Annotated in this window: 40 protein-coding genes and 3 tRNA genes; 20 read left to right on the top strand and 23 right to left on the bottom strand. The window is 36.3% G+C overall.

Annotated features, from left to right (window positions below; all coding sequences use genetic code 11):
• The first annotated feature begins 105 nt into the window (after positions 1-105).
• From OL225_RS13995 to OL225_RS13970, 6 genes are all read left to right on the top strand, one after another.
• Positions 106-1,491, top strand: a complete 1,386-nt coding sequence (locus OL225_RS13995) for a T9SS type A sorting domain-containing protein (protein WP_264518657.1) — start codon at positions 106-108, stop codon at positions 1,489-1,491.
• Positions 1,492-1,499: 8 nt separating this feature from the next.
• The gene (locus OL225_RS13990) at positions 1,500-11,837 is read left to right on the top strand and encodes a SpvB/TcaC N-terminal domain-containing protein (protein ID WP_264518656.1); all 10,338 of its coding nucleotides are present in this window, start codon (positions 1,500-1,502) and stop codon (positions 11,835-11,837) included.
• 7 nt (positions 11,838-11,844) lie between these two features.
• Complete coding sequence (locus OL225_RS13985; protein WP_264518655.1) at positions 11,845-12,246, top strand: hypothetical protein; 402 nt, start codon at positions 11,845-11,847, stop codon at positions 12,244-12,246.
• Between the two features lie 207 nt (positions 12,247-12,453).
• Positions 12,454-12,666, top strand: a complete 213-nt coding sequence (locus OL225_RS13980; protein WP_264518654.1) for a hypothetical protein — start codon at positions 12,454-12,456, stop codon at positions 12,664-12,666.
• 5 nt (positions 12,667-12,671) lie between these two features.
• The gene (locus OL225_RS13975; RefSeq protein ID WP_047374087.1) at positions 12,672-13,307 is read left to right on the top strand and encodes a hypothetical protein; all 636 of its coding nucleotides are present in this window, start codon (positions 12,672-12,674) and stop codon (positions 13,305-13,307) included.
• 139 nt (positions 13,308-13,446) lie between these two features.
• Entirely contained in the window at positions 13,447-13,971 is a 525-nt protein-coding gene (locus OL225_RS13970; RefSeq protein WP_264518653.1) for a thermonuclease family protein, read from the top strand.
• A 104-nt stretch (positions 13,972-14,075) separates the two neighbouring features.
• Here OL225_RS13970 and OL225_RS13965 read toward each other — a convergent pair whose 3' ends face one another.
• The 6 genes from OL225_RS13965 to OL225_RS13940 all read right to left on the bottom strand — a co-directional run bounded on the left by OL225_RS13965 (position 14,076) and on the right by OL225_RS13940 (position 26,008).
• Positions 14,076-14,858, bottom strand: coding sequence for an ABC transporter permease (locus OL225_RS13965; protein ID WP_264518652.1), 783 nt, complete (start codon positions 14,856-14,858; stop codon positions 14,076-14,078).
• On the bottom strand, positions 14,851-15,753 hold the full coding sequence (locus tag OL225_RS13960; RefSeq protein WP_264518651.1) for an ABC transporter ATP-binding protein: 903 nt from the start codon (positions 15,751-15,753) through the stop codon (positions 14,851-14,853). Before OL225_RS13960 ends, OL225_RS13965 begins: the two co-directional genes overlap by 8 nt.
• Positions 15,753-17,027: an erythromycin esterase family protein gene (locus OL225_RS13955; RefSeq protein WP_264518650.1), complete on the bottom strand. Its 1,275-nt coding sequence runs from the start codon at positions 17,025-17,027 to the stop codon at positions 15,753-15,755. The genes OL225_RS13960 and OL225_RS13955 overlap by 1 nt, the downstream gene beginning before the upstream one ends.
• A gap of 271 nt (positions 17,028-17,298) precedes the next feature.
• Positions 17,299-20,385 carry a T9SS type B sorting domain-containing protein gene (locus OL225_RS13950; protein WP_264518649.1) on the bottom strand — a complete coding sequence of 1,029 codons (3,087 nt, stop codon included), beginning with the start codon at positions 20,383-20,385 and terminating at the stop codon, positions 17,299-17,301.
• A 91-nt stretch (positions 20,386-20,476) separates the two neighbouring features.
• Positions 20,477-23,626 (bottom strand): T9SS type B sorting domain-containing protein, encoded by a 3,150-nt coding sequence (locus tag OL225_RS13945; protein WP_264518648.1) that lies wholly within the window; start codon positions 23,624-23,626, stop codon positions 20,477-20,479.
• 78 nt (positions 23,627-23,704) lie between these two features.
• On the bottom strand, positions 23,705-26,008 hold the full coding sequence (locus tag OL225_RS13940) for a fibronectin type III domain-containing protein (protein WP_264518647.1): 2,304 nt from the start codon (positions 26,006-26,008) through the stop codon (positions 23,705-23,707).
• A 386-nt stretch (positions 26,009-26,394) separates the two neighbouring features.
• On the opposite strand from OL225_RS13940, the gene OL225_RS13935 reads away from it, so the two are divergent.
• Both OL225_RS13935 and OL225_RS13930 read left to right on the top strand, forming a co-directional pair.
• Entirely contained in the window at positions 26,395-28,038 is a 1,644-nt protein-coding gene (locus OL225_RS13935) for a helix-turn-helix domain-containing protein (RefSeq protein WP_264518646.1), read from the top strand.
• Entirely contained in the window at positions 28,038-29,168 is a 1,131-nt protein-coding gene (locus OL225_RS13930) for a tetratricopeptide repeat protein (protein ID WP_264518645.1), read from the top strand. Before OL225_RS13935 ends, OL225_RS13930 begins: the two co-directional genes overlap by 1 nt.
• 97 nt (positions 29,169-29,265) lie before the next feature.
• Here OL225_RS13930 and OL225_RS13925 read toward each other — a convergent pair.
• From OL225_RS13925 to OL225_RS13915, 3 genes are all read right to left on the bottom strand, one after another.
• Positions 29,266-29,339 (bottom strand) — tRNA-Arg (locus OL225_RS13925).
• Between the two features lie 32 nt (positions 29,340-29,371).
• A tRNA-Pro gene (locus OL225_RS13920) sits at positions 29,372-29,446 on the bottom strand.
• Between the two features lie 15 nt (positions 29,447-29,461).
• Positions 29,462-29,546: transfer RNA gene (locus OL225_RS13915), tRNA-Ser, on the bottom strand.
• A gap of 135 nt (positions 29,547-29,681) precedes the next feature.
• On the opposite strand from OL225_RS13915, the gene OL225_RS13910 reads away from it, so the two are divergent.
• The 4 genes from OL225_RS13910 to OL225_RS13895 all read left to right on the top strand — a co-directional run bounded on the left by OL225_RS13910 (position 29,682) and on the right by OL225_RS13895 (position 34,272).
• Entirely contained in the window at positions 29,682-30,707 is a 1,026-nt protein-coding gene (locus OL225_RS13910; RefSeq protein WP_047374101.1) for an N-acetylmuramoyl-L-alanine amidase, read from the top strand.
• Between the two features lie 72 nt (positions 30,708-30,779).
• Positions 30,780-32,180, top strand: coding sequence for an aspartate ammonia-lyase (gene aspA, locus OL225_RS13905; protein WP_047374103.1), 1,401 nt, complete (start codon positions 30,780-30,782; stop codon positions 32,178-32,180).
• 76 nt (positions 32,181-32,256) lie between these two features.
• Complete coding sequence (locus OL225_RS13900) at positions 32,257-33,111, top strand: glycosyltransferase family 2 protein (protein WP_264518644.1); 855 nt, start codon at positions 32,257-32,259, stop codon at positions 33,109-33,111.
• A 117-nt stretch (positions 33,112-33,228) separates the two neighbouring features.
• Entirely contained in the window at positions 33,229-34,272 is a 1,044-nt protein-coding gene (locus tag OL225_RS13895; RefSeq protein WP_264518643.1) for a hypothetical protein, read from the top strand.
• Here OL225_RS13895 and OL225_RS13890 read toward each other — a convergent pair whose 3' ends face one another.
• The 8 genes from OL225_RS13890 to OL225_RS13855 form a co-directional block, all read right to left on the bottom strand.
• Positions 34,273-34,953, bottom strand: a complete 681-nt coding sequence (locus OL225_RS13890) for a TMEM175 family protein (protein ID WP_264518642.1) — start codon at positions 34,951-34,953, stop codon at positions 34,273-34,275.
• Positions 34,954-35,020: 67 nt separating this feature from the next.
• On the bottom strand, positions 35,021-36,520 hold the full coding sequence (locus tag OL225_RS13885; RefSeq protein ID WP_047374108.1) for a lipopolysaccharide biosynthesis protein: 1,500 nt from the start codon (positions 36,518-36,520) through the stop codon (positions 35,021-35,023).
• Positions 36,521-36,528: 8 nt separating this feature from the next.
• Positions 36,529-37,323, bottom strand: coding sequence for an FkbM family methyltransferase (locus OL225_RS13880; protein WP_047374110.1), 795 nt, complete (start codon positions 37,321-37,323; stop codon positions 36,529-36,531).
• A gap of 288 nt (positions 37,324-37,611) precedes the next feature.
• Positions 37,612-38,277 (bottom strand): DUF2461 domain-containing protein, encoded by a 666-nt coding sequence (locus OL225_RS13875; protein ID WP_264518641.1) that lies wholly within the window; start codon positions 38,275-38,277, stop codon positions 37,612-37,614.
• A gap of 114 nt (positions 38,278-38,391) precedes the next feature.
• Positions 38,392-39,621: an ABC transporter permease gene (locus OL225_RS13870; protein WP_264518640.1), complete on the bottom strand. Its 1,230-nt coding sequence runs from the start codon at positions 39,619-39,621 to the stop codon at positions 38,392-38,394.
• A gap of 24 nt (positions 39,622-39,645) precedes the next feature.
• On the bottom strand, positions 39,646-40,395 hold the full coding sequence (locus OL225_RS13865; protein ID WP_264518639.1) for an ABC transporter ATP-binding protein: 750 nt from the start codon (positions 40,393-40,395) through the stop codon (positions 39,646-39,648).
• 93 nt (positions 40,396-40,488) lie between these two features.
• Positions 40,489-41,754, bottom strand: coding sequence for an efflux RND transporter periplasmic adaptor subunit (locus OL225_RS13860; RefSeq protein ID WP_264518638.1), 1,266 nt, complete (start codon positions 41,752-41,754; stop codon positions 40,489-40,491).
• Between the two features lie 3 nt (positions 41,755-41,757).
• Positions 41,758-43,068 (bottom strand): TolC family protein, encoded by a 1,311-nt coding sequence (locus OL225_RS13855; protein ID WP_264518637.1) that lies wholly within the window; start codon positions 43,066-43,068, stop codon positions 41,758-41,760.
• 227 nt (positions 43,069-43,295) lie between these two features.
• Between OL225_RS13855 and OL225_RS13850 the strand changes: the two genes are divergently transcribed.
• The 7 genes from OL225_RS13850 to OL225_RS13820 all read left to right on the top strand — a co-directional run bounded on the left by OL225_RS13850 (position 43,296) and on the right by OL225_RS13820 (position 50,344).
• The gene (locus OL225_RS13850; RefSeq protein WP_047374122.1) at positions 43,296-45,011 is read left to right on the top strand and encodes a DEAD/DEAH box helicase; all 1,716 of its coding nucleotides are present in this window, start codon (positions 43,296-43,298) and stop codon (positions 45,009-45,011) included.
• Between the two features lie 152 nt (positions 45,012-45,163).
• Positions 45,164-45,802, top strand: a complete 639-nt coding sequence (locus tag OL225_RS13845) for a DUF47 domain-containing protein (protein WP_047374124.1) — start codon at positions 45,164-45,166, stop codon at positions 45,800-45,802.
• Positions 45,803-45,815: 13 nt separating this feature from the next.
• On the top strand, positions 45,816-46,958 hold the full coding sequence (locus OL225_RS13840; RefSeq protein ID WP_047374126.1) for an inorganic phosphate transporter: 1,143 nt from the start codon (positions 45,816-45,818) through the stop codon (positions 46,956-46,958).
• Positions 46,959-47,059: 101 nt separating this feature from the next.
• Entirely contained in the window at positions 47,060-48,031 is a 972-nt protein-coding gene (locus OL225_RS13835) for a polyprenyl synthetase family protein (protein WP_047374128.1), read from the top strand.
• 73 nt (positions 48,032-48,104) lie between these two features.
• On the top strand, positions 48,105-49,055 hold the full coding sequence (locus OL225_RS13830) for a GSCFA domain-containing protein (RefSeq protein WP_264518636.1): 951 nt from the start codon (positions 48,105-48,107) through the stop codon (positions 49,053-49,055).
• Positions 49,056-49,577, top strand: a complete 522-nt coding sequence (locus OL225_RS13825; RefSeq protein ID WP_264518635.1) for a DUF4269 domain-containing protein — start codon at positions 49,056-49,058, stop codon at positions 49,575-49,577.
• 5 nt (positions 49,578-49,582) lie between these two features.
• Positions 49,583-50,344 (top strand): TatD family hydrolase, encoded by a 762-nt coding sequence (locus OL225_RS13820; RefSeq protein WP_264518634.1) that lies wholly within the window; start codon positions 49,583-49,585, stop codon positions 50,342-50,344.
• A 59-nt stretch (positions 50,345-50,403) separates the two neighbouring features.
• Here the strand turns inward: OL225_RS13820 and OL225_RS13815 are convergent, their stop codons facing one another.
• From OL225_RS13815 to OL225_RS13790, 6 genes are all read right to left on the bottom strand, one after another.
• Positions 50,404-51,705, bottom strand: coding sequence for a DEAD/DEAH box helicase (locus tag OL225_RS13815; RefSeq protein WP_047374136.1), 1,302 nt, complete (start codon positions 51,703-51,705; stop codon positions 50,404-50,406).
• A gap of 188 nt (positions 51,706-51,893) precedes the next feature.
• Positions 51,894-52,532 (bottom strand): porin family protein, encoded by a 639-nt coding sequence (locus OL225_RS13810; RefSeq protein WP_047374137.1) that lies wholly within the window; start codon positions 52,530-52,532, stop codon positions 51,894-51,896.
• 96 nt (positions 52,533-52,628) lie between these two features.
• On the bottom strand, positions 52,629-53,117 hold the full coding sequence (locus OL225_RS13805; protein WP_264518633.1) for a DUF6438 domain-containing protein: 489 nt from the start codon (positions 53,115-53,117) through the stop codon (positions 52,629-52,631).
• Between the two features lie 215 nt (positions 53,118-53,332).
• Positions 53,333-54,316 (bottom strand): GTPase ObgE, encoded by a 984-nt coding sequence (obgE, locus tag OL225_RS13800; protein WP_047374141.1) that lies wholly within the window; start codon positions 54,314-54,316, stop codon positions 53,333-53,335.
• 63 nt (positions 54,317-54,379) lie between these two features.
• On the bottom strand, positions 54,380-54,958 hold the full coding sequence (locus OL225_RS13795; protein ID WP_047374143.1) for an adenylate kinase: 579 nt from the start codon (positions 54,956-54,958) through the stop codon (positions 54,380-54,382).
• A gap of 127 nt (positions 54,959-55,085) precedes the next feature.
• Positions 55,086-55,640, bottom strand: a complete 555-nt coding sequence (locus OL225_RS13790) for a phosphoribosyltransferase (RefSeq protein WP_047374145.1) — start codon at positions 55,638-55,640, stop codon at positions 55,086-55,088.
• Positions 55,641-56,038: 398 nt separating this feature from the next.
• On the opposite strand from OL225_RS13790, the gene OL225_RS13785 reads away from it, so the two are divergent.
• Entirely contained in the window at positions 56,039-57,628 is a 1,590-nt protein-coding gene (locus OL225_RS13785) for an ABC-F family ATP-binding cassette domain-containing protein (RefSeq protein ID WP_264518632.1), read from the top strand.
• The last annotated feature ends 43 nt before the right edge of the window (positions 57,629-57,671 follow it).

The raw sequence follows: 57,671 nt of genomic DNA, 5'->3' as shown, positions 1-57,671 counted from the left end.
TCATATTCCTGAATTTCTAAGATAGTTTTCTTTTTTGATGAATTTTTCAAACTAAACTCCGGTTGGCTTCTGCTGACTATCCATTTGGTAAAAAATATCTAGCACATGTATAACCCTTTTTATTCTAAGGCATTCGCGGTAATTTGCTTATCGTGTTCTGTGTCTGTTTATTCTCAATTAGTGGGATCTGATGCCCAGCTATGGGAAAAAGCCAATCCAACACTTCGTGAAGTAATGAAGTGCAAAGATGAAAATTTGCTCAATTTTCATTGCGGTATCAGGGATAAGCTTTTCAAAAAATATATTAAATACAGTAAAAACAAGAGTCATACTCTTACAGCGGTCCACCGGTCGAAGGAAGATGAGTTGATATGGGAAAATACTGAAAAAAAGATTTCCCTGGGAAATAACAACTTTAAAACGGGTGGAGAAAAAAATGTTGAGATTAGAAAAAGACCGAGTATTTTTTCGTTTGTAGCAGTGGCCGATCCGAACCGTGAAAAATCTGATAGTCTGAAAATTAAATTTGAAGATCAAAATCTTTACGAGATGATATTTTTCCCAAGAAAAGCAAAATCTTCGGATCTTGGCAGGATACATTCCTATCTCTCTATTAAATATGGAATTTCACTGGAAAAAGGGAAATATTACAGCAGTGACGGAAAGGTGATCTGGGATCCTGAAAAGCATAAAGAGTTCAGATATAAGCCTACTGGATTAGGAAGAGATAATGGTAATGAACTGTATCAAAAACAGTCTTCCAACCAGTCTGATCTGTTTTTAACAATTGGGAAAAATTCTATTGAAAGAACAAATATTGAGAATCAGGCTGTTTTTGAGAATAATCAGTTTGTTATCTGGTCTGATGATAATAATGAACTGGTTTTAAAAAATGATGGAAACTTTGATGTTTTGCAAAAAAACTGGGAAATTAATTTCATAGGTAATAAAGTTTCTAAAACCGATTACAGCGTAAGAATATTGAAGGAAACAGTGAATCCAAGGTCTCTGCTTATTACTTATTGGATGTTCTTGAAAAAACCTGACGGAAGTATTCAGAAAATTCAAGGATCTGAAGCTGCCAATTACATTGTTTTTAATAAAGTTGATTTTCTTAATGATTTTGATAGTGGTGATACAGCTCATTTTACTTTTGCAGTAAGTCCATTGAAAAATGCTAAGAATGAAGGAACGAATCAAAATTCAGGTTCCGGATTATCAATTAATAGCGAAGAGTTATCATTGAATCTGACTAAAATTAATCTTTATCCGAATCCTGTTAAAAAAGGACAAATTTTTACCGTTACTTTTCCTCCTATGGAAGGACTTGGAATTTCAATTTATGATGGAGCCGGAAGATTAGTCAAATTTGATAATATTGACCGAAAATCAAATCATTATACGGGTCAGCTGGAAGTTCAAAGTGCTTACATCATTAATCTTATCCAAGATAAAAAAATCATAAAAACGTTCAAATTAATTGTTGATTAAACTAAACCATGAAAATAAATACGGATCAATTTCCTGTTACCAGGAAGTCTTGTTTGCTGATAGGCTTCTTTGCGTTGATGTTTGTCTTTGCAAGCTTTACCAAAGAAGACAGGCAGAAGATACAGGTATTCAAAAAAGAGCTGATAAGTAAATGGACTGATAAAAAAGTTGATTTACTTGATCAGGATGTAAAAGAAAATCCTTCTAATCAATTAACACAATCTGAAAAATCACCTGAAAAGAATATTTTAGGTGAAAATCACCCTGTCTTTTTAAATTCAGCAAAGGGAAATTCAGAATTCTCTGAGTTTAAAAATGATGTTGCTGTAGACAATAAGAATTTTTATCCGTCAAAGGAAAAAGAAGGAACTATTGGAGCTTTCACCGATCAGGAAGAGGATGAAGTTTCTGATAACTTCTTTACCATTGATATTCCATCTGCGGAAAAAAACACTGTAGCATATCTTGAATATGACTTATTTGGATTGGCTTCTCATGAGTCAGTATCCAGATCTATCAATCATAATATTGCAATAGGGGGAGGAATTATTGTTCCAAGCGCAAAATGGAGCCATCAAAAAGAGGCAATCAATTCGGAACTGATTAAAACAGGTTCTAATTCCATATTATTTACTTCACCTTCAGCCGGGGTAAAATACAAAGTAAAAAACTTACGTATTGTTTTTGAAAAAGATAAAAAGTCAGATAATAATCTGATCGTAAGTTCTGCACTGTCAGGAGATCAGTTGTATGTAAAAGGAAAGACAACATCATTATCAGATGTGGTGGTTAATAATGAAGTTGTTGCTGTAAAAAATGGTGAGTTTGAAAAAGTTGTCAAACTTTCAGAAAAAAATAAGGAAGAAGGTTCCTTCTCTGTTATTGCAGGAGGTATAACTAATGCTTACAAAATTCCGGCTTCAACAAAAGCCTTTAAAGTAGTTGACCATTACTATGCAAAACCAAAAGGTGTTGAAATTTCAAAAGATAAAGAATTCAGTATAAGCTATGAAAATATGAATGTTTCTATAGAAAAAGGAACATCAGAATCAGCTTACATAGAAGTTCTGAAATTAAGAGAAAAAGATATTCCTGCAGTATCTCAGGGGCTTAAGAATGTAACCCTGAATAATGCCGCTTACAGATTTTCTATAGTTTCCGGGAAGCTGGAGAAAAAGGCAAAGATTACTATTCCTTACGACACAAAAAGGCTGGGACTGTTTTCTCCTAAAGACATTAAAATTTTCCATTTTGATTATGCGAAGAAACAATGGGTAGCAGACAAATCAGTTGTTGATGAGAAAAATAAAACGGTAATGGTAGAAGGAGATGGAGACCATGATTATATCAACGGAATTATTTCCGCTCCGGAATCTCCCCAAACGACAGCTTTTTCACCAACAAGTATCAGTGGACTGAAAGCCGCAGATCCGATGGCTGCCATGCAGCTCATGAATGCTCCTACAGCAAGCCAGAAAGGAGATGCTAATATGAATTATCCTATCAAGGTTCCTGCTGGTTTGGGAGGATTGCAGCCTTCTTTAGCTATAGGTTACAACAGCGGTGCCGGTAACGGATGGATGGGCGAAGGATGGGATCTTCAGGGATTATCTGCGATTACTGTAGATACAAGATGGGGAACGCCTATGTTTGGAGGAGAAGAAACTGAACTTTACACCTTGGATGGCGAAATGCTTGTTTATCCTGGCGGCTACCTGCCTCACAGACACAATAATGTAAGTGAAACCTCTACGGATATTACAACTGCAAGACAACCGAGAAATGCAACAGGAAAAAAACAGTTTTATCTTAGAAAGAATCATGATTTTACCCTTATAGAAAGGGAGGGAAATAGTATAGGTACTTATTCATGGACGGTTACCTCTACCAATGGTACTAAAAGCTATTATGGTGGAAGTGATAACTCTGTTATAAAAAATAGCGAAGGCCAGATTGTTCATTGGGGATTGAGAATGATAGAAGATACCCACGGTAATAGAATGCTTTTTACCTATCAGAACAATACGAATGTTAATATCGGTTCAGGTAATAATGCTAACGGAGGAACTTATTTTCATATTCAAAAAATAACTTATGGTAGAAATCAGGATTATAGTGTCAATTTTGTTACTGAAAATAGCGTAAGCAGGAAGGATATTAATATTAATGCCAAACAAGGAGTAAAAAGGGTAGAGCCCTATCTTTTGAATAGCATTGATGTTAGTTATAAGACCCAAAAAATCCGTAGCTACAAATCGGAATATGAAGAAGGACAGTTCTCAAAAACAAGATTAAGAAGATTATACATTCAAGGATATAATATTAAATATCCTGATCCTCTTCCAATAGTTGATGACTATAGTTTTGAATATTATAATGAAGTTGAAAACAATCAGATTTTTGGTCCGGATAATACAATTCAGGTTAGCAATGGAGTGAGCAGCCCTTATGGCAGTATTATTGGAAATATGCTGAAGCCTTCAAAAATTAATGGGAATGTTTCTACTGAAAGCGGTCTGAATTTCAGAGCAGCAGCAGGATTAAATTTTTTTTACTCCTCAAATGATGCTTATGGCCACTTGATGTTTGGGTTCCCTTTTGGATATTCTACTGCTGAAGCTAAAAATGTACAGCAGCTGATTGACTTTAACGGGGATGGTATACAGGATATGATTTATAGAACATCTTCCGGGCTTATCTATAGTGAAGGGAAATTAGATATATATGGTAAATTATCATTCTTACCGTCTAAACCGATTCTGAATTATAACAGTAATTTTTCTTTTACAGAGACCAAAACCAATAGTTCAGGGTGGGATATGGGAGCAATTGTATATAGCAAGTCCTCCATCACATCCACTTCAAAAGGAATTACTTCTACCTTTCTGATTGATGCTAATTCTGATGGGTTAGTAGATATTGTAAATGACGGAAAGGTTTGGTTTAATAAGTATAATCAGGGAGGAAGCCCTGAGATGACCCAGCATTCAGAGTATACAGAAAATATGGTGGTTAAGGTCAAGCCTATAGCGCCGCCTCTTATTCCACCTCCAGGGCCTAAAGTTCCACCTATTGTGGAGCCTGAATACCCTCCAACTCCTATTGCTGATGTAGTAAAAGTATGGATTGCTTCTCAGGACGGATACATTACTATTAATGATAATGTGAGTATAAGTGGTACAGATCCTTTAAACCCTGTCACTGTGTTAAAACCCACTGATAAGGCATACTATTCTGTAGAGATAGCGAACCCTGATTATGTAGTTGGAAGTACCCAGCCTAATAATTTCTATCATGCAAGGATCTTTTTAACGCAGCTTAATCCTAATAATCTGTCACAGTCTTTCACTATTTCGAAATATAATGATTATTATTCTCAGATTATTAATGTACCTGCAGGAAATACCCAATATAATGTACATGGTGCAATTAATAATCCAAACAGATTATTTGTGAAAAGTGGGGATAAGGTATATATAAGGCTTCACAAGAATTCGGAAGACAATCTGCAAATAGATTCTAATCCAACGGTTACTTATATTGATCCTGCCACCGGGCTGGCATTGAGAGGCAGAAACATGGAGCAGGATCAGTTTCGATTGAATAATGGAAGTTATGGAAACAACTTTTTCCTGAATAATCTTATAGCACCTATATATCTTGATGCTAACGGAGCGGCAAACATTGTTGTTTCCAGTGTTAATTTTCCTTCTTCTACGGATGATTTTACCTTTAAGGTGATCAAGGAAAATGCACTTACCGGTGCTGTCACTGTTTTGCACTCTGAGAATTATGTTCAAAGCGATTCACCATTCAGTACACAGGAATATAATGGTTCAATATCTGTAAATGCAAGCGAACCGGTTTATTTGAAGTTTATTGTAGAGTCAGATTCATATACAAATTTCCTTACCAGTAACTGGAACAACTCAATTTCTGTAGGATATAATGCAACGACATCTAACAACGGCAATTTCAGCGCAAATTTTGATCCGGCAGCTCAGTATCCTTCATTTGCAGTTACTAAACTTAAGGAGAGGCTTGACATCAGATTAACACCAACAAATCCTCCGGTTACCGGAATTCATGAATTTGGGGTTCAGATTAATAAGGATATAGCGAATGCTACTACCTTGGGAACAGGAAGTTTTTATTATGTAATCAAAAAGGAAAATCATGTTCTTGCCAAGAGAAAAGTGACCATTACAGCTGCACAGGGTACCACTCCAACCTTGGTGGAGGAGAACATGTATACAGGACAGGCTGTTCCGGGAATAGATCCAGTTACAATTTATACAGGGAGCTTAACGCAGCCTACTTTTGATTTAGGATTTAGGGTACAGGTTTATTGTCAGACGGGTGCTGAATATGCCTTATTTAATAAATACTCAGAGTATTTTCAAGGAAAACCTTTTAATGTTTATTATGATACTACCAGTTTGTTGACCACTGTGTGGCCTACTTCAGTAAATACAGCAATGTATAATACAAAATCCGCTATTTATAATAACTGGGGTCAATTTTTATATAAACCAAACAATTTTGTAGATTACAGTTATGGTACACCTATTGAAGAACAAGCATTCACTGGGAATGTAGCGCTGCAGAATACATATGCAGCTTGTCAGGGATTAACAGGACAAGCGTTGACAGATTGTGTGGCAACAAACGGTAATACATCTTGTCAGGGGCTAACCGGGCAGGCTTTGACAGATTGTGTGGCATTAAATGGTAATCCGAATACAGGAAATAATACTGTATCTCAGTATGTTTCTCCTATGAGACCATATTCCGAATGGGTTATACAACCCCGTCCTTTACCGATGAAAAAAGTAGAGAGGTGGATAGGAACAAGTAAAGAACAGTTTTCAACGGCAACTTCTTTCAGGGATCATGAAGAAGTAAGTTATTTTTCAAATCCTATTCCAAATCCTCCGGCAATATCACCAACAACTTTAGTGAACGGAGTTCTTTCATTAGATTCTACAATGAAAGCAATCAGTAAGAAACAGAGCAGCCGATCAAATAATACAACCAGCGGTCTAAGTGTAGGAACAGTAAGTGCCGGGAATTCAGAAACACTACCTCTTAAAAATGGTAGTATTGAAACACAGACGTTTGCAGATCTGAACGGAGATGGCTATCCTGATATGGTATATCCGGAATCTATCCAGTATACAAACTCTGTAGGAGGCTTAGATGACATCAAGCTTGTAGCGACTGGTGATTTTCCAACCAATTCTTACAGCTATTTAAAAGTAAATTCTTTAGGGTTTTCATTTAACGTCTTTTCTGCCAGCGGAAGAATTAAAGTAAATGGTTCAAATGGAAATGACTCTCATGCTAACAATTCAATGCCTTGGTCAGTTGGAGTAACAGTCGGAGCGGGAGCTAGTGACTACTTTAATTCATATGATACCGGAAGAGCATTTTGGACAGATGTTAATGGAGATGGATTACCAGATAGAATTATTGATTTTAGTACGGTAATGTTAAATCTCGGAAAGAGTTTATCAGAACCAATGTTCTATCAGAATATGGCTTCTTATCGTTCCCGTCCAATAGGAGGTCTTAACTTTTCTATAGGAGGAGGCCTTGGATCTTTTGCTGATTTAAGTGCTTTAAGCAGCTTCGGTTTCGGGATCAGTGCGAGTGCAGGAGGATCCGGATCTAAAGGTACAGCGGAGGTAGTATATGAGGATATTAATGGTGACGGATTGGTTGATATCATTGATGTAGATAATAGTAATCAGTCTGCCAAAGTGCGTTACAATCTGGGGAACAAATTTGATACTGCAGTTCCATTGCTTAAGTCAACAGGAAAAGTTGATTTTACTGAAGAAACAGGTTCTTACAATGGTTATGTATCTTTTGGAGGAAATCTGATGCTGAATTTTGGACCTATTCCAATTATTCCGCCTGCAATTCTGGTTATTTTTATAAAAGCAGGTGCGGGTGCGACAGCGAATTTAGGAATCAATGTTTCTGAAACCAAGAAGACTTTCAGAGATATGAACGGAGATGGTTTCCCGGATCTGGTAGTAGATACGAACGATGGTTTCATTGTTAACTATTCATTAATCGGAAAAACAAATAAACTTAAAACAGTTACTCATGCTGTAACAAAAGGACAGTATGCAGTAAATTATAAATTTACACAGCCGAATTATCAGGATCCTCATGCTAAACTGGTGGTAGATGAAGTAAGAATTTTGAACCCAGATGTATTCAGCACCAACTATACTCAGTCGGATGCAGCAAAAGATATTGTAACGAAATATACATTTGAAAAATCTAAATACGACAGAAGAGAAAGAGACAACTTTGGATTTGAAAAAGTAACCAGCGAGCAATTAAGTGCTGCAGGAAGTACGTACCGTAAAACAGTAGATACGTATTATAATACAAGTTATTTCTTAAATGGATTAATTAAAGAAAGTAAAATCCTTACGGGTAATGATGAATTAATTTCTAAGGTTATCTATAACTATCGTTTATATAGATTTAAAGATAATGTAACCAAAATAGACCCTAATTACTTAACGGAAAGTTTTGATACCGGAGGAAAAGAAGGAAGAAGAATGGCTACGGTTCTGCTGGATAAAAAGATCAATACGAGATTTGAAAATGGCGGGGAAATAGAGACTACGGAAAAAATGGAGTATGATTATAATACCGGATTGGTTTCAAATTATACCTATACCAGCCCTACCAATTCGTATAAATCAGCTATACAGTACTGGGGACAGTTAAATAATAATATTATAGGTGTACCAAAGCAAATTAATGTATATGACGGAACAGGTTCTACACTTTTAAGGCAGAGAAGTACACAAAACATTAATGCAAATACCGGAGATATTGGAAAGTATATTGTATTTGATGGTTCCCAAAATATTGAAACAGATTATACCTATGAAGCATCAGGAAACGTAAAAACGGTTACTTATCCACCAGATGAAACTTCAAACAGATATTCAATATCCTATGAATATGATGGGGAAACAGGAAAGTATGTTGCGAGAACTACGGATGCCTTCGGATATATTTCTTTCGGACTGTATAATCCTTATTTAGATGTTTTAATAAAAAGTATAGATATTACGGGGAATTCAATTGATTACGCATATGATGATTATGGAAGAATGATTGCTGCAAATGATCCTTACAGTCTTATCGGAAATTCAACGATAGTTCACACCTATTATTTTGATCATTATGGGATTCCAAATTCCAATCAGAGTATTAAAATATTTCGTGCAAAGACATCCCATTATGATGCAGATCATCCAGGTAACCTGATTAACACAGATTCCTATTCAGATTTCATGGGAAGAGTCATACAGGTGAAAAAGGATGTTGATATTAATGGAGTAGAGCGCAGATCTATTTCAGGAAGACCGGTATTTGATGTACTGGGAAGACAGATCTATCAATATCAGCCTCAGGAAGGAGATCTTCAGGATAATAATCTGAATCTGAATCTCAGCCAATATATGCTGGCGAATACCTATGACCATTCTGATAGAATTACGAATGTTAAATATGAAGATAGTGTTGAAAAATCAATTCGCTATGAAATAGAAGGAAATCTGTTTAAAAGTATTGAAGAACTGGATCATACCAAAATAGAGACTTTCACCAATGCGGAGGGACAGATTGTTGAGAAAATAAATTATCTGGATAATGATCCTCTGTCTACAAAGTTTGAATATAATACAATAGGTGAACTGCTTAACGTAACTGATCCGCAAGGTATTAAAACAACTTATAAGTATAATCTTGCAGGAAGAAGAACAGAAATGGTACATCCTGATAAAGGGCTTACCACCTATGTATATGATCCTGCAGGACATCTGACTTGGTTGGGAACTCCGAACCTGGTGAATGATCCTGCTATACAGACGCATCAGATCCATTATAAATATGATAAGAACAGACTTACTGATATTGAACTTCCTAACCTTCCTAGTGGTTCAGTAAATCCTAATAATGTTCATTACGATTATATGCCTGCTAATTCAGGAAATAATTCCGGAAGAATCATCACGAAAACAGATGGTACAGGATATACTACTTATAACTATGGTAAATTAGGAGAGGTAACATCAGAAACCCGCAGAATATTCGGGTACAATATTCCAACCATGGAGTTCAAAACGGATTATGTCTATGACAGCTGGAACCGTCTTAAAAAGCTGACATATCCTGATGGAGAGCAGCTTACTTACAGCTATGATCTTGGTGGAAATTTGAAGAAAATAACCAATGGCAGCTATAATTATATTCAGAATATTAAATATGACTATTATGAACAGAGAACAAATGTAGATTATGGAAACGGTACTAAAACCAACTATTCATATATTGATACCAACAGAAGGTTAAGTCATTCCGGTCTATTGAATCCTACCACTCAATTTCTATCCAACAGTTATGAGTATGACAAGAGAGGAAATATTGTGCGTATTGCTAATGATGTAGGGGTAACTCCGAATCAAATGGGAGGAACCTATGCTTTCAAATATGGATATGATACCTTAAACAGATTGATTGGTACAGAAAGTGATATGGGGCTTAATGACAAAGGAGGAACTCCTACAACACCCAATACTTCTCCATACGCACAAAGTAATTCTCATTTCGATCTTAAGAGGGTAAAATATAACGAAAGTGGAGGAATTGTATTGAAAGAGCAGGTGCATCAGATCGACCAGCAGCCGAACCCATTGAATACTTATTCTAATAACTATAAATATATCCCGGAAACTCATAAAGTAGAAGCAATCATTGACGGTAATGTCAGTGGAAACCAACAATTCTTCGAGTATGATTATAATGGGAATACCATTAAGCATATCGATGAGTTTGGTGCCAAGCAGATGTTCTGGGATGAACAGGATCGTTTAAAAGCTTTTTACAGTGACGATTCTGGTGTATACCAATATTATGCGTATGATGATAAAGGAGAAAGAACGATTAAGTATAACCTTCATGGAAGTTCTCAGCTGTATCAGAACGGAGAGTTGGTAGATCCGGGTAGCTTAAGCTTAACTGATTATACTTTGTATCCTAATCCATATGTAACGGTATCTTTAAACGGGCAATATACCAAACATTATTTTGAAGGATCAACCCGATTTGCCAGCAGGGTGATGGATGGAAGCAATATTTTTGTTCCATTAAACCTTAGAACATCGGATCAGGGAACAACAATGAGAGAACCTGACCCTTCTGTTGACTTTAAAACGTATCTTGAAAAAGCAGGAGTAGGTGATATTTCCTTAGCAGAGCTGAATACTTTAAACGGACCAAGCAGCCAGTTAGGATTATACTATTTACATACTGACCATTTAGGAACGGCAACATTTGTGACCAATTCCAGTGCTCAGAGTACTCAGTTTTTCCTAAATTTACCATTCGGAGAGACGATGCTGGAGCAGCGAACAGGAGTATATGATAACCCATATAAGTTCAATGCAAAAGAATTGGATAGAGAAACAGGGCTGTATTATTACGGAGCGAGGTATTATAACCCAAGAGCGAGTATTTGGTATGGAGTGGATCCTTTGGCTGTTTACAATCCGGCGATGGAGACTCAGTTTTATGGTGATGGAGAACATAATGGAGGAGTATTTTATTGGGGTAATCTAAATCCTTATATTTATACATATCAGAATCCGATTAAGTATATTGATCCTGATGGGAAGCAGGTAGATATTGTTAAAAAGTATGAGGGAAGAGCTCATAATTTTAAATCTTTTGAAACAAATGGTTTTAGGATTAATCCAAATACACAAACTTGGTATTTTGATCATACTGCTAATACTAGAAATAAGACGGCTAAATTTATTGGAGGAATATTTGGGATTCAAGCAGATCCACAAAATACTGTAATGGCGGGACCTGTTCTTGATTTAGTGAAAAATACAAGTTCTGTAAAACAAGCTCAAGTTGAATTAGCAAAATTATTAGGTAAAGATGGAAAAATTGAGAATGGAGAAACCCAAGGTTACTTTTATGATATTGGGAAAATTGGAGGTCAAGAATTTTGGAAAATAGCTATGAATTCTTTAGGAGACTTTATTTCGGGTAAATTTTATGAGGATAATACTTTCTTTAAAGAAAAGAATGTATTAGGAAGTTTTTGGTCAACAGCAAGAGTAAGTGATGATGGGAAAAATGTCATTATGAGTGTTTTTGACAGTAAAACATTAGGGTCGGCAACAGATGGCTTATTAAAAAGGGATAAGAGTAGCAGTAGCAGCAAGTTTCATTTATATATGTGGACCGTACCAACAAAAGATTTTTTTATTCAATCCTATAAAAATTCAAAAATTAAATAATTGTAAAATGAAATTTAAAATATTTCTAGTCATAATCATATTATTAGGAGCTTTCTTTGTCATAAGAATTTTTCTGTCAGATTTCTTTACAAATAAGCATGAGGTTCATCTTATTGATAAATATTTTGTAGTAGAGATTAACGGAGAATATAATTTAATGCATAAAGAGGAACATGGATATAGTTTAACAGTTCCAAGTGTTTTAGATGTATATATAAAGCAAGATGAAATTATTGCCATATCAAGTTTAGAAGGAAATAAATTCATAAATAATAATTATAAAAATCAATATTTAACTCATGATAATACTTATTATTATCATGTAAAACAATACAAGGTACAAGAGGTTAGTGAGGAACAATTTTTAAAACAAAAAAAAATGTATAATTTGATATGGCAATTAGAATAAATAATTAACATTAAAAATACTAGCACCGCTTCGCAAAGTCTCCTGACTTTGAGGTGAAAAAATCAAAAGTAACTTAATTTAATATTAAAAAAAACCTCGCAAAATGCGAGGTTTTGTACTTTAAGAATCGTCTTTATCATTTGTAATGTTATTTATTCCAGTGCTCAGAGTACACAGTTTTTCTTAAATTTACCATTCGGAGAAACCATGCTGGAGCAGAGAACAGGAGTATATGATAACCCATATAAGTTCAATGCAAAAGAACTGGATAGAGAAACAGGGCTGTATATTACGGAGCGAGATATTATAATCCGAGAGCAAGTATACGAACCTCCTCATTATCATAATAAGAAAGGAGCCCATTATACTTTTAAAGGACAAATGCCTCGCTCTACAAATAAAACAGGAAAACAACATTAATTTTTATGACATCCTATATAGATTCCAATAATTATTATCTGTCGAAATTTTTTAATTATGAATTACTCAATTACGATAGTTTTTGGTTATTTTACAGTCAAAGAGATGGTATTCAAATGGCTGATCTTTTTCCCAATCAGAAGGTTTATTCTTTTTTATGGGAATATTCAGATGAAAATATTTTAATAAAAATAGATGAATGGAAAAGGGCTTTCAGAAGAAATAATATTAATATCTCACTAGGTGCCAAGTTATACACTCAAAACTATTTATCAGCTGACAGGATAGTTTATTTGGATTGCTTGGAAACAGATCTTAAAATATCTGATGAACAATTTAAAGATCTTACAGCTTATAATATTGGGCAACATTTTTTTCAAATAGTAACCGAAATGCATACATCATTTGTTGATATCAATCTAAACTTTCTGGAGATTTCAGATAGAGTTGAAAAATTTAAAGAATTTGTTAGAATCTTAGATACAGATGGTGTCCAGGCATTAATTTTAAATGGATATAGTCATAATGGAGAACTAATAAAGCTTTGTATTTGTAATAAAGGTTGTACACTGTTAAATGTAGATAAAACGTTACCACTAGATATTTTTGAAAATACATTTGTAGCTATACCATTTCACTGATGGAATTGAAATGCCTGTTCCACAAAGTCTCCCAACTTTGAGGTGAAAAAAACAAATAACTCAATTCAATATTATAAAAACCTCGCATTTTGCGAGGTTTTTTAATTAAACAAGACCCACTAATCCCTATATTTGCCCCATGAAACGATTAATGCTGCTGTACGTACTTTTCCCCGCATTTCTATTCTCACAGACTACCGGAAAAGTGATCAAAATTTCAGACGGAGATACCATTACTTTACTTTTAAAAGGAAACCAGCAAAAAAAAATCAGGCTGGCCGAAGTCGATTGTCCGGAAAGTGGACAGGCATTCGGGAAAAATGCCAAACAGTTTACTTCTGCCCAGGTATTTGGAAAAACGGTAAGCTTTGTTGAGACGAACACGGACCGTTATGGGAGATCTATTGCGAAAGTGTATTATGATGATGGGAAATACCTTTCCAAAGAGCTTATCAAAGCTGGAATGGGATGGTGGTATTACTCCTATTCCAAAGATGATTCTTTAGGGAAACTGCAGGAAACTGCAAAGCTTAAAAGGATGGGGCTTTGGCAGGATAGTAATGCTCTCGCTCCCTGGGATTACCGTAAAATGAAACGTGAGCTTAGAAATAATAAGAAAATTGAAGCTGCTAAGAACGGAACAAAAGTAAAAGAAGTAGCGTAAATTAGGAAAGGAAGCGTGAAGATGGGAGAGGGAAGTTAATTAATATCTATCAAATGATGTAGTGTGAACTTCTATCCTCCAGCTCCCTGCTTCCAGCAATTTTTCTATCCCCCTTTCTTCTTTACAAAAAGATAAAAACTCGCAGCCATAAAGATAAAAATGGCAGCAATATTACAGTAATCTATTCTTTCAAAAGCGATATTTTCGTTCATGAAGTTTTCCATTGATTTGTAGCCACCGGTATAAATCAAAAAATCAGCAAATTTTTTCTCATGGATAATCGTTGTGAAAAGCAGCATGAATACTCCAAAACCGATAGGATAAATGAAATTTTTAAAAAGAAGACTCAAAGCTAGCTGTACCATAGCAATGGCAGAAAGAGTAATGAAAAACTTCAGAAAGACATAAAATATCACTTCTCTGAAATCATAATTCTGGAAACCCAGCTGTGGAAAAATGATACTTAGCAGATATCCGCTTAGCAGAAAAGTCAGATAAGAGAAAAGCACAGAGAAAAAAACAGTTATCTGGATAAATATAGCTTTTGAGAAAAATATTTTAGCCTTGGAAACCGGAAGTGTGAACAGAATTTTATAATTATTATTCCGGTATTCCACATCACAGCAGGCATGTACAAAAAGCGATACCAGAATAGGGTAGAGAAGATAGAAAAACATAAACACAGTCCTTCCCAATGACATTTTCCAGGGATTTACCGTTCCCTCTGATTCTTCCATTCCAGAACGGAGTACATCATAAACCATGTACAGATCAATCGCAAAGATGATTAAAACAGGAAGCAGCAGAATCCCGAAAATCTCTTTGTTTTTCGAGAGTTTATACTGCTCGGAAGAAAAAGCTTTGAAGAAAGTATTGGTATTAGTCATGTTTTTTAGCAATTAAATTAATGAAGATCTGTTCAAGATTGGTGCTTTGAGATTCTATGTCATAGATCTCAATTCCATTCTGGATCAACGTTGTGAGAAGTCCGTTGAATTCTTTATCATCATTGATTCTTACAGAAATTTTGTTTGTATTATTCAGCGTTGCGGAAAAAGTGCCCTGGAGCAGAGATAATGCTTTTTCAACAGGATTAACTTTTAAAGCAACTTCTTTTTCCACTTTGCTTAGAAGATCATTTTTTGTTCCCTGGAAAATCATTTGTCCCCCTTCTATAATTCCGATGTGGGTCGCCGTTTTTTCAAGCTCGCTCAGAATATGGCTCGAAAGGAAAATGGTTTTTCCCAGCTCATTCAGATGCTGGAAGAGTTTTCTCATTTCAAAGATTCCCTGAGGATCAAGTCCGTTGAGAGGTTCATCCAGAATCAGAAGTTTCGGGTCATGAAAAATAGCCATTGCAATTCCAAGACGCTGTTTCATTCCCATAGACAGGGCGCTTGCCTTCTTTTTCTTTTCGTTAAGAAGATCTACCAGTTCCAGAACCTCATCAATCCTTTTGTTTCCTTTACCATAGATAATGTCCAGGTATTTTAAGTTTTCAGAAACAGTGAGCTTGGTATAAAAACAAGGAGATTCAATCAGGTTTCCTGTGTTGGCGAGAGTTTCTGTTCTATTCTGCTTTAAGCTTTTATTTTGAATGAAAATATTGTCACCTGATGATTCCAGAAGTCCCAAAAGGAGTTTGATCGTGGTCGATTTTCCTGCTCCGTTTCTTCCCAGATAGCCATAAATACTGCCTTCGGGAATATTGAGGTTGATATTGTTCAGAATGGTTTTAGAACCTATGGTATAGCTGAGATTTTTAGTAGTGATGCTTTCCATTATTCGATGGGTGTTAAAGAAGTATTGGTGTCTATATAAAATATTCCGTCAAAAAACCGGCTCCAGACTTTTTTCTGATCTGTTCCCTGGTTGATGGTGGATACAAACTCTTTCTTCAGTACGGAACTTTCCGGGATATTTCTGAGATTGATAAAAAAATAAGGGGTCTTCGTTGCGTGAAATGTATTTTCGATGGCAAGTTTTCCCGGTTTATCTACTAATGTTCTGGTTTTATTGTATTTGGCGTAGGATGAAAAATCAATCATATAAGAAGCCTTTCCGTATTTACTTTTGATATAAGCGCCCAAAGGCAAATAATCTTTGCTGTACCGGCTTGCAAAAGTGTGTAAATTTGCACACCAGACAATCAATTTTTGTCCTTGATAAACGGAGTCAATCTGATGAATAAGGTTTTTAGCCATCAAAGAATCTCTGAACTGCATACTCTGCATAGATCCGGATTTGTATTTCCATATCTTATCGAAATTGTTCCTCATGTCATGTAAATACCGTGCATACATAATGTTTTCAGGATCTTTTTTCAATTTTGAAACCACATGTTCCAGTCTGCTGATTTCCTCCAGAATATCCTTTTTCTGATTGCCGGGTAAGTTTTTACTGGCAAACCCTTTGTACATAAAATTAGAGATCTGATTAAGGTTCTTGTTTAAAAGAGGAAATGGCTTAAGCTCAATCGAATTTTTGTTTAAAAAATCCTTCAGCAGCTTACCGCGTTTTTCATAGAGTTCATCTCCGGAAAACTGAATATCAAACCCGCCCAGTTCTATCGGATGAGCTGAAGTTTTAGTTGTTTGATAATAACTGATCAAAGGATGGGTTTCCTTATTATTCCACCAAAAATCAAAAAGTCCCGTTCCTCCTATAGAAGCTGAGGGAATTTTCAGATTGTGGTTCTTCATTTCTTCATTCATCATCCATGTATCGTATTGTCCTGCTTCATAGAGCACAACATTATACCCCATATTCTCATGAAGATATTTAATGAGCCTGCTTTTGGCCTGCATGGTAGCTCCGTCATAATGGATGTTTTCTCCCAGCATTAGAATCCTGTTCTCTTGAAGCACAGAGTCCAGAACCTTCAGATCGCTATTGTCCGGATAGATCATAGAAATGCTTTTTATGGGATGTTTGTACCGCTGGACGTCGTTCAGGAGTTCCTGTTTTTCTTTTTCGGGAATATCTTTAAAAACAATTTTATTCAGGATTAAAACTGCAATGACAGAAATTATAAAAGTGTAAAGTATTTTTTTCATCCATTCAAAATTACCCAGTTGCTAAATGTATATTCACTTTGTTATTTGGTTTTAAATTTAATAAAAAACAAAAGATTTATATGAAAACTGTTTATTCTTTGGTCGAAAATAATGCCATGCGAAAAATGATGTCAATTCGTCTTGTTTTTCCTGGTTCCGGGAAATATATAAGTCTGATGATGGATTAAAAAATAAAAAACTGTCTCAAAAAAATGAGACAGTCTCTTTAAACAAAAAGTATTACAATCCTGATAAGGAAGTTGTATCTGATTTAATTCCTGTTTTTTACCAGAATCCATCCAGTATAGGAAACAAGCTTTTGGGTATCCGGATCCATCCACTTTATTTCATACCAGTAAGTACCACTGTTCACGGGAGTACCACCGATGGTACCATCCCATTTTAAATTATTATTCTTATCAGAAGAATGAATGAGCTGTCCGTATCGGTTGAAAATACCAAACTTCAGATCTTTCAAAAACCCAAGCTCAGAATAATCCAGGGTGTCGTTGATGCCGTCACTGTTGGGAGTAATGGCATTAATAAGATTCGGAACCAGGATCTGAGTCTCTACAGGAGTACAGTTGCTGGAATCTTTCACATAAAAAATATTTTTACCTCTTGGAAGACCACTGAATACATTAGAATCCTGCCATATCATTCCATCCCTTGAATACTGATATGGAGGTGTGCCGCCTTCCACAGTGAGGGTAACCGTATTTCCTGTGGTTTCTATCTTCTTGATTTTGGGAATAGGAACAGACATTACTTTTACAAATTGTTTTGTTTCACATCCGTTGGAAGTCAGGATTATCCAATAATTACCTATGGAAGCAATGATAGAAGGTGTCGTTGCTCCTGTACTCCATAAATAAGAGGTATAACCCGGCCCGGCATCCAGTGTGGTTCTTGCATCAGGACATATATACTGATCCACTAAAAGAGGAGAGGGCTTGGGTGGAATGACCGTTAAAGTAATTTGGGCGAAATCAAAACAGCCATTACCCGTAGTTACCTTCACATAAACTGTTGTATTTGGAGAAATATAAGCAGTTGGAGTGGTTATTTCATTCGTTCCATTAGTGGCATCTGTAAGAGTAGAATAATATCTCTTCGTCACAGGAGTAGTGGTAGTGACAAGAGCAGTAGTCAGATCAAAAGTTCCTGTATTAGGATTGCTTGGAACAAAACATCCGTTAAGAGTTGCGTTCTGCACATTTGGAGCTGGATAAAACTGAAGGGTTATTTTAGCATTTGCCGTACAGCCTTCAACGGTGGTTACCTTTACAAACGCTGTGGCAGGAACTGCTGATAGATAGGCATTGGCAGGAGTAATTTCATTGGTTCCGGCATTTAAATCTGTCATGGTAGGATAATATTTTCTGATGGCATTGGCCGGTCCTCCTACAGCAGCTGTAGTAAGATCGAAAATACCCGTTCCGTTGGTCTCGCAGGTTTTTACGGTAGTATCCGTTAAAATCAGAGGCTGAACGGTTACATTTACTTTTACCTGTTCACAATCTGTAAAGTCAGGATCATTTCCACAGAATTTATAAGTGAAAGTATCAGTTATTGTTCCTGCGTTGGCCGTATAGGTAAGAATTCCAGTTGTTGGGTTTATCGTTAAAGTGCCATTGGCAGGTGGGGTAATAATCTGCACTGTCCCCGGTACCGGAGTCTGTGTAGAATTGGAGAATGCAGGAGTGATGGTAGTAGGTGTACCGGCACTGCAGACATTCATTGGTTTTACGGTATTCACAAGACAGCTGTATACCTTGTAAGGATAAGTTGTAAGAGGAGTACATGTGCTTTTCGTGATGGATACTGTATAATTTCCTGCCTGAGTAGGATTGTAGGTGTTGCCGTTAGCTCCCGGAATAGGATTTCCATTGAGGTTCCATTGATAATGGTCAAAGCCGCTTTCTACTTCTAAAGTAATTCCCGGAACACATTCGCCTGCAGATTTACTGATCACCGGAATTGAATTGAAGCCTGCAAAATATCCTCCGTAGCCAAGATTTCCACTACCTCCTATAATACCGGCTGTAACTGCTTTGGTAGAAGTCACTGTAACATTTCCAGAGATATTGGGAATTGAGTATGAAACCCAGTTTGGAGTTCCGGAGACAGGGAAAGGTCCTTCTGCTGCGGTAGGAGTTACTCCGTTTACTGTTACTCCGGCTCCTGTTTGGGTAAGAATATTAAGCTTTACAAAAAGCGGTGGATTGAAAGTTGTATAATAAGGAAGTTCTCCTATTTTTCCTATTTCATCAATAACAGTAGGAAGAAAACAGTTAAGAGGTGGTATATAATTGAACCCTTCCGTAGCATCATTGTCTGCAATACCTGATAACAACTGATAGACATAGACATTCTTTGAAGCTTTGATGTACATATTGTGATGAGAAGGCCCATTGAGTACATAATTCATTGCACTTACCCTGTAATACTGCCCTTCGTTGAGCGTTATCACAGGTGTTGGGTTGTTGTTAAGCCTGATCTCTGTATTGTTTTCTGTAGCGACAACAATAGCTCCCTCAATTTCAGGAATAAGATTTCCCATTCCTTTAATAAGCACAAACTCCTGACCTAAACGTTCTACCGGAACAGACTGATCCATGATAATATCCTCGCCGTTATAAGGAGGTGTCATTCCAAACTGACCATGATAATTTCCATTGGTCACAGATACAGGTTTGGTAGCTTCAATTTTAGCACCGATAAACCCGTCTTTGTTGCCCGGTTTATTGGCAAATCCGGCAAAAATATAGGATTGTCCTTTATTCAGGGTGATTGTAATACTGGGATGGGTAAGTCCGTTAAAATTATTATAGAACCACGTAGTCATACCATATCCTGAAACTTTGATCTGGGTATTGTCTTCGGTTGCCAGAATACCACAGGAAAAATTTTGCGAAGGCTGATTGTTCATTAATGGAGCATATACAGCATAAAATTTATTACCAATTCCGGCTTTTCCCTTGGATGTCAGAATTTCTCCATGATTAACTTCCGAAAACCTGTACGTGGCAAAAAACGGGAGGTCTCCGTGAAGATAAAGTCCCCTTGTTTTTACACTCATCGCATCGGTTGTATTTTGTCCTATCATCAGATTCATCGGAACATCAAAACTCTGTGGACTTCCTTTGCTGATGGTAACTGTTCCTATCACAGTATTGTTATTGTAAATACTGACAGGGAAAGGAGTATTGCTGTCTGTGGAAAGATATAATGCCTGTTTGGGTGAGCCGTTCGAAGAACTCGCGATCATAGGTGCAAACCAATGGTCTGTATCCCTTTGTGCACAAACAGATGATGAGGCAAATAGTAATATAAAGATAAATAAGATCCTTTTCATAAGCTTTAAGGAAGATTAGATTAAATAAGGCATGCAGCTTTTCATGAAAGCAAGCTTTGTTACAATTGATTGATTGTGTTTAGATTAATCTTTAATTTTTCAGTAAGATCCATCCTGTGTATTTGATGACAGCGTCTTTCAGAGCCGGTTCTTTCCAGGTGATTATGTACCAGTAAGTTCCTGTGAACAGTTTTTTATTATTGAACATGCCGTCCCATGTATAATTGTTGAAACGTGTGCCTGTAAAAACATTGTTTCCATATCTGTCATGTACTGTAAAGGATAGCGCTTTCTTGTAAGCAAGTTCTGCGTAGGAGATCATATCATTCATGTTGTCTCCATTAGGTGTAATGGCATTGATGATATTGATCACCGTCAGTTCTACCTGTATTGGTTCGCAGTTGTAAGAATCCTTTACATAAAATTTATTCTGACCATTAGGCAGCCCTGTAAATACATTTGAACTTTGCCAGTTGGCTCCATCAGTGGAATATAAATAAGGAGGATTCCCTCCGGTTACGGTAAGCGTTGCCTTATTGTTGTCGAGATCAATTTGCCTGATAACAGCTTCAGGTGCTTTTTTTACAGAAATATGCTGCTTTGTAAAACAATTGTCATGTCCTAAAATCACCCAGTAATCTCCTACACCTGCGTTGGAGATAGAAGAAGTTGTAGCTCCCGTACTCCATTCATATGATTGATAACCCGGACCGGCATCCAGTGTTGTGGTAGAATTAAAACAAATAGACTGATCTTTAAGCAGAGAAGAAGGATGAGGTAATGTAACAGTAAGATTTACTGTTGCAATGGTGAAACATCCTGTTGTATTAACCACCTTAATATATGCTGTTCCGCTGGAAGAAATATAGATAATAGGGTTCGGGATAGCATTGATTCCTGATACTGCATCCTGTTGAGTTTTATAGTATTCTTTGGTAATTCCTGTTTCGCTGGTAACCATTGCCTTGGTTAGGTCAAAACTTCCCTTATCCGGAGCAGCATCTATATAACATGAAGTTAAAGAAGCATTCTGAACTTGTGGGGACGGATTGAATTGAAGACTGATTTTTGCCTGAGCAAAACACCCTTCAGGACTTGATACTTTTACATAAACATCTTTTGGAGCAACAGATACATAGGCATTGGCTGATGTAATTTCATTGGTTCCGGCTGCAAGATCAGCGGGTGTCTGATAATATTTTTTCTGAGCCCCCGCAGGCCCGCCAACATTAGCCGAAGTAAGATCGAAGACTCCTGTCCCATTATTGCTACATGCTTTTAATATAGTATTTGCTGTGGTTATTGTCTGTATGGTAATATTTACCTTTACTTGCTCACAGTCTGCAAATTCCGGAACATTTCCGCAGAACTTATAAGTAAATGTATCAATAGTAGCTCCTGTATTAGCTGTATAGGTAAGAATACCAGTTGCAGGATTTACAGTCAGAGTTCCATTGGCTGGTGGAGTAATGATTTGTACGCTGCTTGGTAATATTGTTTGAGAAGAATTGGAAAACACAGGAGTGATCATGGTAGGATTTCCCGTTGAACAAACTGTTAAAGTCTTAGTGGTATTTGTCAAACAGCTGAATGCTTTGTAAACAGGTGTTGTTGCAGGAGGGCACGTTCCTCCTACAGACACTGTTGCAGTATAATTTCCTGCTTGCGTTGGTGTATAATTATTGGTTGTTGCTCCGGGTATAGGTGAGCCGTTGAAATTCCATTGATAGGACACATAGCTGTCATCTACTTCCAGTACCATTCCGGGAATACACTCTCCACTCTTTTTAGAAATGACGGGAATGGAAGAGAATCCGGCAAAATACCCTCCGTATCCTACATTTCCTTCACCTGCAGCAATACCAGCCGTCACCGCTTTAGTAGATTCTACGGTAATATTTCCGGTAACATTCGGGACAGAGTAAGTAACCCAATTAGCATTTCCGGTTACGGGAAACGGTCCCTGTGCAGTTGTTAAAGGCATTCCGTTAACAGTAACTGTAGCTCCTGTTTCAGTGATAATATTCAGTTTGACAGCAGGAGTGATGGCTGTGTAATAAGGTAATACATTGATCATTCCTATTTCATCTATTTTCTTAGGGAGGAAACAGTTGAGAGGAGGAATATAATTGGCACCGATGGTGATTTCAACAAATGACGTTGCTGTTCCCGCCATCAACTGATAAACGTAGACTTTTTTGGTAGTCCGGATGTGCATGTTATAATGTCCGGTACTATTTTGATTCATGTAAGAAGAAGAGCCGATCCGATAGAACTGTCCTTCGTTAAGTGTGACAACCGGATTCACATCATCATTGAGATACACCTGTGTATTATTCTCCGTAGCGGTTACTACAGCACCCTCTACATTTGATGCAATCGGAGCCATGCCTTTAACGAGGACAAAATCATCCCCTAAACGTTCTACCGGTATCGACTGATCCATTAAAATATCACTACCATTGCTGGAGTTGATGATCTGTCCATTAAAATTTCCATTAGTAACTGTTACAGGTTTACTGGACTCAATTTTTGCCCCAATAAAACCATTTTGATTTCCTGTCTGATTTCCTCTGCCTTCAATGATGTAAGATTGTCCTTTATTCAGCGTAAAGGTCATTGAGGGAGAAGACGCTCCCGAATTACCATTGGAAAACTGAACAGAAGAATCATAATTGGAAACAATTACTACCGTGTTGTCTTCTGTTGCCAGAACCCCACAAGTAAAATTATTGATAGAAGAAGAATTGGAAATAGGTCCATAAGCCACATAAAACTTATTTCCAATTCCTGCCTTTCCCTTAGAGGTAAGAATTTCCCCATGACTTTTGGTAGAAAACCTGAAAGTACAGAAGAAAGGTTTTTCTCCTTTTATATAAAGACCTCGTCCTGTTACCTTAAATACTTCCGATTGAGATCCGGTAATCATATTGTCCATCGGAATATCAAAAGACTGCGGATTTCCTTTACTGATCGTCACAGTTCCAATCACTGTATTATTGTTATAAATAGTGACTGGAAACGGTACCATAGAATCTGTTGACAAAAACAAAGCCTGTTTATTGGAATCATTGGTCCTGGACATCATAGGGGCAAACCAATGTTCAGTATCTCTTTGGGAGTAAAGTTGATTGCTGGCAATGAACAAAAATAAAATGGCAAAAAGAAATTTTTTGAAGGAAGAAAGGAAATGCTTTGTTGTATCAGAAGCAGGTTTATAAACAGAGTAAAAGTCTTTCATTGAATAAGTTTAAGGGGATAAAAACTGTCATAAAAGCGGTGTACAAATTTTCACCGCTTTTGATGACAGAGACAACATTTATTTTTTTATTGCTTTTACGGTTTGAGCAGTACCGTCTTTCATGATCATTTTTACTAAATACAGACCTGAAGGCAAATCTCTTAATGAAATGGAAGTATCAAAGTTTTTGATCTCATTTACCACTTTACCTGAAGTATCATAAATGCTTATCAGTTGTATGTTTTTACTGTCAGTAATAGTAATGATATCAGTAAAAGGATTAGGATAGATGCTTGGTTTGGATTTGATAACCGTATCGCTTACCCCCATAGACTGTGTAGGAGCCCATGAAATATTATCCCAATAATACAATGAGTTGCTTGAAGTGGCATAAGTATTACGGATGGCAAGTCTGGCTCCTGCAGGAACAGTAGCCGGAATATCAACAGTATATTCGCTGGTTCCTGTAGCCGGAGTATAAGATGTATTTGTAATATTCAACTGCTGAATCACTGTAAAAGTAGAAGCATCCGTAGGATTCGTTACATACCCTACTTCCAGCTTTCCGGTATTGACACTGCAGTAGGCATTAAATTTCAAAGAATGAGTTCCTGCATTAATATTAGAGAATTCAGGAAGCACAGCAATGGTTACATCATTTGCAGATATGCTGCGTTGTAATATATGTTTTGTTCCGGAAAGCGCTCCGCTTCCGCTAATGTTAAGACTGGCTATTCCTGTTGTAATTTTTCCCCAACATGGAGCATTGGTAAGAAGCCCGGCATTATAAGAGTCAAAATTCTCGGATAAAGTAGTCACAGGCGCACAAAGGGTTAGTACAGATGTAATATTGCTCCATACACTTTGATCTGTAGCACTGCATCTTGATCTTACCCAGACATAATAGGTTGTTGCAGAATTTAATCCTTGGATGATGTAAGGATTTGATGTTATTCCTGTCAGGTTGGGTGGAGTAGATGAGGTGGGTGGAGTGCTGCTTGTGCTGTAATAAATATCATATCCTAATGCAGGGGCAATGCTTGGGGCTGTCCATGCTGCAGTTACGGTTGCGCTGGTTACATTAGATAAAATGACATTACTTGGAGAGAAACACGTTGGTTTGGGTTCCCAGTACACATTGTCCCAATATATAGCAGTAGCAGGTACACCTCCGTGCCTTACAGCCAATCTTGCTGTAGCCGGAACCGTAGTAGGAATTGTTACATAATATTCATATCCGTCAAATACAGTATTACTGATATTAACAGACTGTATGTTAACAAAAGTAGAAGCATCTGTATCGTTTGTTACATAGCCAATGTCTAATACCCCTGCTGTTGTTCCTGTTACTTTTGCCTTAAATCTTAGCCAGTGAGTTCCTGCGTTCACATTGCTAAATGAAGGAAGAACAGCAATTACCATATTGGCAGGACCGTTAGCACTTTGATACATTACTTTGGAGTTGTTAACGCCACTACCAGTACTAATAGCCTGATAGCCTGTTCCTAAAATAATTTTGTCCCAACAGTTTAAGGTATAGCTTGCACTTGTTGTAGCATTTTCAAAATCTTCAAACATAGTTGTTTGTGGATCACATTTGGTCGTGAAAGTTCCTCTTAAAGACCATGCACTTTTGTCTGTTGAGCTGCAAACAGATCTTACATAATAGTAATAAGTAGTAAATGATGCAAGGCCACTGAGCGGAGCAGAAGTAGAAGTTGTGCTTCCCGATGCAGGAGTAGAAGCATTCGGGACAACATTGGATGAAGAGTAATAGTACTCATAACCATTTCCGGGTATTGCTGTTGGAGGTGTCCAGGAAATTGTTGCTGTATTGGTTGTCAGATTGTTGGATGTAAGTGCTGAAGGAACAAAACATGATGGTGTTGGATCTATCTTCAGGCTGAAATCCACGAAATTACCATAATTATTAGGCCCGCATGGGCTTACCGGATTGGGAAATGAAGTTCCGCTCTGTACTCTGATTCTGTAAATTCCTGCTGCCTGAGATGGAGGAATGTAGAATTGATCATCAACAAATGTATAAGCGGATGGAGTCAGCGGATTTTCATAGAAGTCATCGAAATCCCCATCGGCATTCCAGTCAATCCATACATAAGATTTGACACCTGATCCTGCAAAGTCCAGGTGAACATTCACTGTTCCTCCCGGATAAGATGTTACAATCTGGCTTGATGAATTATCAGTATAAGCCTGATATGCTGTAGCATTATAATACAATGCCCCCTGATCAGAGAATGTCGCATTTTTCAGATAATTGTTTTGGCTGGTCGCACCCGCAGTAGGTATGCAATAGGTCTGAGCGTTCAGATGATAAACCGAAAAGAGGAAAATCATCCATAATAAGTAATGTTTTCTCATTTTATTTCTATTTTTTAAGGGTTGATATACCCGCTTTATTGTCAGATTTTGAGCGGTAGAATTAATTGTTGCAGTACGTTTTTCTAACTTCTTTTCCTACATCAATGAATATTGATCCATTGAATTGTATCTTAAAAATCATATCTTAGATGATTGTAAGATTATCTTTAATTTTTTATAATGATAATGCTTAATACGTGTGATGGTTTCATTGAAATTTGAGAATAAGTCTAATATTTTGAATCGACTTAAAGGTTTGAACAATATTAGCGTTATATTTGCCCTTCGTCAAGGAATACGCTTGCATAATTCGTTGAATTTACAAGAATTAAAAATTTAAAATATTGTAAATCAATCAATTGTATTTATTTGGTTTAAAAGGAGTAATGATAGGAATATCAGGTAAAAACAATGAGGAAATGATCCTTATGTTAAAAAAAATACTGAAAAGTAATATATCAATATTGTTTTTCATTCTGTGGTGCCCGGTTTTTATAAATGGGCAGGCTGCTCCTGATTTCAGTATTTTAACCGATAAAGCTTTTCAGAAACTATATCAGAATCCTGAAGAATGTATCAGCTATTCACAGAGCCTTCTGATGAGTGACAAAAATATTGAGCATAAAGTGATTCTTCGGAATATTATTTCCCAGGCTTATGCCTTGCAGGGGAATTATGTGCAGTCTGTAAGTATTTCCAATCAGAAAGAGGATGATGACAAAAAAGGGAATTTTTCCCATTTTATACAGTTGTTTGATGATTATAACCTGGCGGATCAGTATCAGAATTTAGGGTTGTACGGGCAGTCAAAAAAGATCATTGCAGGTATCTTAAAAGATCCGGAACTTTTAAAGAGCAATAATCCCAAAGAACGGATGGTGATTGCTAAACTGTTTCAGCTTCAGGGCATCAATGCCGGAATTGATAGAAATTATAATGCTGCTTTACTGAATATTGATAAAAGTGATTCTTACCTTAATAATAACAATGAAGAGAACAGGATTATCAAATGGGAGAATATGATTTTCCGGTCTGCTTTCCTGATGCCGCAGAATAAGCTTGAAGAATCAAAGAAATTACTTGATGAAGTTATTCAGGGTATTGAAAAACATGGGAATAATGCTTTTATCTCTGCATTTGCCTATGAAAGTATGTCCCGATATTACTTTCTGAAAGGTGATTACAATGAAGCTGTAAAACAACTGGAGAAAGGATTTTCCGAAATTGAGAACTTTCCTTATAATGATCTGAAAATCATATTTTATGAATTGTTTGCCCGAAGCTATCTGGCCCTAAATAATGATGAAAAATATTATTATTACAATAATTTATATACAGATTTAAAAGCAAAACTGGATTCCAATAAAAAGGAAGGCATACAATATATTGTAAAACTGCTTGAAACATATCATCATAAAAACCTTGAGTTTCAGGAGCAGCATAAAGAGAAACTGTTTAGGACTATTGGTATTGTTATTTTAATTCTTATTGCGGGAATGATTGCTTATTTTCTGAGTGAATCATCAAGAAGCAGACATCTCAAAAAACAGCTTGATTTTTTTGAGAAACTGAAAATAAAAGAAGATCCTATAAGTCTTGAAGTTGAAATGCTGAAAGATGAGACAGCAAAAGAGAATAAAAGTCAGGAAAAGGATCTATCTAAAATTTCCAAAGAAAAAGAGGAAGAGATTCTACAGAAGCTCAAAGACTGGGAAAAATCCGACAACTATCTGAATAAAAACATGTCACTGGCTATTCTTTCTGCCCAAACAGGGATAAATACTAAATATCTGTCTGAAGTCATCAATAATAATAAAGGAAAGAACTTTAACGGCTACATTAATGAGTTAAGAATTGATCATATTGCGCGCCTTTTGAAAACAGATCCGGCTTATCTGAATTATAAAGTAAGCTATCTGGCAGAATACGCTGGATTTTCATCTCATGGCGCATTTACAAACGTATTCAAGTCCATTACAGGAATGTCACCGAACACCTATATTCAGGAAATTATAAAAAATAAAAACTGATGAAACTCTTTATCCATATCATTTTGATGAGTCTTCTGTTTTTCCAGGCACCTCTTGCCGGGCAGAAAATCTCTGATGACTCCCTGATGAAGATTGCCAATCAGGAAATTTATAACAATCCGGATAAAGCCATAAATATTGTAAAGAAACTGCTCCGAAAAGAAAAAGACCTCAATAAATCCATTAAAATCTATCTGATTCTATCCACAGCAGGAATTGCCAAGAGAAACTTTGACGAATCTCTGCAATATATTCTGAAAGCAAGAGAGTTGGTTCAGAAAACAAACGATCCCAAGATCCAGACCAGTTTTTTGATTGCAGTAGCTATACAATACCAGCAGATGGAACTCTTTAGCAAAAGTCTCGAAACATTGGACGAAGCTGATGGGTATTTGGTAAAACTGCCTGAAGATTCCTATCTGAAGCATTTTGAAACAGCCAGAAGTTTTGCCCTGCGCGGAATGATCTATAAAAGCCAGTCGAATCCCGAAATCGCCCTTCAGGAATTTTTAATTGCTATCAGAAACTTTGAAAAAATAAAAGAAGAAGAGAAAACATACTTTAATCAGAGTATTATTTACTATAATATTGGCCATTGTTATCTCAGTCTGAATCAACCAGACAATGCAGAAAAAGCTTTCATGAAATCTATGAATCTTGCAGGTTTGATAAAAGCAAAAAGTTTGGAAGCGTTTGCTTTAAAAGGATTGGCAGAGATAAACAAACAAAAACATCAGAATCAGGAAGCATTGAAACTGTTAATAAAAGCTGAAAACTTAGGCAGGGAAGCAGGAGATCTGTCACTTAATGAAGGAATTTATAAAGAAATGGCGGATAATTATCTGGCGATGGGAAATCCCAACCTTTATCAGGTTTACAGCAGAAAATACTTTGAAACAAAATTTAAAAGAGAACAAAGCGAATTGAGCTCCATTAATCATGCTATTGATGTTCATAATATAGAAACTCAAAAGAAAAGTGAGAAGCTAACCATCCGGTATAATTATTTTATTGCAGGGATGATAATTGTCGGACTTTTTATAGTAAGCATCTTTTCCTATTTAGTTATGAAGATCAGAAAGCAGAATAAGAAATATCAGAATGAAATAAAGAAACTTATCAAGGATTGAATGCTTTTTTCAGAATTATTGACTTTTAAATCATTAATACGATTTATTTATCACTTAAAAAACAAAAAACCTCACAATAAAAATTGTGAGGTTTTTGTGAGCGCGAAAGGATTCGAACCTTTGACCGTCTGCTTAGAAGGCAGATGCTCTATCCAGCTGAGCTACGCACCCATAAAGTAGTTTTGAGAAAACTACTAAAACAGTCGGGGCGGCAGGATTCGAACCTGCGACCTCCTGGTCCCAAACCAGGCGCGATGACCGGACTACGCTACGCCCCGAATATATAAGAAGAGCGGAGGGTAAGGGATTCGAACCCTTGCGACACTTTCGCGTCGACAGTTTAGCAAACTGCTCCGTTAACCACTCCGGCAACCCTCCTTTTTGTTGATTTTTTAATGATCGTTGTTCCGTTATTGCGAGTGCAAATATAGAACAGATTTCTTTATTTACCAAATAAAATTCAAGAAAATTTTGTGTATTTTTGAGGTAATAAATCATCCAAAAACCAAACTGATGCGTAAGACATTATATATCATCGGATTAAGCACTTTTGTTTTTTCATGTACTTCTCAGCAAAATGTGAAAAAAAATACTTACAAACCGAAAACCCCAATAACACAGGCGAAACCGACGGTTCAGACAACAACTCCGGTGGCTCCAAAACCAAAAGTAGTCTCCGATCATGGAGTAGACTTTTTTACTACTAATATAGCAGACCCAACAAAAAATGATAATACAACAAGTTACGGTTCTATTGTATCTGCAAAACCAGGAGGATACAAAGTTGTAAAGACTTATTTCCCCGCAGTAGCCCAAAACTTCAGACAACGTTACTTAATATTACATTATACAGCTCTTGCAGATGATAAATCTATTACCGTTCTTACACAGCAGGCGGTGAGTGCCCACTATCTGGTAAATAATACAGGAGATAACGAGATCTATCAGTTGGTAGATGAAAACAAAAGAGCGTACCATGCAGGAGTAAGTTCATGGAGAAATGATAAAAATCTTAATGATACTTCTATCGGGATTGAAATTGTAAATGCCGGTTACACTACAGATGCTGCAGGTAAAAGAACATTTGCTCCTTTTAGTGATGATCAGGTAAAAAAAGTGGCCGCATTGGTTAAAGATATTGTGGCAAGATATCAGATTCAGCCTACTTATGTACTTGCTCATTCAGATATTGCTCCAACAAGAAAGCAGGATCCCGGGCCTATGTTCCCATGGAAAAAACTGTATGACGAATACCAGATTGGGATGTGGTATGATGAAACAGCAAAGCAGACTTATCTTGAGGCGGCACAGGCAGACATTAGTGCAAAATATAACGAACCCAGCTTTATCTTCCTTATTCAGACTTCATTACAGAAATTTGGATACGGACTGGATCTTAGCGGAACATGGGATGATGCTACCAAAAAAACAATTGAAGCATTCCAGTACCACTTCCGTCCACAGAATTATGACGGAATCATGGATGCTGAAACATGGGCAATCCTGCAAGCTTTAAATCAAAAATATCCAGTAAAATAATTCAAATTAAAACGCATCGGTTAGATGCGTTTTTGCTATCTTTAAACGATCAAAAACAGTAAAATATCTGTAATGGAAAATTTCAGAAAAGAAAGTGATCTATTAGGCGAACTGAATGTGCCTTTAGATGCTTATTATGGGGTTCAGACACAAAGAGCTATCAACAATTTCAAAATTTCAGGACAGCTTTTGTCTTCATATCCTGATTTCATAAAAGGATTGGCGTTTGTAAAAAAAGCAGCTGCTAAAACCAATTATGAATTAGGACTTCTAGATGAAAACCTGTATTTTAAAATAGCAGAAGCGTGTGATGAAATTGTAGAAGGGAAATATCATGACCAGTTTCCGGTAGATATGATTCAGGGGGGAGCAGGAACTTCCATCAACATGAATGCGAATGAAGTGATCGCCAATATCGTGTTGGAAAAATTAGGAAAAAATAAAGGAGAATACGAATTCTGTTCACCTAATGATCATATCAATCTTTCACAGTCTACTAATGATGCTTATCCTACAGCTATCAAAATGGGATTGCTGCAGATGAACATCGGTCTGGTAGAAAGACTTGAAAAAATTATTGCTGCATTCCGTGCAAAAGGACAGGAGTTTCATGATGTTATCAAAATGGGCCGTACACAGCTTCAGGATGCTGTTCCAATGACTTTGGGGCAGGAGTTTGAAGCTTACGCAGCTACATTGGAAGAAGATATCTCTAAGCTGAATAATAATGCAAACCTTTTTGTAGAAGTAAACATGGGGGCAACTGCTATCGGAACAGGATTAAATGCTCCGGTAGGATATGCTACACTTTGTGCTAAAAACTTAGCTCAGATTACAGGTTACCCGATTGTTTCTGCACCGGATTTAGTGGAAGCAACACCTGATACAGGATCTTATGTGATCTACTCTTCAGCAACGAAGCGTCTTGCCGTGAAATTATCAAAAATCTGTAATGACTTAAGATTACTTTCATCAGGGCCAAGAGCCGGTCTTTTTGAAATCAATCTTCCGCCAATGCAGCCGGGATCTTCTATCATGCCAGGTAAAGTAAATCCGGTAATTCCGGAAGTGGTAAACCAGGTTTGTTTCAAAGTATTCGGGAATGATCTTACCGTAACTTTTGCAGCAGAAGCAGGACAATTACAGCTTAATGTAATGGAGCCGGTACTTTCTCATGCCATCATGGAAAATATCAACTTCCTTTGCAATGCCTTAGATACTCTTCGCGATAAATGTGTGGTTGGAATTACGGCCAATAAAGAAATCTGTCTGAATATGGTGAAGCACAGCATCGGTATTGTAACGGCTCTGAACCCTTATATCGGGTACAAACAATCTACACAAATTGCTAAAGAAGCATTAGAAACCGGAAAAAGTGTTTACAATCTTGTTCTTGAAAAGGGAATTCTTTCCCAGGAGAAGCTGGATGAAATCCTTGATCCGAAAAATATGCTGAAACCGCATAATAAATAATAAAAAAACAATAAGTGGTAAATGATCCTGCTAGTGGTCATTTATCACTTATTATTCATCATTTATACCATAATTCGTGAGGTTTTTAATCATAATTCCTGCTCATAACGAAGAAGACAATCTCTCCTTTACACTTGATTCTTTACAGCAGCAAAGCAGCAAAGATTTTAAAGTAGTGGTAGTGAATGACGGTTCTGTAGATGGAACTCCTGAAATCATCAGAAAATATACAGAAACTGATGCCCGCTTTGAAACGATCAACCTTCAGAAATCTGAACATCAGCCAGGATCTAAAGTAGTGCATGCTTTTAAAAATGGTCTCCGGACACAATCTATGGATGATTTTGATATCATCTGTAAATTTGATGCCGATATCATCCTTCCCAGCAATTATCTAGCAGCCGTAGAAACAGCTTTTGCCAATAACCCGGTATACGGACTCGTAGGAGGGCTTTTGTATATAGAAAAAGAAGGAAGCTGGGTCTATGAAGGAAATTCTAATAAACATCACGTAAGAGGGCCTATGAAGGCTTACCGTAAAGAATGTTTTATCCAGATCGGAGGCTTAAGGGAAACATTGGGTTGGGATAATATTGATTCCATATTGTTGGAAAATCTGGGATGGAAGGAAGTTGTTCTTCCGGAACTCCATGTGAAGCTGATAAAAGTAAAAGGAGCCGATTACACCATACGTCCTGCAGATTATTATGGCAGGTACTTTTATTTCTTAGGTCTTAACAGGTTTCTGGCTTATATAGCTTCTTCAAAAGAAGCCATGAAAAGCAAATCTCCATCATTTTTCTTTGATATTATAAATTCCTATGAAAATTGCAGATCAAAAAAAATAGAGCTCAAAATTACAAAAGAAGAACAAAAAGCGGTTAATGATCAGCGTTGGAGAATGCTGAAAAAAAAATGGCTGAAGATGTAGGAGATAAATTATCTTATACATTATAAATGTTCATCAATAGAAACGGGTTTTAACCCGTTTAATGAAAAATAAAAAATCCATCGGCTTTAGCCAAAACTTAAGATGTAACTCCCAAACGTGAAAAAAATAGCTTACATAGAAATAGATACCCACGCAGAAATCGCCCAGGCTTTCATGGATGCTATGGAAGGATCTCAGGATTTTGCAGTAGACTATTATTTTTCAAAAAGGATCAAAGATCAGGTAAGTCATCGCGATGAAGCTGTATTTTTATCAGATAGTTCTATGATTCTGGATCAGCTGAAGGGAAAAGGGTACGATCTGGTGGTCATAGGAACTGTTCATCGTTATTTTAATACATTTTTGGCGGTAACAAAAAAGTACAATACGGCAGTCATTGTCCATAATCTTAATTTTACAAACGCTTCAAAGCTGGATCTGATGAAAAGTGTTTTCAAAGGAGATATTATCTTCAGATTAAAACTATGGCTGAAAGAAGGGTTGTTTTACAAAACTAAAGTTTATCAGACATCCGGCTCTCTTTTTGTACTGGATGAAGCACTGATTTCGGATAGGTATCAGTTTTTGCCACTGTTTTACACCAGAGATTTTGATAAAATTAAAAATGATAATCTGATTGTGATTATTCCAGGTGGAGTTTCACAGAAGAGAAGGGATTATGCTTATGTTTTTGAGACTGTTCAGAATGTAAAGACAGATCAGCATTGTGAGTTTGTATTCCTTGGAAAAGCAAAGGATCATGAACTAAAACGGCTTGAGCAACTGTCTCAACGGCTGCCTGAAAATATCAGCATTACTTATTTTTCTGAAAGAGTTTCTACTGAAGATTTTGATAAATGGATGCAGAAAGCGGATATTCTTTGGTGCCCCATTCAGCAGGAAACAGAGTTTTTTAGCATGAAAGAAACTTATGGAGTGACGAAAATGACGGGAAATCTTGGGGATGCCATTAAATATGGGAAACTGGCTGTTTTTCCAAAAAACTATCTGTCAAATTTAGAATTTATTCTTCCGGAAGAAGAAAACATTCTTAAGCAATGGGGTAAATTATCAGCGGTCGATTTTGATTTTCAAAAAAAATATAGCAAAAAGGAAATTTTAAAAAACCTGGAAAATATTTTGAATAATCATATTAAATAATTACGCTTTTCTGATTATTTTTTTTACGAATGTATCAAATATTTTTTTTGATATTCCACATACAAGAAATACGAATAAAACAGTCTGAACATTGTTAGTCAAAAAAGTTACTAAAAATATAATTGAGAAAGTAATTGTTGTGAATAGCAGGTCAGAAGTGAATTTTTTTCTTTCCACTAAAGTCATTTCAAAAGAATATTCTTTGTGTTTTACAATGGCGAGCCAATAAAGGATATAAATGGCAAGCCCCGCAAGAATATGATTTAACAGAAAAAATCTAAATGCTAATATAACAACATTCTTATTGTCCACACTCTCAGCAAAAAAAGCAGTAGTAAAAGGAAAGAAGATAATGGGTAGCAGCATGATCATATTGGCTATTATAATTTGCTTATTGTAATTATGAATATGCTTAAATAGAAAATGATGACGCATCCAATAGGTTACAATGAGAAAAAAGCTCAGTAAAAGAGCAAAAAAATTGTACTTAAGCTCAACTAACTGTTCCCATGCATTATCAAAAGTGGTTTCTTTAGTTATATGCGGAATTTTAAACTCTATAATAAGAAGGGTAATAGCAATAGCAAAAATTGCATCACTAAAAAAAGCTAAGCGCTCTACCTGAAAATCCTGCTTAGGATGCTTATCACTAAAAGATGTGTGTTGTTGTTTCTGAGTCATACCGATTTCATATTATATAATACTCGGTTAATCTATTTATATAATATTTACGAATGTAGTATTTTTTTTACTTAAACTTAAAAATACTCTTAATAAATTTTACATTCAAATAATCTTCAACCGGGAATATTTTGGTGAAATAATTTCCGATATAGATCAGTATCAGAACAACTGCAGGTTTGTAAACAAGGTTAAGCAGATTGCTGTTGAAGTTGGGAAGAACAATAGCCACTGTAATAGCTAAAGTACAGATAATAGAGACAAAAATCATTTCAATGCTTAAAGGCGAAACCTTAAATACAATATAATTGAAAACGATTTTTACAACATTGTAAATAGTAAGAGAAATAGCTGTAGATAAAGCAATTCCGATCAGCTTCAGATCTGTATTTTTAATGAAATAATAATTAAGCCCAATAGTTAACCCAGCCAGTAAAAGCATCACCAGAATATTGAATCTGTAATATTTTGAAAGAGAAATAATATTTCCGTTGAAGCCTGTTGCGAGATCTATCAGTACAGCAGAACCCCAGATCCAGACTACAGGCTCATATTCTCTTAGCATAGTTCCGTTCTTGGGCATAAATTGTGTCAGATACGGGAATCCCACCATAATGCATGAGAATAAAACAGCGCCAAGGAAATATAATGTTAAAGATGTTTTCTTGTGAAATCTGTCCAGTTCTACCATATCTCCGTCTGCCAGCGTTTTATTGATGATAGGAGCAGATATATTAAACAATCCAAGCTGTGGAATAGAGATTAATGAGATCAGGGCATATAAAACAGAATAGATTCCTACCTCTTCCATTCCCATAAATTCTCCGATCATAAAGCTGTTGATCGCCAGATAATTTCCAAAAGTTCCCAGGAATCCGAAGAAACTGTAATTGAAAAACTCTTTCCAGAAATTATTCTTCTTAAAATAATCCGTATTAAAATCAAGCTTGATTTTCTCCAGTTTGTTGGTGTAATAAATATACCCCAAAAGCATTAAAAAGAAGATTCCAAAAAAGAAAGCAAAAGCTATTTTCTGCGATGCTGCAGCGGTAATATTCTGTGATAAGGCAAAGAAAAAAAGGCAGAAAGCTCCCAGGTTTGCTATTTTCGGAAACAGATTGTCGAAAATATTGGAAACCACAATTCTTTTATAATTGGAAGTATATTTATTGAAAATAGCACAAAATGAAAGGATTAAAATCAGAGGAAGAATCATTTCTTTGATCTTCCATGCTTCTGAGTGCCTGAACTTTGGATAAAAATAAGGAAGTATAAAAAATACAACCGTGAAAATAAGAAAATTGATAAAAACAGTGAGCAGCGACAATGACAGCATGTTTTGTTTTTTACCGTCTCTTTCTACCGTGTGGAAAAATTTCACGTTTGAATAGGAAATTCCCAATACTACAAAAGGAACCAGCATTTCTGCAGTGGGAAGAATGTAGCGCAGCTTTCCATAAAATTCAAAATCATTCGGAAATATGAATATTGCGGAAACTGTGCCCAGCAAAAACCCAATATAACCGATAATGGAATATTTGAAGCCTTGTCTCGCTACTACACTCATAAGTTTTTTTAAATGTTTTTAGGTATAAAAATAATATTGTTGATGTACTGAGTTTTATTTTTTTCGTCGTTTGTATTTTGTGTTATAATGTCCTCTGTAAGACTTTCCAGAGTAAAGCTGTTTCTGTTCAGATATTTTGCTTCATATCCCCAGTTCATTACTTCTGATATTTCATTCCATATAGGAGTTTGATGGTGTCTTTGCTCCATCTCGACCATTAATGTCGGCGTAAACTGTCGGATGGTTTCTCTTGCTCCGAAAAGCGTTTTTATTTCGTTTCCTTCGACGTCTATTTTGATAAAATCAAGCCTTTTGAAATGTTCCAGTGCTGCCCATTCGTCCAGTTTGATCACTTTTACTTTTTCCGTATAGCTTTTTTCTTCTCCTTTTTCTTTGTAAGAAGTGTTTAAAGTGCCACGGGAAGCAATTGTTTTTCCGTTAATAACAGGTACTTTGAACTCGGCAATTATATTTTCATCAGAAAGAGCCAGAGGAAAGATATGCATTGCCGGAAACAGTCTTTTTAATCGACGGTAAAGCTTTTTATTGGGTTCAAAACCATAAATGTTATCGTGGTTCAAAGTGTTTTCCAACTGATATAGGAAAGTTCCTACATTCGTACCAATGTCCAATATAACAGCATTCTTAGGAAGGTATTCTTTGATCCATACCAGCTCCGGTTCTACATTGCGTTCCGAAAAATTATTTTTATTAAGATTATTTAACGTTTTGAAATATCTTTTTTTATAGAAATTCGGGCTTATATATTGTAGCTTTTCTGCGATTTTTTGGTATAAAGACATCGTATGCGTTTTGACGAACAGCAAAGATAAGCAAAAATGTAAAACTTTTCTTAAAAAATGTTAATTATAATAACCTGATTCTCAATATGAATATTTAAAATTTGTTTTTGTAACCTGTTGAATTTAACGTATTTTCAATTTGTCACAGAGGCACCTGCATCCTACGAATATTTCTTTTAAAACATTGTGTGGAAGCGTAATTCCGACCAGAATAGATGTACACAATTATCCTTGAAATCTATGTCTACTGTGGATGGGAAAACCGGTAACTCATTGACGATAAGAGCATCAAAGAAAAGGAGTGTTAAGGAAATCATTGAAAGGTTTCATCAGCTTGAAAACTTTGTTCATATTTTTCACTGCATTTTTATCCAGTACTTCTTCATCTTTTAAAGAATATACTACAATGAAATTTTTAAGTTTCAGATATTCTCCCATAGGATCCTCTTTCTCAAAACCCTGGGGGATTTTTTTCAGTTTGTCATCCTGGTCAAGTTCAGGGAAGTGCTTTTTGAAATCCTTATTGTTGAGAATTTTAAGAAAATCATCACCGTATACCGATATTTCTTTACGAACTTCTTTCAAAACAGAAGACTCTGGCATATAAATACCTCCGGCTAAAAAGGATTTTCCAGATTCCAGGTGAAGATAGTAACCTCCTTTCTGATTCCCTTTTCCCATTCCCAGAGATGCTCCGAAATTGGTTTTATAAGGAGATTTATCTTTTGAAAATCTTGTATCTCTGTAAATCCTGAACAAGGCTTTTTTACTGTCAATTTTAGCAAGTTCTTCATCAAAACCGGACATCTCTTTAATCAGTTCATCCAGAAATGTAATAACGTTTTGCTGAGATTCAGTATACAGGTTTTTATGTTCATTAAACCATTCTCGGTTATTGTTTTTATTTAATTTGTTTAAAAAATCAAATGTTTTGGAAGAAATGCTTGCAGACATATTGTGTAAGGTGTTTTATTGTTGTTGCTAAGTTGGATTTGAAACAGTTTCTCAATTCCAAACCCCGAATCCCGAATCCCGAAACTTAAAACCCACTATTCAAATGTACAAAAACTATTCATATCTTAATGCCTCAATAGGATCAAGTTTTGAAGCTTTCAATGCAGGATAATATCCGAAAAATACTCCGGTCACAGCACACACGATAAAGGAAATGATAATGGAGGATTCCGTAATGAAAGTAGGCCACAAAAGGAAAAAAGTAACCAGTTCCGAAGACAGAATGCCTAAAAGTACCCCAAGAATTCCGCCGGTGATGCTGATAAGTACAGCCTCAATAAGAAACTGATACAGGATATCCTTTCCTCTGGCACCGATAGACATTCTCAGTCCTATTTCTTTGGTTCGTTCCGTAACTGATACGTACATGATATTCATGATTCCGATTCCTCCTACAATAAGAGAAATGCCGGCAATGGCTGATAAAAGTACCGTTAAGAGCTGGCTGGTAGAACTCATGGTAGAAATAAGTTCAGCCTGAGTTCTTACGCTGAAATCATCATTGCTTCCGTCAGAAGGTAGTTTATGCTGTTTTCTTAAAATCTCTGAAACCTGGTCCGTAGCTTGTTGTGAAGTATTCTCGTTTGAAGAAGCTGCGTAAATTGTCTGAACATAAGTGATTCCTAAAAATCTTCTCTGAACAGTATTGAAAGGAGCAATAATAACATCATCCTGATCCTGCCCGAACGCATTGGAACCTTTGGGAGCCAGTATTCCGATAACTTTCATGGGAACTTTATTGAACCTGATAACGGCTCCTACAGGGTTCTCACCGTTAGGAAATAAGCTGTTGTAAACCGTTTGTCCTAAAAGGCAGACCTTATTGGATGAGGTCACATCTTTTCTGGTGAAAAGGTTGCCATCTGCAATGCTCCAGTCTCTGATATTGAAATATTCTTCATTTACACCCTGCAGCTGGGTAGGCCAGTTGTTAGGACCGTTGATAGACTGTCCGTTGGTCTGCACAGCAGGAGAAACATAAGAAACATCAGGCGCTCCCTTTGAAATAGCATCAGCATCCTGCGGTCTCAAAGTCTGTAACCCCGAAGCTCCTATTCTGGCTCCTCCGGAAACATTCACGTTGCTGGAAGGACGTATGGTAATCATATTGGATCCCATTGAAGAAAGCTGATCGCTGATGCTTTTTTTTGAACCTTCTCCAATAGCAGTCATTGCAATCACTGAAGCCACACCGATAATAATACCGAGCATGGTTAAAAATGCACGAAGCTTATTCCGTAAAAGGGCTTTCCAGGCAATTCTGAAGAGGTTTGAGAGATTCATTGCAATGGTTTTTTAAGTTTAAAGCTATTTGTAATCATCATTTACCGGAAGGTTATCAAGGGCCTCTCTGGCAGATTTTATATTATCATTCTTTACATCTTTAATTACTTTTCCATCCCGGAGGGTTACTGTTCTGCTGCTGAACGTGGCAATATCAGGTTCATGGGTCACAAAGACGATGGTTCGGCCCTGTTTGTGCAGATCCTGCATAAGTGCCATAATTTCATACGAAGTTCTGGTATCCAGATTTCCGGTGGCTTCATCCGCCAGAATCATTACAGGTTCATTCACTAAAGCCCGTGCAATAGCAACTCTTTGCTGCTGCCCTCCGGACATCTGGTTGGGAAGATGATCAACTCTGCTTTCAAGTTTTACTGCTGCCAGAGCTTGTAGAGCTCTTTTGTGACGCTCTTCTGTAGAAATTTTTGAGTTATAAAGAAGCGGAAGTTCTACATTTTCTTTTGCTGTGGTTCTGGGAAGAAGGTTGTAAGACTGAAATACAAAACCGATTTTTTGATTTCTCAGAACTGCAAGTTCATCACGGTCAAGGTTTTTAATATTAACACCATCCAGGATATAGTCTCCATCCGATGGTTTATCCAGACAGCCAATAATATTAAGCAGGGTAGATTTTCCAGAGCCGCTGCTTCCCATAATGGTTACAAACTCACCTCTTTCCACCGTAAATGTGACGCCTTTCAGTGCATGAACAACTTCTTCGCCCATTCTGAATTCTCTTTTCAGATTCGTGATCTCCAGAATTTTTTCTGTCATGACTTTTTTGTTTTATTAGTTGCTGGTTGTTGGTTGTTTCGTTGCTGGTTGCTGGTTAGTCTGGTTGGGTTTGATAATCCTTTACAATTTAGGTTATCTTGGTCCGCCGCCACCGCCACTGTTTCTGTTATTTCCACCACCTCTTCTTTGAGGCATGAATGGGCTTTTAGCCTGTCCGCCAGAAGATTTTTTTGACAAAACTTTATAACCGGTGATGATATTTTCATTTTTATTTAATCCTGAGACAACCTGTATTTCAGTGTCATTATCCATTCCGGTTTTTATCTTTTTACGGGAAATGGTGCTGTCCTTTTCAATGATCCAGACGGCGGCTTCATTTTTCTTTTCAGCTCCTTTGTTCTGTTGTTTCCATTGGCCTTTTTCATGTTTTTTACCGTTAGCAAATGGAGAATTTATTTTATATTTTTTGATAACCAAACTATCTGGTCTGAAGCTGGTTGCCGCTGCCGGAATTTTCATAACATTCTCAACAACCTGTGTGTAAATTGTAATATTTGCCGTCATACCCGGCTTCAGTTTTAAACCTGAATTATCTGCGTTGATGATGGTAGTATAATTGACCACATTTGATGAAACGGTAGGATGGAGGCGGACTTCGGAGACCTGACCGTCAAATGTCTCATCTGGAAAAGCATCCACTGTAAACGTTGCTTTCTGGCCTACTTTTACATTTCCAATATCAGCCTCATCCACAGAAGCACGCACCCTCATTTTAGTAAGATCCTTAGCAATACTGAAAAGGGTGGGAGTACTGAAACTTGAAGCTACGGTTTGCCCCTCACTTACGTTCCTGTTAAGAATGGTTCCATCTATTGGAGAATATATATTCGTAAGAGACAGGTTTTTGTTGGCCGTAGAAAGCTGGGCGGTTACAGAACCTACCTGTGCTTTTGCAGCATTGTATTGATTGGTGGCATTATCATAATCCGCTTTGCTGATAGCTCCAACTTTGTATAATTGTGACTGTCTGCTGATATTGATTTCGTTATAAGCAAGATTACTTTTTGCATTTTGAAGATTGGCCTTGATCTGCTGTGACTGAAACTGAAGCAGATCCGGATCTAAAGTTGCCAGAAGCTGCCCTTTTTTCACTGTAGAATTAAAGTCAACGTAAATATTTTTAATGATTCCGGACACCTGAGTACCTACAGCAACAGTATCCACAGGTTGAATAGTTCCCGTAGCGGTAATAGAGTTTGAAATCTCTCCCATTTCAGGTTTTACAGTTTCCAGCTGTATTTTTATTTCTTTCTCTCTGATGAAGAAAAACCAGACTGCACCTATAGCAATGATGCTGCCCACAACCCAGTACAACCATTTTTTATTCTTTGTTTTCATAGCTTACTTTAAATTTATAGGGTTACCTGCGTAAAATTCGTAGATCTGTTTATTGAGAACTGCAGTGTATTTGGCCTGCAGATAATTCTGAACAGATTGTATATAAAGCAGTCTCTGTTGCTGAAGCTGCACATAATCAATACTGCCAAGTTTCATTTGGGCATTTACAATATCATAGCTCTGTTTGCTGATATCCATCTGTTTTAAAGCCGAATCATATTGGGATAAAGCATTCTGAAGGTTGATGTACGACTGTTCCACCTGTTGATTGAGAATGGTTTTGGTATTTTGTAAATCAAGATTGGCTTGTTCAATGGCGATTTTTGATTTCTCAATCTGTGTTTTATAGATTCTGTTATTGTAAATCGGAATTCCCAGACTTAATCCGATAGGCATATAAAAATTGTTTCCGAGTTGATTAAAGTAATTTCCATTACCGTTTGAGTAATTGGTAGAGATATTTCCTACCAGGCTCAGTGTGGGTTGAACAGATGCTTTAGCTATTTTAAGGTTCGTATTGGAATTTTCTACGTTCAGTTCACTATATTTTACTTCGGGGCGTTGGTTTTGTGCTATATTTTGAATATCCTCTAATGGTTTCAACTGATCCTCTACAATAATGCTGTCGGGTTTTACAATCTGAAAATCGTAATGAGAAGGAAGCTGAAGAATTTGTTTTAAATTAACCGTGTTGGTCCGCAGATTATTTTGAGCAGACGTGAGGTTGTATTGATCCTGGGCAACCTGTGACTGGATCTGAAGATAATTTAACTTTGAAAGACTTCCTGCTTTATAGAGCTGATCTCCTTGTTTTAATTGAGTTTGGGTTGTTTTCAGTACATTTTCAAGAGAGATGATATTTTCCTGATTCATCAGAATATTCAGATATGCCTGAGTAATATTCAGGGTGATATTATTTTGTGATTCCTGTACGGAAAGATCAGCCATTTGTACCAATATATTTTTAGATATTTCATTGTTTTTTATGTAATCGGCATGGTACAGGGTCATAGAAGAGTTGGCTCCGATATTTTGAGATTGTGCACCTGTGAGATGAAGTCCGTCACTTCCGTTGAGGGCAAATAATCCTTGTGAAACAGTTCCGCTTAAGTTGGGGTATTTTGCATCTTTTGCCTGAAGGAGATCCTGTTGTGCAGCATTTTTTGAAAGCCTTAGAGAATTAATAGAAATATTATTCTCCTTTGCGTATTCAATACAATTTTCCAGCGTCCAGGCAGCCGGATAATTGGGCGTTTGGGAAAATATTTCCAAGGCTATGCATAAGAATATCAAAAAGAAAAATTTACGTTCCATGGTTTTATTTTTGAAAATTCATAAATAACACAGAAAAAATCAATCCAATTTAATAAAAAAAAATAATGTTTAACAAGTTTTTAACCTAAGGGTGTTTTTTTTACATTTAATTTTCGAAAAATTAAAGATATATTAAAAGATTCTGAATTTAAGTTTGTATATTTAAAACTTTATTCAAAAACAAGTCAAATATTTATTGTATCTTTGCAAAAATTTTAAAATAGTTAATGAATTTATTTACGGAAACCAATTTAAGTCCTGATATCCTTAAGGCAATTGGCGAACTGGGCTACGAAAGCCCAACAGAAATCCAAAAACAGACTATCCCTTTTATTCTTTCAGATATTCGCGACTTGATCGCACTTGCGCAAACAGGGACAGGCAAGACAGCAGCGTTTTCGCTTCCGATTTTGGATATGATTGACGATACGAGTCGCAAAATCCAATTATTGGTGCTTTGTCCGACACGGGAATTATGTCTTCAGATTTCGAAGGACATAAAGAATTACTCTAAGTACATGAAAGACATCAAAACTACAGCAGTTTATGGTGGAAGTAGTATTGTAGATCAGATGAGATCTTTGAAGGATAAACCACAGATTATTGTGGGAACTCCGGGAAGAGTAATTGATCTTATCAACAGAAAAGCACTTGACTTTTCTGCTATTCATTGGTTGGTATTAGATGAAGCCGATGAAATGCTTTCTATGGGATTCAAAGACGAATTGGAAACCATTCTAAGCGAAACTCCGGAAACTAAACAAACTTTCTTATTCTCGGCAACGATGAATAAAGAGGTAGAAAGAATTTCCAAAAATTACCTTACAAAACCACACCGTATTTCAGTAGGTTCTATCAACGAAGTGAAGAAGAACATTACTCACGAATACTATGTAGTAGGGTACCGTCAGAAAAAAGAAGCGTTGAAGAGATTGATCGATGCTAACCCTAATCAGTACTCCATTATCTTCTGTAGAACGAGAATGGAAACACAGGAGGTAGCAGATTTCCTGATGCAGAACGGGTATGCAGCAGATGCTCTTCATGGTGACCTTTCTCAGGCACAGAGAGATACGGTAATGAAGAAATTCAGATTGAAAAACATTGATATTCTTGTGGCAACGGACGTTGCAGCAAGAGGATTGGATGTAAACTCTCTTACTCACGTTATTCACTTCTCTTTACCAGATGATCCTGAAGTATTCGTTCACAGAAGCGGAAGAACAGGTAGAGCTGGAAAAGACGGTATTTCTATGGCTTTGATAAAGCCTGAAGAAAGCAGAAAACTGAAACAGATCAAATCTGCAACAAAAATTGAAATCAACGAAAAATTCATTCCTACTGGTGATGATATTATCAAAGCTCAGGTAGGAGGTGTATTCGAAAAATTATTGACGGAGCACGAGGATCTTTTCGAATTTGATGACAGCCTAATTCCGGATCTAAGCAAATTTACAAAAGAAGAATTGGTGCACCAGCTGCTACAATTCCAATTGAAGGATCTTGCTTTATATTACAAAGACAAACACGATCTTGTTGAGCAGAAATTGAGCAGCAGAGATGATGATTACTCAAGAAGAGACCGTGGACGTGATAGAGACCGAGATAGAGGCCGTGATAGAGAAAACAGAGACAGCAGAGACAGAGATCGCGGAAGAGACAGAGATCGTGGTGGAAAACCAAGAAGAAGAGATGAGAGTATGGTAAGATTCTTCTTTAATCTTGGGAAAAAAGACCACTTGAAGAAGCTTGATGTTCTGGATATTATCAATAAGGCTACTGCTGATGGAAAATCCAAGAAAAGAGCTGAAATCGGGGATATTGAAATCCTGGAAAAATTCTCTTTCTTTGAGGTTGAAAAATCGTTTAAAGACAATGTCTTGAGCAATATTCAATCAATGAAGTTCAAAGGAAAAGATATGAGAGCTGAAGTTGCAAACTAAATCTCATCAATTACTATATAAAACCGGCTTTAAAGCCGGTTTTTTTATTTGATAATCAGTGGTTAAGCGAATGTTAACAAAACTTAATGTCATATAGTTTCACGTGCAATCCTTTTTTAAGAAATTTGCACACGAATTATAAATACTAAAAAATGGGAATTGGTAATATTTTCCACGCTTTTCAACCAAAAGATAAAATCTTCTTTGTACTTTTCGAAAAGGTAACTGAAAATCTAGTTGCAATGTCAGAAGATTTCAACACAGGAATCAAGGATTTCGATCTTAATGATGATTCTATGCTGAAGAAAATGAGTGACTTCGAACACAAGAATGATGAACTTACTCACGAAATTTTCGTAGAATTAGGGAAAAACTTCATTACACCTTTTGACCGTGAGGATATCCACACATTGGCAACAGGATTGGATGATATCGCTGATTATATCTACGCTTCCACAAAATATATTTTCCTTTACAAATCACCTGAGATGAAGGCTTATTCAGACTTCTCTTTATTGATCCATAAAGCATGTCTTGAAATTCAGAATGCAATGAAAAACCTTAAAGGGTTCAAAAACATGGAACAGGTGAAAGAAGCTTGTATTAAGGTGAACTCTATTGAGAATATTGCTGACGATTTGCTTTCCAATTCAATGGTAGACTTATTTGAAACTAATGATGCAATCAACATTATTAAAGTTTCATCTGTATTGAACTACCTTGAAATTGTAACGGATAAAGCAGAAGATGTTGCCAATACAATTGAGAACATCATGATTAAATACGCCTAATACATAGCAAAAAATGGAATTTCCGATTTTACTTGTAGTTATTATTGCGTTGGCCCTGATCTTCGATTATATCAATGGTTTTCATGATGCAGCCAACTCAATTGCGACTATTGTTTCTACAAAAGTTTTAACTCCATTCCAGGCTGTACTTTGGGCAGCGCTTTGGAACTTTGCAGCCTTCTTTATTGCTGCTTATATTATTGGAGAATTCAAAATTGGTAATACAATTGCCAAAACAGTTAACGAGAATTTTATCACCTTAGAAGTTATATTTTCCGGTCTTGTGGCAGCTATTGCCTGGAACCTGCTTACGTGGTGGTTCGGAATTCCTTCGTCATCATCACATACGCTGATCGGAGGTTTCCTTGGAGCGGCTCTTATGCATGCTTTCATGATGGATTATCATGATGTGGCAGCAGCACAGCCGGAACTTGGAATTTGGGGCACTATTAAAGAAGCTTTCAGCCAGGTAACTCATCAGGGTGTGGTAAAGTTTGATAAAGTTATTCCTATCTTCCTGTTCATTTTCATGGCACCAATCATAGGGATGATTATCTCCATCATTATCACATTGATTATTGTACACCTTTATAAAAAATCAAATCCACACAAAGCAGACAAATCTTTCAAAAGATTACAGTTGGCTTCATCAGCTCTGTTCAGCTTAGGACATGGTTTGAATGATGCTCAGAAAGTAATGGGAATCATTGGAGCGGCGGTAATTTATTATCACGTCAATATGCTTCAGGATGCACAGTATTTGAATATTCCTTCTGCGGGACGTTTTGATTATTTTGCACAGCATTATATCTGGGTACCTTTAGTATCATTTATTGCCATTGCTTTAGGGACAATGAGTGGGGGTTGGAAGATCATCAAAACAATGGGAACGAAGATTACGAAAGTAACTTCATTAGAAGGAGTAAGTGCAGAAACTGCGGGTGCTATTACCTTATTTATTACAGATCACTTCGGGATTCCTGTATCTACTACACATACGATTACAGGTTCTATCATCGGGGTAGGATTAACGAAAAGAATTTCAGCAGTAAGATGGGGAATCACGGTAAGCTTACTTTGGGCTTGGGTTCTAACCATTCCAATCTCTGCAATAGTAGCAGGAATTACCTATCTTGTGGTAACCTTCCTTTTCTAAAAAACAAATCATACAATTATATAAACTTTGTCCGTTTGGGCAAAGTTTTTTGTTTTATAAAGCCCCGAAAAATCGTATTTTTGTTCAAATTAAAAGATTTTATGGAATTTTTAGACAGATACCAGCAGATTGTTGCGGACGCCATCACAAAATATACTTTTAAAGATAAACCTTCGGAGCTGTATGACCCGATGAATTATATTATTTCCCATGGCGGGAAGCGTCTTCGTCCTATTATGGTGCTGATGGCTTGTGAGATGTTCGGCGGAGATCTTAAGCAGGCAATTAAGCCGGCTTTGGCTATCGAGTTTTTCCATAATTTCACGCTGATCCATGATGACATTATGGATGAAGCTCCTTTAAGAAGAAACAAGCCTACCATTCATACTTTACATGGTCTTAATGTAGGAATTCTTTCCGGAGACGGGCTGATGCTTAAAGCCTATAAATTTTTTGAGGACCTTGAGCCTGAAATCTTTAAAGCATGTATCAGAATATTTACCCACACCGGGCTTCTGCTATGTGAAGGGCAGCAGTATGATATCAACTTTGAAACACAGAAAGACGTTACTTTTGATGACTACATCAGAATGATTACTTATAAAACAGGAGTTTTGAGTGCTTCTTCATTTGAAATTGGAGCTTTAATTGCAAGAGCAGATTTTAAAGATGCCAAAGCTATTTTCAATTTCGGAAAACATATCGGAATCGCATTCCAGATTATGGATGATTATCTTGATGTATTCGGAGATCAGGCACAGTTTGGGAAAAAACATGCCGGAGATATTTACGAAAACAAGAAAACCGTTCTGTATTTGTTAGCAAGAGAACATGCTACCGATGAAGAAAGAAAAGAACTGGATTACTGGTATTCTAAAAAGACGGAAAACGTTGATAAAGTTTATGGCGTAGAAAAGATATTCAGAAGAACAAAAGTAGACGAAAAAGCTTTACGTCTGATTGAAAAACATAATGAAATCGGACAAAGTTATCTTCAGAAAATAGATGTTCCTGAAGAAAAGAAAAAACCTTTTATAGAACTGGCAAATTATTTGTTGAGAAGAGAAAGTTAAATAAGGTTATAGGAATTAGGGCTTAGGAATTAGACAGCCTGAGCCCTAATACCTAAATCCTAATCCCTTATAAATGAAATTCAGAACAGAAGTTGATATTCCTGCCTCAGATAAGAAGATTGAAGTTGAAAATAAAATATTTTCAATAGGTTCATGTTTTGCCTCTGAAATGACAGATTTACTTCATGATGGACAACTTCAGACCCTTAACAACCCCTTTGGGACAATATTTAACCCTTTTTCAATCAATAACGCAATTAATAGATTACATGATTCTGCGTTTTACGAAGAAGAAGAGCTGATTACCTATAATGAAGAATATATTTCTCTGGATCATCACACCAGTTTTGATACCCGGTATATTCATCAGACCCTTGATAAAATAAATGGAGCTATTGAAGCCGGAAATGCCTTTCTTCAGGAAGCTGACTGGATCATTATCACTTATGGATCTTCATTTATCTATGAGTTTCTTCCCAAGAACAAACTGGTGGCCAACTGTCACAAAATTCCACAAAAGTTTTTTGAAAAAAGGCTGCTTTCTCATCAGGAGCTGACAAGCTCAATTTATCAGACGATTCTTGATCTCAAAGATATTTGTAAAGAAGGAGTACAAATCCTTTTTACCGTTTCACCCGTAAGACACACTAAAGATGGAATGGTAGAAAACCAGTTAAGTAAATCTAAATTAATTACAGCTATCCATGAGTCTATTTCAATGTTTGAAGACTGTCATTACCTGCCAGTCTATGAGATTTTGATGGACGACCTCCGGGATTACCGTTTTTATAAAGAAGACATGATTCATCCCAGCACACAGGCGGTTAATTATATTTTTGAAAAATTTGGAAATGCCTATTTTTCAGGTGATACCCAGAATTTTATTAAAGAAAACTTCAAGATTATGAAGGCTCTGGAGCACAAAACGAGTGATAAGAAAGATCCAAAGTTTATAGAATTCAGGGATAAATTAGATCAAAGAATTGAAATCCAGCGTAAAAAAGTAAAACATAAAATATTTTAAATGCTTGATTTTACAAAAATTGACTATCTGAAAAGCGGAAATGAAAGACAGAAAAAAGCCTACGAAATTCTGACAAAGTATCACGTTTTTGAGAAAATGAAAGACTATTCTCCCATTTTAGCAGGAACTGTTCCTATAGAAATTGACATCAAAGGAAGCGATCTGGATATTATTTTCGAAGTGGATTTAAAATATGAACAAGATTTTCTGGATGATTTAATATTTAGTCAGCTTATTTCTCACGATGCAGAAGTGGAGTATCCCATTGTAAATGGTGAGAAATGTATTACATTAAACTTTATGCTTGAAGGTTTCCCCATCGAGATTTTCGGACAGAATAAGCCTACAACACAGCAGAATGCATACCTTCATATGGTTGCCGAATACAAAATATTACAGGAAAAAGGAGAAAAATTTAAACAAAAAATAATAGAACTTAAAAAACAGGGGATAAAGACAGAACCCGCTTTCGGAATATTGCTGGGACTTGAAAATCCTTACGAAGATCTATTGAAATTTTAAATAAAATGATTGATACACATACACATCTGTACGCAGAAGAATTTGATGAAGACAGAAAAGAAGCTATTCAGAGAGCTTTAGATAAAGGAATTACAGAATTCTATCTTCCTGCCATCGATGCTGAATCTCATGAGAAGATGCTGCAGCTGGAAACAGAATACCCGGAACATATTTTTTCAATGATGGGATTACACCCTTGTTACGTAAAACCGGAATCTTGGGAAAAAGAACTTGAAATTGTAAAAAATTATCTTGATCAAAGACACTTTCCAGCAATTGGAGAGATCGGAATTGACCTGTATTGGGATAAAACAACACTTGATATTCAGGTGAAAGCCTTTGAACAGCAGATTGACTGGGCAATAGAAAAAGATCTTCCGATTGTGATTCATACAAGAGAAAGCTTTGATGAGACATTTGAAGTATTAGAAAGAAAAAAACATCCGAAACTGAGAGGTATTTTCCATTGCTTTTCCGGAAATCTGGAACAGGCAAAGCATGCTATTGAACTTAATTTTATTTTAGGGATCGGTGGAGTAGTGACCTTTAAAAATGGAAAAATAGACCAGTTTCTGAGCGAAATTCCTCTGGATAAAATTGTCCTGGAAACAGACTCTCCTTATCTGGCTCCGGTTCCTCACAGAGGAAAAAGAAATGAAAGTTCCTATCTTGATCTTGTAGCTGGTAAGCTGGTGGATATCTATGGGAAAGATTTTTCTGAGATAGACCGCATCACGACAGAAAATGCAAAGAATCTTTTTAAGTAGCGAAACTGTAATTTTAAGATAAATAAAAACCCCTTTCCAATGTTGAAAAGGGGTTGTTTTTATTTCTTTCTTGTGAAATTCTTGTTCTTAGGCTTTTTAAACCCTACTGAAGCTCCTGCAGAAGGCTTTTTGCGGTTGTTATTCGGCCTTGAATTATTACTGCCTGTTTTAGGTTTCTCACCACCTGCATGCATAGGTTTATTATTGGAATCCCTTTTCTGGGCAACAAGATCATCGGTATGGAACGGATGGTCCTTGATTACCGGGATTTTCTTTCCGATTAACTTTTCTGTATTCTTTAGATTCAAAAGATCAAGACCATCTACAAAAGATATAGAATTACCTTCAGCTCCTGCTCTTCCTGTTCTTCCGATTCTGTGTACATACGTTTCAGAAACATCGGAAAGCTCAAAATTGATTACAAATTTCAATTCGTCAATATCAATTCCTCTTGCAGCAATATCCGTAGCGACAAGAACTCTTGTTTTCCCGGATTTAAAGTTATTCAAAGCATTTTGTCTCGCATTTTGAGACTTATTGCCATGAATGGCTTCAGCAGAGATATTGTCTTTCTGAAGTTTTCTTGAGATCTTATCTGCACCATGCTTCGTTCTTGAAAATACCAGTACTGAATCTGAAATATCATTTTCAAGAATGTGAGTTAGTAAATTCAGTTTATTTTCCTTTTCAACAAAATAAACGGATTGTTTGATAGTATCTGCTGTAGAAGAAACGGGAGTAACCTCTACCTTTACAGGATTATTAAGGATAGAATTAGCCAGCTTCTGAATTTCCCCCGGCATTGTTGCTGAGAAAAATAAAGTCTGTCTTCTCTGAGGTAAAAGTTTAATGATTCTTTTTACATCATGTACAAAACCCATATCCAGCATTCTGTCTGCTTCATCTAGAACAAAGATCTCAAGGTTTTTTAAGCTGATAATTCCCTGAGCAATAAAGTCCAGAAGTCTTCCAGGTGTTGCTACCAGAATATCAACTCCCTTTCTCAAAGCAGCTTCCTGGTTTCCTTGTTTTACCCCTCCGAAAATAACAAGTTGTTTTAATGGAAGATATTTACCGTAAGCATTAATGTTTTCCTCAATCTGAATGGCCAGTTCTCTGGTTGGCGTAAGGATTAATGCTTTTATATGTTTATTGGGAATCTTATTTTTGGATAAATTCTGTAGAATAGGAATAGAAAAAGCAGCTGTTTTACCAGTTCCTGTCTGCGCGCAGCCTAAAAAGTCTCTGCCATCTAATATATCAGGAATTGATCTTTCCTGGATAGGAGTAGGAGTCGTGTATCCCTGCTCCTGAATTGCTTTTGCAATAGGTTCTATTAAGTTTAAGTCTGTAAAATTCAAATGAATTATTTTAAAATTTTAAATAAAAATTCCTTCAGTCTGAAAGAATTACATTCTGCAAAGGTAGTTTAAAAAAAATTAAGATATTATTTTAGCGTTTTGCATCTTTGTAAAGACATTTCTAAGCATGTAAAATAAAATGACCACCCGGATTTGAGTAGTCATTTTATTGATGTGAAATTTATTTTTTATTTAAATCTATATCCTACACCAGCCTGTAGAAATCCAATTTTAATAGGAACTGAATTGTTTTTATTTATTTCTATAAAATTAAAATTGTATCTGGCGTCAACAAAAAACTTTTGATTAATCTTATATTCTGCACCCAGGAACGGAAATAAATTCAAGGTTTTTAAAGATTCGTAATTGTGGGTTTCAGTCTCTCCAAAAACAGTATTCATTTTTACTTTGGATGATATGTTAAATCCTAAGTTCATCCCTACAGAAGCAGAAAGGTCCGGAACAATATAATATTTAACTGAAATAGGAACCTGTATCTGATTGAATTTGTAATCAAAGTGCATATCACCCATGTCTACCACCTCACTGCCTACCAACTGGTACCAGGGATAAGCATCTTTACCACCCAATTGAGTGTACAGTAGTTCAGCCTGCAAGCTAAATTTAGAAGATAAGGGTTGTTCTGCTACGATACCTGCGTAAAAATAGGATTTTGAATCAATTCCATTTCCAAAAAACTTCATATTGGATAAGGAATATCCTCCTTTTACACCAAAGCTCATAGATGCCGGATCTTTTGTGTTTTCTTGTGCATTAAATATTGCTGAGAAAGCAAATACTGCGATGAAAAAAATGTTCTTCTTCATATTGATTTTAAATGGTTAATAGTTTTTATAAAAAATAATTCCTCCAAATGAAGGAATTACTGTTGCAAAGATAATTTAAATATTTTTTTAGTGAAACTATTTCACTTTATTCCATTGTTGATTCTTTCTTAAGTTTTCAAAAAATTGATAGACTTCTGAAAGCTTTTCACTTCCGCTTTTTCCGTAATCTTCAATGTTTTTTGAAGTTCCGTCAGCGAATTTGATTCTTAAATAAGAGGTTGGAAGGTCAGTAATATTATGCTCTCCGTATTTATCACTTAAACCTTTTGCATTTAAGCCATCAAGCAAACTGATTAATTTATTATAATCTTCTTCTTTAATGGTTCCTTTAAAAGTTCCTTCACGCGGCTTGGAAAACTCATCTTTTGAAGGCTTATTATTAAAATTAAAATGTTCTGCCTCAAAAATGGCTGTTCTATCCGGACTGATTGTCATTTTAAAAACAGGGCAGAATCCAAAACAGGGAGTAGCTTCATATTCAATCTTAGAATACTTGGAGTTTACTTTCTGAGAAGTACAGGAAAGTAAGAATATAAATGCACAAAGGCCCAGTAAATATTTCATAGTTTTTTCAATTTCAGAGTGTCTCCCAATAATTGTTCCAAAAGATAAAATTTTCTTTTGTTTTTATGTTAAATATAAAAGTGTTGATGAGTGGCCAGGAATAGAAAGTTCTTTTTCATTTGTAATTTTATAAATAAAAACAGCCTCAGGTTCTCCTGAGGCTGTTTTTTATGATGCAGTTCTATTTAAAATAAAACTAATAAATCAATGTTTTTCTATCCGTGCAATTGTTTCCAGATGGCATCTTTCAGTTCCATAAGGCCTTCTCCGGTAACACCTGAGAAGAACAGAGGCTGTTTGTTTTCTGGGAATTCCGCTGCAATTTCTTTTTTCAGTTCATCATCCAAAAGGTCAGATTTTGAAACAGAAATAATGAAATCCTTATCCAAAAGTTCTGGATTATATTCCTTCAGCTCATTTTCAAGAATCTTAAATTCCTGGAAGTGATCTTCAGAATCAGAAGGAATTAAAAATAACAGGATAGAGTTTCTTTCAATATGTCTCAGGAATCTGTGTCCTAATCCTTTTCCTTCCGCTGCTCCTTCAATAATTCCGGGAATGTCAGCCATTACAAAAGACTTGTAATTTCTGTAATCTACAATTCCAAGGTTAGGAGTCAGGGTTGTAAAAGCGTAATTGGCAATTTTTGGTTTTGCTGCAGAAACAGATGCTAAAAGTGTAGATTTTCCAGCGTTTGGAAATCCAACAAGTCCTACATCTGCCAAAATTTTAAGCTCAAAGACAACATAGCCTTCTTCACCATCCATTCCGGGTTGAGCATATCTTGGAGTCTGATTGGTAGAAGATTTGAAATGTTCGTTTCCTTTTCCTCCTTTTCCCCCCTGCATCAAAATGATTTCCTGCTTGTCATCAAGAATCTCTCCGATAATTTCACCTTCTTCATTTTTAGCGATAGTCCCAATGGGAACATCAATATAAATATCAGAACCGTCAGCTCCTGTCAGCTGGTTTTTCGCTCCGTTTTCACCTCGTTCAGCTTTTATGTGACGGGTGTATCGGAGTGGAAGCAAAGTCCATTCATTAGCATTTCCTCTCATGATGACGTGTCCGCCACGACCTCCGTCGCCACCGTCAGGACCACCTTTAGGAATATACTTTTCACGGCGAAGGTGGGCAGAACCAGCACCTCCGTGTCCGCTTTTACAATGGATCTTTACGTAATCTACAAAGTTAGACATATAGTTTGTGTTGCGAGTTACAGGCTACGGGACGAAATTTCCTATCCCGCACCCGTATCCCGATTATTTAATTTTCTCTACTTCAGCGAAAAGTTTTTGGGAAATCTCATCAATTTCTCCAACACCGTTTACCTCTACATATTTACCCTGCTGCTTATAAAGCTCGGCAACTTCTGCTGTTTTAGTATAATATTCTTTAATTCTGTTTTCGATGATCTCTACATTGCTGTCGTCTGATCTTCCGCTGGTTTCACCTCTTTTCAGAAGTCTTTCAACCAAAATTTTGTCCTCTACTACCAATGAAAGACAGATGTCAATATCGTCATTCAGTACTTCTTTAACGATAGTCTCCAAAGCTTCTGTCTGAGCAGTTGTTCTTGGATATCCGTCAAAAATAAAACCATTGGTATCAGTAGGTTTTTTGATCTCATCGATCAGCATATCTGTTGTTACCTGATCCGGAACCAATTCTCCCTTATCGATGTATGACTTAGCCAGTTTTCCAAGTTCAGTGTCATTTTTCATATTGTATCTGAAAAGATCACCTGTTGAAACCTGTTTTAAATTAAATTTTTCGATTAGATTCTGAGCTTGTGTTCCTTTTCCACTTCCTGGAGGGCCGAACAGAACAATGTTTATCATAATGTTGATACGCTTTCAGCCGTTAGCAATACACTGTTGGCTTTTAGCTTTTTTAAGTTAATATTTTACTTTTATTTCGATTAAATTTTAAAGCTAACAGCCAATAGCCAGTAGCTAATGACAATAATTAATGGTTGATTTGTCCGTCTTCCAATTGATATAAATTAGGTAGGTTTCTTCCCAATTCATCATAATCAAGTCCGTATCCAAGTACAAATTTGTTTGGAATTTCCTTTCCGATATAATCCAGCTTGAAATCTTTCTTGTAGATCTCAGGTTTCAGTAGGAAACTAGCCAGTTTTACAGATTTAGGACGTTGCGTTTCTTTGAAATATTTGAAAAGACTCTCAACAGTGTTTCCTGTATCTACGATATCTTCTACAAGAATGATGTGACGGTCTCTCACATCCTTGGTAAGTTCCATTTTCTGATAAACAATCCCTGTAGATTCAGTTCCTACATAAGAACTCATTTGAATGAAGGCAATTTCACATTCCCCTGGGTAATATTTTAAAAGATCTGAGAAGAACATCACCACCCCATTTAAAACGCCAATGAAAACAGGCACTTCATCTTTATAATCTTCATAAATTCTTAACGCTGTCTCTTTTACAATTTCCTGAATTTCGGCATCCTTTAAATAAGGAACGAAAGTTTTGTCGTGAACTTTAATGCTTTCCATAAAATTTTTAGTAGGAGGCAAAGTTACGGATTTTTGATTAAAATACTTTCCTGTTTTTATGAGTTTGAAAGTTTGACGGTTTAGGAGTGACGGAATGGAGTATCATGATGAAGTCTGTTTAAATCAGAATAAGTATAAGTGATTGAACGATATAGAATGGTATAACCTCAAAAAATGAGTTCTTTGAAAGTAAATAAATGTTTGGTGTTTGAGATACAGAAGAAAAAAGAGATGATAAATATCCTGATAATTTATGAAAAATACATATTGAGGAAAATGAGTATCTTTGTTCTTTCAAAACCCAAAAATACAGACATGTAGGATATCATTTCTTTCAGATTCATAAAAACAGTAACCAAGATGTTACTGGTGTTCAACCATTTTTTAAGAAAGAAATCATGATTTTACTGCAAAATATATCCTTTGGGTTTCCGGGAGGAGATCTTCTATTTAATAATACCAATTTAACAATACCATCTGACACCAAATCTGCTTTGGTGGGCAGTAACGGCATGGGAAAATCAACCCTGCTGAAAATTATTGCGGGCGAAATACAGCCTTTAAGCGGAAATAGTACTATTCCAGGTCATATCTTTTATGTTCCTCAAATGTTTGGGAACTTCAATCATCTTACCATTGCTGAATGTCTGAAAATAGATCAGAAACTGAATGCTCTCCAAAAAATCACTAATGGAGAAGTGGATGAAATTTATTTTGAAATTCTGAATGACGACTGGGATATTGAAGAGCGCTGCCAGCAGGCATTAGAATATTGGGGACTTGAAAACTTTGAACTAACTCAAAAGCTGGAAAGCCTGAGTGGCGGCCAGAAGACGAAAGTTTTTCTTGCCGGAATTCAGATCAATCCACCTGATATTATCATATTGGATGAACCAACCAATCATCTGGATATTGAGGGAAGAAAGTTACTGTATGACCTTATTGATAAAACAAATGCATCAGTAGTTATTGTAAGCCACGACCGAAATCTGCTTAATCTTGTTGATATCATATTCGAATTAAGTAATCAGGGAATTACCACATATGGTGGAAACTATGATTTTTATGCAGAACAAAAAGAAGTGGAGAAGGAAGCTTTGCATAATGATATCCATACAAAAGAGAAGGCATTGAAAAAAGCAAAAGAAAAAGAACGGGAAACACTGGAGCGAAAACAAAAGTTGGATGCAAGAGGTAAAGGAAAGCAGGAAAAATCCGGAGTAGCGAGAATTATGATGAATACGCTCCGGAATAATGCTGAGAAAAACACCTCAAAGCTGAAAAGTGTACACGCTGAGAAAATAAGTGGGATTTCGGGTGACTTGAGAGATCTTCGTTCCTCTTTAAAGAATGCTGAACAGATGAAAGTGAACTTTAATGATTCCAATCTGCATTCGGGAAAGATTCTTGTTGACGCTGAAAATATCAACTTCAATTATGGAATGGAAAAACTATGGAAGGAAAATGTCAGTCTTGAGGTGCGGAGTGGAGATAGAATCTCAGTTAAGGGTTCAAACGGATCAGGGAAAACGACGTTGATAAAACTTCTGCTGGGAAATATTGAACCTTCCGAAGGGAAAATAGACAGGGCTGAGTTTAACAGCATCTATATTGATCAGGAATATTCACTGATTGATAATGATTCTTCGCTTTATGATTTTGTACAGACTTTTAATGACAGTGCATTACAGGAATCTGAAGTGAAAACATTGCTGTCCAGATTTTTATTCGGTAAAAATACCTGGGACAAAAAATGTGGTGTACTGAGCGGAGGTGAGCGTTTACGGTTACTTCTATGCGGACTTTCCATCAGTAACAATACTCCGGATATGATCATCCTTGATGAACCCACCAATAATCTCGATCTTCAGAATGTGAAAATTCTTACCAATTCCGTTAAAGATTATCATGGAACTTTGTTAGTTATTTCACATGACGAAGTTTTTCTGGAAGAGATTGGGGTGGATAGTGAGGTTTTGTTGGATTAAGAGCTATATTCAGACTTTGTCATTACGTAGGAATCTAAATATT

Source organism: Chryseobacterium viscerum (genome assembly GCF_025949665.1).
Taxonomy (GTDB): Bacteria; Bacteroidota; Bacteroidia; order Flavobacteriales; family Weeksellaceae; genus Chryseobacterium; species Chryseobacterium viscerum_A.
Note: the sequence above shows the minus strand (reverse complement) of the source record. Positions and strands in the feature narration are given on the sequence as shown.

Coding starts and splice junctions, on each gene's coding strand:
- OL225_RS13995 (WP_264518657.1), top strand. CDS start 106: ATGTATAACCCTTTTTATTCTAAGGCATTCGCGGTAATTTGCTTATCG.
- OL225_RS13990 (WP_264518656.1), top strand. CDS start 1,500: ATGAAAATAAATACGGATCAATTTCCTGTTACCAGGAAGTCTTGTTTG.
- OL225_RS13985 (WP_264518655.1), top strand. CDS start 11,845: ATGAAATTTAAAATATTTCTAGTCATAATCATATTATTAGGAGCTTTC.
- OL225_RS13980 (WP_264518654.1), top strand. CDS start 12,454: ATGCTGGAGCAGAGAACAGGAGTATATGATAACCCATATAAGTTCAAT.
- OL225_RS13975 (WP_047374087.1), top strand. CDS start 12,672: ATGACATCCTATATAGATTCCAATAATTATTATCTGTCGAAATTTTTT.
- OL225_RS13970 (WP_264518653.1), top strand. CDS start 13,447: ATGAAACGATTAATGCTGCTGTACGTACTTTTCCCCGCATTTCTATTC.
- OL225_RS13965 (WP_264518652.1), bottom strand. CDS start 14,858: ATGACTAATACCAATACTTTCTTCAAAGCTTTTTCTTCCGAGCAGTAT.
- OL225_RS13960 (WP_264518651.1), bottom strand. CDS start 15,753: ATGGAAAGCATCACTACTAAAAATCTCAGCTATACCATAGGTTCTAAA.
- OL225_RS13955 (WP_264518650.1), bottom strand. CDS start 17,027: ATGAAAAAAATACTTTACACTTTTATAATTTCTGTCATTGCAGTTTTA.
- OL225_RS13950 (WP_264518649.1), bottom strand. CDS start 20,385: ATGAAAAGGATCTTATTTATCTTTATATTACTATTTGCCTCATCATCT.
- OL225_RS13945 (WP_264518648.1), bottom strand. CDS start 23,626: ATGAAAGACTTTTACTCTGTTTATAAACCTGCTTCTGATACAACAAAG.
- OL225_RS13940 (WP_264518647.1), bottom strand. CDS start 26,008: ATGAGAAAACATTACTTATTATGGATGATTTTCCTCTTTTCGGTTTAT.
- OL225_RS13935 (WP_264518646.1), top strand. CDS start 26,395: ATGATAGGAATATCAGGTAAAAACAATGAGGAAATGATCCTTATGTTA.
- OL225_RS13930 (WP_264518645.1), top strand. CDS start 28,038: ATGAAACTCTTTATCCATATCATTTTGATGAGTCTTCTGTTTTTCCAG.
- OL225_RS13910 (WP_047374101.1), top strand. CDS start 29,682: ATGCGTAAGACATTATATATCATCGGATTAAGCACTTTTGTTTTTTCA.
- aspA (WP_047374103.1), top strand. CDS start 30,780: ATGGAAAATTTCAGAAAAGAAAGTGATCTATTAGGCGAACTGAATGTG.
- OL225_RS13890 (WP_264518642.1), bottom strand. CDS start 34,953: ATGACTCAGAAACAACAACACACATCTTTTAGTGATAAGCATCCTAAG.
- OL225_RS13885 (WP_047374108.1), bottom strand. CDS start 36,520: ATGAGTGTAGTAGCGAGACAAGGCTTCAAATATTCCATTATCGGTTAT.
- OL225_RS13880 (WP_047374110.1), bottom strand. CDS start 37,323: ATGTCTTTATACCAAAAAATCGCAGAAAAGCTACAATATATAAGCCCG.
- OL225_RS13875 (WP_264518641.1), bottom strand. CDS start 38,277: ATGTCTGCAAGCATTTCTTCCAAAACATTTGATTTTTTAAACAAATTA.
- OL225_RS13870 (WP_264518640.1), bottom strand. CDS start 39,621: ATGAATCTCTCAAACCTCTTCAGAATTGCCTGGAAAGCCCTTTTACGG.
- OL225_RS13865 (WP_264518639.1), bottom strand. CDS start 40,395: ATGACAGAAAAAATTCTGGAGATCACGAATCTGAAAAGAGAATTCAGA.
- OL225_RS13860 (WP_264518638.1), bottom strand. CDS start 41,754: ATGAAAACAAAGAATAAAAAATGGTTGTACTGGGTTGTGGGCAGCATC.
- OL225_RS13855 (WP_264518637.1), bottom strand. CDS start 43,068: ATGGAACGTAAATTTTTCTTTTTGATATTCTTATGCATAGCCTTGGAA.
- OL225_RS13850 (WP_047374122.1), top strand. CDS start 43,296: ATGAATTTATTTACGGAAACCAATTTAAGTCCTGATATCCTTAAGGCA.
- OL225_RS13845 (WP_047374124.1), top strand. CDS start 45,164: ATGGGAATTGGTAATATTTTCCACGCTTTTCAACCAAAAGATAAAATC.
- OL225_RS13840 (WP_047374126.1), top strand. CDS start 45,816: ATGGAATTTCCGATTTTACTTGTAGTTATTATTGCGTTGGCCCTGATC.
- OL225_RS13835 (WP_047374128.1), top strand. CDS start 47,060: ATGGAATTTTTAGACAGATACCAGCAGATTGTTGCGGACGCCATCACA.
- OL225_RS13830 (WP_264518636.1), top strand. CDS start 48,105: ATGAAATTCAGAACAGAAGTTGATATTCCTGCCTCAGATAAGAAGATT.
- OL225_RS13825 (WP_264518635.1), top strand. CDS start 49,056: ATGCTTGATTTTACAAAAATTGACTATCTGAAAAGCGGAAATGAAAGA.
- OL225_RS13820 (WP_264518634.1), top strand. CDS start 49,583: ATGATTGATACACATACACATCTGTACGCAGAAGAATTTGATGAAGAC.
- OL225_RS13810 (WP_047374137.1), bottom strand. CDS start 52,532: ATGAAGAAGAACATTTTTTTCATCGCAGTATTTGCTTTCTCAGCAATA.
- OL225_RS13805 (WP_264518633.1), bottom strand. CDS start 53,117: ATGAAATATTTACTGGGCCTTTGTGCATTTATATTCTTACTTTCCTGT.
- obgE (WP_047374141.1), bottom strand. CDS start 54,316: ATGTCTAACTTTGTAGATTACGTAAAGATCCATTGTAAAAGCGGACAC.
- OL225_RS13795 (WP_047374143.1), bottom strand. CDS start 54,958: ATGATAAACATTGTTCTGTTCGGCCCTCCAGGAAGTGGAAAAGGAACA.
- OL225_RS13790 (WP_047374145.1), bottom strand. CDS start 55,640: ATGGAAAGCATTAAAGTTCACGACAAAACTTTCGTTCCTTATTTAAAG.
- OL225_RS13785 (WP_264518632.1), top strand. CDS start 56,039: ATGATTTTACTGCAAAATATATCCTTTGGGTTTCCGGGAGGAGATCTT.